A 57671-nucleotide genomic window follows, 5' to 3' on the forward strand; every position below is an offset into this window, starting at 1 on the left:
ACATATGTAGATAATCTTTAGTTATCCTTTATTGTTAGGATGACATCTATAAGTAAGAACCTGTTGAGGATGAGATGGTTTTGAGAGGATTAAGTAGGTTAATCTTGATTATTCAACCCATAACTCATATTTTTGTATAGGATTATGAATACACACATCGCAAATATTCTATTTGTTCTTAAGTCCAAGAAACAATCCGCTAAGAAGCAGGCGTAGCCTGCATCTATCTCACATATTGCCCGATTCATACCCGTATTTAAATTAAAACTGTAACTGGAAATAATTCTTATTTGATTTTGGATAAAATAAAAGTTGGAATATTAGGATGTACCGGAGCCGTGGGGCAGAAGTTCATCGCCCTGCTTGAGGGACATCCCTTCTTCGAGATAAGCGCTATCTCCGCCTCCGAAAAGTCCGCCGGGCAAAAATTCGGCGAGAGGGTTAACTGGATCGAGACCACTCCCCTCCCCGAAAATATCGCGGATATGGTTATTAGCGACTGCACTGGCGATCTGGACGCGAAGATACTCTTCTCCGCGCTTGATTCATCCGTCGCTGGTGACGTCGAAACACAAATGGCAGACCGGGGTCACGTAGTTGTCAGCAATTCTAAGAATCACCGCATGGATGAAAATGTCCCGCTTATCATCCCAGAGATTAACGGAGATCACTTCGCGCTCATTAATTCACAGCCGGGCAAAAACAGCTCCGGCGGTTTCATCGTCACAAACCCTAACTGCGCCACCGTCGTGCTCGCGCTCTCCCTCTACCCGTTCCATAAAAATTTCGGCGTCGAGAGCGTCATCGTTACCACCATGCAGGCGGTTTCCGGAGCCGGATACCCCGGCGTCCCGGCATTGGACATCCTGGGAAATCTGATTCCTCACATCGGCGGAGGCGAAGAAGAAAAATTGGAGACCGAGCCTCTAAAAATCCTCGGCTCCCTCGATCAAAACAAAATAAAGTTTGCGGACTTCAATGTTTCCGCCTCGGTGAACCGTGTACCCGTCAGAGACGGCCACACTGTCTCCGTCTCCGTAAAGCTAAAAAATCCCGCATCAAAGGAAGAAATTCTTCGTGCCATCGACGCCGCCCCGACGCTGGACTTGCCGTCTGCCCCGGAGCAGCTCCTGCGCTATCTGGACACCCCGGGACGACCGCGACCCCTCACCGACGCGTACGCCGGCAACGGCATGAGCGTGACAGTGGGACACTTGCGCCCCTGCACCGTCCTCCACTGGAAATACACCGCGCTAGGACATAATACCATACGTGGAGCCGCAGGCGCCGCGATCCTTAACGCTGAATACATGGTAAAAAACAATTTGCTGTCATGATCGTGATGAAATTCGGGGGCACATCCGTACAGGATGCGGAAGCCTTCAAAAGGACAATAGAAATTATAAAAACCAGGCTGGACAAGAATCCAATCGTGGTTTTATCGGCGACGGCGGGAACAACCGATTCTCTCGAGTCCCTTTGTAAAAATGCAAGCGAAGGCGAGGAAGCCGTTTGTGAAAAGATATTATCCGACCTTAAAGAAAAACATCATCTTATCGCGAGGGAGCTGGTCAAAGATACGAGCAGGCTGGAAGAGCTGATAAAAATACTGGATGAGAAGATCGCGCAAATCTCCGACCTGGTAAAAGGAATTTTCCTTTTATCGGAGCTGTCCAAGCGAAGCCGTGCGAGAATACTGGCCTTCGGAGAGATATTATCAACTAACATACTTGTTTATACACTTACGGATATGGGATATAAGTGCGCGCTGCTCGATTCGCGGGATTTTATTATAACCGACGAGGAGCCGCTGAATGGAGACCCGCAAAAAGAGATTATTACAAATAAAGTAAAAGAGTTTATAACGCCTTTGCAGGATGGCAAAACAATCCCGGTCGCGCAGGGTTTTATCGCAAAATCGGTGTCGGGCAGCGCAACTACTCTTGGGCGGGGAGGTTCGGATTACACGGCTTCGCTCATCGGCATGGCTTTAAATGCAGATGAAATTGAAATCTGGACCGACGTAGACGGAATTTTAACGGCTGACCCGCGAAAAGTAAAAGGTACACAGATTGTTAAGGAAGTTACTTTCCGGGAGGCGGCAGAGCTGGCATTTTTCGGAGCGAAGGTGCTTCATCCTTCCACAATTACTCCGGCAGTGGAAAAAGGTATACCGGTGCGAGTACTGAATTCGCACAACCCGGATAACCCCGGCACTCTAATAAAAGACGATATCGATCACGGTGAGCATGATATTAAATCAATCACATGCAAAGAAAATATTAAAGTAATAAACATATATTCGCCGAGGATGCTTCTCGCACACGGATTCCTCAAGAAAATATTCGAGATATTCGATAAATACAGGACTTCGGTTGATCTAATCACAACTTCGGAGGTGAACGTATCGCTGACGCTTGACAATGAGGAGAGAATTGCGGACATTATAAAGGAATTAGAGGAATTTTCGGAAGTAAGCCTGGAAGAGGACAAAGCTCTGGTCTGTGTGATTGGTAAGGATATTAAAAACACTAAGGGAATAGCGACAAAGATATTCGAATCCCTCGAAGACTTTAATATTACAATGATATCACAGGGAGCATCTCTGATAAATCTTAGCTTCGTAGTAGAAAGAAAAGATCTGGGCAGTGTTGTGCAGGCTCTGCATGACCGGTTTTTCGCATAAAAATCATTCAATCTTATAATGGATATCTACATAATCGGTTATGGTAAAATGGGAAAGGAAGTGGAGAAGATACTCACTTCACGGAATCACTCCGCTGCTGGGACGCTGGATATAGGTGACGACATTAATTCAGCCGATGCAGGATATTCTATCTGCATAGATTTTACGACACCGGACGCGTTTAAGAATAACTATAAAACGATTGCAGACAAGTTTGCGGGAGCTGTAGTAGGTACAACGGGCTGGAATGATATAAAAGACGAAGTGACAGGCTATTTCAAAGAAAAAGGGAAGAGTCTGGTTTATGCGAGTAATTTCTCAGTCGGAGTGAACATTTTTTTCGATGCGCTCGAGAGGCTCTCCTCACTAACATCACAAGCGGGCGGGTATAACCCTTATGTGGTGGAACTTCATCACAGTGAGAAGAAGGATGCTCCATCCGGGACGGCAAAAACAATGGAATCCATTATAGAAGAATATTACAAAGAGAGTATCAACATTGCCTCAGTAAGAAGCGGTAATATAAAAGGAATACATGAGGCAGGATTCGACTCGAACGCAGACAGGATAACTCTAAAGCACGAAGCGCTGTCGCGTGAAGGATTTGCGCTCGGTGCAGTTATGGCAGCGGAATGGCTGACCGAAGAACCGGGAGTATGGAATTTCAGAGAACTATTAAACAAAAAACTGAAACTGGGATAATATTATGAAGGTCACAAAACTAAGCGGTGTAGGCACAGCTCTCATAACACCGTTCGACATAGGGTACAACATAGATTTCGACTGCTATAGGAGACTCATAAAAAGACAGGTAGAGGCAGGCGTACATTTTCTGGTGCCACTCGGAACAACCGCAGAGACTCCATGCCTTAACGAAGAAGAGAAACTCGCTATCCTCGGCGTAACGATCGATGAGGTGGACGGGAGAGTTCCTGTCATAGCCGGTGTGGGTACAAACAATACAGAACAGGTGATCACAAAGATAATAGATTACGAAAAACTGAACCCAGACGGGTATATGGTTGTGACGCCTTATTATAATAAACCTACACAGCAGGGATTGTATACGCATTTCAGCGCGATTGCACACTGTACAGATAAACCAATAGTAATGTATAATGTGCCTTCTAGAACCGGTACAAACATGACCGCGGAAACAACACTCAGACTGGCGGAAATTAATAACATAATCGCAGTTAAGGAGGCATCAAGTGATTATACACAGATAAACGAAATAATAAGGAATGCACCGGACGGTTTTTCGGTAATATCGGGCAATGACATAGAAACTCTTCCCCTATGTGTGAGCGGAGCGACAGGAGTAATAAGTGTTGTTTCAAACGTAGTGCCGGGTGATATGGCTCAATTGATGAAGCAGATCGCAGGAGGTAAATGGGATGACGCAAGGAAACTTCACCATAAGTTAACTCCGATGTTTAACAACTGCTTCATAGAAAGTAACCCCATACCAGCAAAGGCGGCGATGAATGAGCTGGGACTTATCGAAAATGTATTGCGACCTCCTCTATATCACGCAACGGAAAGAACCGTGCAGATAATGAAGGAAACATTATTAGCGTTAAATTAAAAGCATTATGTCAGCAGAACTGCAAAGCAAATTAAAAGAATTACAGGCTCAGGGCGATAGTCTCGACATAGATGATGCTATTACTTTCTTCGCCGACATAAGAACATACCTGGAGAAGGGACTTATACGTACCGCAGAAAAAGTAAATGGCGAATGGAAAGTAAATCACTGGGTTAAAGAAGCGATAATTTTCGGATTTAAAGTCGGAACTCTAGAAGAAGTAAAACACCAGCCGTGGAGCTACTTCGATAAATCAACTCTTCCACTGCATCCGCTGGACGTAGAGAATAAGGTCAGGCTGGTGCCGGGCGGTTCATCTATTCGAAGCGGGAGCTGTGTGTCCGCCGGAACAATAGTAATGCCCCCATCTTACATAAACATCGGTGCGTTCATCGATATGGGATGCATGATAGACTCCCACGCGCTCGTGGGCTCATGCGCGCAAATGGGAAAGAACGTTCATCTCTCTGCAGCATCACAGATCGGCGGGGTACTCGAGCCGATAGGAGCACTGCCCGTTATTATAGAGGACAATGTTTTTATCGGAGGTAACTGCGGTATATATGAAGGCACGATCGTAAAACAAAGAGCGGTAATAGGAACCGGTGTTATTCTAAACGCATCCACACCCGTGTTCGATAATACAACAGGAGAATTTATAAGAAAGCAAACCGATATTCCTCTAACAATACCGGAGGGTGCCGTGGTAATTGCAGGGACAAGACCTATTTCATCCGGGAAAGGTGCTGATGCGGGCATCCAGATCTACTGCCCTATAATAATCAAGTACAGGGACGATAAGACAGATAACGCCATTACGCTGGAGGAAGCGCTCAGATAATGAACCACTGGATAAAAACCAACCCGTTTTTTACTTTAAACGACTTCGAAGACATCTACCGGCTGGTTTCGGAGAGCGAAACTCCATCTTTTATCTACTCCAGAAAGGTGATCGAAAGGCAATATAGTCTCCTTAAAGATAATCTTCCTGAAAAGATAAAGATTTTCTACGCGCAAAAGAGTAACCCAAACAAAGGTATTCTAAATGCAATCAAAGATCTCGGAGCCGGATGTGACACTGCGTCGCTTGGCGAAATGGCAAAAGCATTAGACGCAGGGTTTCCCGAAGACAAAATAATGCTGACGGGACCGGCAAAAACCCAAAGAGAATTAGCGTTCGCTCTACAAAGGAAGATATATTCTATAAACGTCGAATCGTTACAGGAGCTTGAGCTTCTTAACAAGCTTGCGGAACAGATCGGAACAAAGCAGGAGATACTTGTGCGGATCAATCCGCCATTCGAAGCAGGAGAAACGAATACGATAATAGGCGGAATGGGAGTGAGCAAGTTTGGGATAGACGTAGATTACGTACCGGAGTTCATCGAGAGCGCGCTTAAAATGAAGAATGTCGTTATAAAAGGTATCCACATATTCAATTCATCACAGATACTGGATTGGAGAAAAATATACCGCAATACGATCGACGTGATAGATTCAGCAATGGAGATAAGCAGTAATTTCGAGATCGAACTAAAACGGCTGGATATGGGCGGGGGTTTCGGGATCCCATACTCACAAAACGAAAAGGAACTGGATATAGCAACACTAGGAAGCAAAATAGCAGAACTGCTGGAAGCTCCGGACTATAAAGATTTTCTATCCAATGCAGAACTGATATATGAACCCGGCAGATACCTCTCAGGAATGAGCGGGATATACATTACAAAAGTCCTTTATACCAAAGTATCTAACGGCAGAAAGATAGCCCTGATCGACGGCGGTATACATCACCTGATACGCCCGATACTAATAGGACAGCCTCACCCTATTGTAAATCTCACAGCAATACGAAATGGCAGAAATGAAACCGATAAATACATGGTGGCAGGTCCATTATGTACGTCGCTGGATAGATTCGATACATCTGCGGTACTGAATGAGGTTCACCCGGGAGACATACTTGCCGTACTGAATGCCGGTGCATACGGATACACAGAGAGTATGCCGTTATTCCTTTCCCATAAGCCTGCGCCGGAAATTTTCCTGAACTAATGAGCAAAGTATTTCTCACAGCCGAGTGGCGGAACCTGATTCTCATCACGTATAAAATTCCAACAGATATACTCACACCTCATCTCCCAAAAGGGATAGAGCTCGATACTATAAATGGAGAAACATTCGCAAGCCTTGTCGCATTCGATTTTCTGAATACAAAGGTCAAAGGGGTAAAGATACCCTTTCACGTGAATTTCCCTGAGATCAACCTGCGTTTTTACGTAAGAGAAATTGAGAGCAAAAAAAGAGGCGTGGTATTTATAAGGGAGTTCGTACCGAAGTATTTTATTGAACTCGTTGCGGATAACGTTTATAACGAACCGTACAAAAGCATACCTATGAAGAGTTCCGTAACAAAAAACGGAACAGTAAAGGTCGAGCATGAAATAAAGTTTGAAAACAATGAATACAGTATCTCTCTCGATGCAGAAAACAAACCATACCTGCCCGGGGAAGATTCAACCGAACATTTCTTTAAGGAGCATTCGTGGGGATACGGAACCAATAAAAATGGTGAGACTCTTGTATACAGGGTTGACCACCCTTTCTGGGACGTATATCCCGTCATAAAATACGAGCATAACTTCGACTTCACAAAAATCTACGGAGAAAAGTGGAGCTTTCTAGATCAGGAAGAGCCCTACAGTGTTATATTAGCGGAAGGATCGGAGATAAAGGTTTACTCTCACACAATATTGTAAAAAGCAGGCAAGATGCCTGCTCTTTTCATACATATAAATCCTAAGGCTTTACAATAACCGGTTTTACTTTTTGAAGTACCGACATAGTCTTATCATCGAGGTTAAGGTGCTCTTTAACGAGTTCATGCGGTGTAAGAGCCATCCATTGATTCAGCGAGATATCGGCGAAGTAAGAACTTTTGAACATTTCAAGGAAAGTCAACGTTTCGTTACCGGTATTCTCAACATAGTGACCCATGGCAAAGGGCACATATCCCACATCGCCAGCTCTGTAATCGAAAGTCCTTGCCATCCCGCTCGACGCGTAAACGGTCATACGTCCTTCACCAGAAAGATAATACTGCCATTCATCGTTATTTGGATGCCAGTGCATTTCACGCATACCGCCCGGCTCTATCTCTACTAATGCCGCGGCGATGGTATTTGAAACCGGGAAATTAGACGAATCTACTATCCTTGCCTGTCCACCGGAGAACTTAACGGGCTCCTGAGCAAGCATTCTATAGCTGTAGCTTACGGGGGTCGGACCCTGCGGGGATTCTACCGCCGCTTTGACTTTCGGCTGCGGTACTTTGCCGGGGAAGATGTAGCGGTCTTTGTTTACGTTAATTGGGATATTTGCGAATGCGGACTCGGGTACGCCGAAGTTTTTAGCAAGCACCTCGCGCGGAGTATGCGCGAACCAGTCGGTGATTAGGAATGTTTCGTTCTCTGAAAATGTCCCGTCATCAAACACCAGCAGAAATTCACACCCGTCGTCGAATGCCTGAATTGAGTGAGGGATACCGGGTGGGAAATTCCACAGGTCGCCGGGCCCGAGGTCATCGATGAAGTTCCTGCCCTGCGGATCAACGACCGTGATCTGGCAATGCCCCGCGATCATATAAGCCCACTCGGCTTCTTTATGCCAGTGCATCTCGCGAATCGCTCCGGGTTTTAATCTCATGTTAACGCCAGACATCGTGGTCGCAATGGGAAGCTCCCGCGTCGTGATCTCGCGCGCCCATCCTCCTTTGGAAAGACGGTTACGAGCGGTCGCGTATGAAAATTTTAAATTTGGTACTGTACCAGCGTCAGTGTCGGGCGAGCGGAGCTGGTCCGGGTTTTGCCGCTGGAGGGCATCATTTTGGGGTCCCATTATGGTTCCGCCCAGGTCACCACGGATCGGTTCTAACGAATCCGGGGTTTTTTCGTTTTCTTTGTTGTCCATAATTTAATTAGACTTTATATTGGATTGTAAAAAATTTTTGTAATCGATGCGCAGGGGTACCGTTCGTGCATAACGGGGATTATGGATAGTCAGTCGTTACGTATGGGTAAGAATCAATCTGTTTTACTAATCTTCTTTGAGCCAATTCCAGGCTTCGTCCAGCTTTGTGTAATCGAAATACTCTTCCTTAATACCGAACATCTTCGCGAAGAAGCTGTCGATCTCTACGGCGATCTCCTGTAATTTGCTGTGACCAACGAATGCGAACTTTTCAATTATACTTACGACAGGAAGCAGGAATTCCATGTAAGCGGCAAAGGTTTCCGAACCGAAGGCTTCAAATTCATGAAGTTCGATGAGCAACCTTATTTTACCGTGTTCTTCTCCGAGGGACTTTAGTTTGCTTATAACTTCTTCCCTCTCATCTTTTGGCACTTCGCCAATAAGCTTCACACCTATGAGATTTCCCTTACTTTCACTTAGAATTTCGTACATTTCTCTAAATTTGTTTTTAACGTTGATATCATAAAATATATAAAAATAATACCTATTTTTAATGATTAAATTTTTATCAAAAGATAATTATATTAGGATTTTCGGGATGTAGCGCAGTCCGGTAGCGCACTTCGTTCGGGACGAAGGGGTCGCTGGTTCGAATCCAGTCATCCCGACCAAATCAGTACCATCCAATTGTTTCTTACCCGTTTAATCTAGCATATGATACAGAAGGAATTTGCGAAAAATGCGGTAGAAGTATTAAAAGATGATGATTCCGTTATAGGAATCACCGCAGGCGGTTCATGGCTGACGGATGAACTGGATGAATATTCCGACCTGGATTTGATACTTGTTACCAAAGATAAAGTCGCCGGCAATAAAGAAAAAATGATAAGCTATGCTGGAAAAATGGGAAACTTACTGAACGCATTTACAGGCGAGCATGTCGGCGACCCAAGGGTGCTCATCTGTTTGTATGACAATCCCTTACTGCATGTGGATATAAAGTTTCTCACGCCGGAGGAATTCCATAAGCGTGTCGAAGACCCATTCATACTTCACGATACGGACGACCAGTTAAAGAATATAATTGAAAAGACGGAAGCGAAATTTCCAACAACAGGATTTCAATGGATGGAGGATAGGTTCTGGACATGGGTACATTACGATCTGGTAAAGATAGGGAGAGGAGAATATTTCGAGGCTCACGACGGGTTTGCTTTTTTCCGGGACATGATACTTGGTCCGCTGATGCATATTAAAAACGGGAATCTGCCACGCGGTGTACGAAAAGTGGAAACACACATTGCCAAAGAAGAGCTCGAACTTCTGAAACAGACAATCCCGCAATATAACAGGCAGTCACTTATAAAAACACTCGAGGAAGTCGTTTCACTTTACCGAAAACTCAGAGAGGATGTGTTTACAGATGATATTATTCTGAGAACTGAGACCGAGAGTAAAGTGATGGAGTATTTTGAGAAAATAAAGAAAGAAGGAGTATGAATGAGCCACGAAGTTAAAATAAAGATAATGGAAAGCGGCTGTTACTCGGTATCGGGAGCACCGCGCGTGGTCGAGAAGATACGGGTAGTAAATGAGCATGGATCGGCAGTAGAATGGAATGATGGAAAAGAATTTCAGACGAAGGAAAGATTCTCACTCTGCAGGTGCGGTCATTCAAAGAATAAACCCTTCTGCGACGCAACTCACAAGCAGATCGGATTCAAGGGGACTCTTACTGCTGACAGAAGCCCCCGAACGTCGAGAGAAAACATTTATGAAGGTGACGGGATAGCAATGACTGATGACGAGTCTCTGTGCGCGGGATACGCATTCTGCGACAGGTTCGGCGGGGTATGGAACATGATGGAGATCTCGGAAAATCCCCGCATCAAGGAAAGAATAAAAAAGCAGGTATCACTGTGCCCTACAGGACGCCTGCAATATATTTTATCGGGACACGATGAACCCGAAGAGAAGCATTACGAACCAACAATCGGGCTGATAAAAGACGGACCAATACTTGCGCTCGGGAATATACCGGTAGAAGCGCCGGACGGATTCGTGTACGAAATAAGAAACAGGCAGGCATTGTGCAGATGCGGTGGATCCTCGAATATGCCCTTCTGCGACGGATCGCATTGGGATAACGGATTCAGCTCGGATTAATATTCCGGGCTTTATTATATTTTAATCTCAGATCAGTATATTTTCCAAAAAAAGCTGATGAAAAAGACAGTATTATTTGCAATATTCACATTATTTATTTCCTCATTTTCCTTTTCCCAGGGGAATCTTAAGGACATAACGATACTTCACTGGAATGATTTTCACGGGAGGAACCTGCCATATAAAGTATCTAAAAAGGTGGACGGCGAGGAGATACAATACTTCGTGGGTGGAACGGCGGGGATGCTGGGATACCTTAACAAATACCGTAACAATAACTCACTTGTTGTGAACGGAGGAGATGATTACCAGGGGACTCCAATATCTTCAATAACTAAAGGGTTTTCGCAGATACATCTGCTCAACCTATACAACCTCGATGCATTCGTACTGGGCAACCATGAATTCGATTATGGGCAGTATCTTCTCGATTCGGCTTTACAGACGGCTAACTTCGACTACCTCTCGGGCAACGTATTCTTCGAACCGAAGGAATTTACGATGGGAAAACCATACACAATAAAAGAGATCAATGGTGTAAAGATCGGCATAATCGGACTGACAGCACTGGAGCTTCCAGAGCTTTCCCTTCCCTCCAATATAGACATGATAGACATGCTGAACGCGGATTCTATAGTCGCGGACGCTATACCAAAGCTAAAATCAGAGGGTTGTAATATGATCATGCTCCTTACCCACATAGGATTGGATCATGACAAGGAAATGGCAGAGAAGTTTTATCCCGATCTTGACGTGATAGTCGGCGGTCATTCACATACCCCTCTCTTCGAACCGGTGATACAAAATGGTGTTATAATTGTTCAGGCGGGTTCATACGGCAGATGGCTCGGCAAGCTCGACCTGCAGGTGGATATAGATAAGGACACGGTATTATTTTTTGCCGGTGAGCTGGTTGAGACAGTTCTCGACTCCGCAATAATGGATGGCAGTGCACAGATAGAAGTAGATAGACTGTTAGGAGACATAGACGACGAGTTGCATGAAGTGCTCGGAGAATTAAAGACACCGTGGGAAAGGAAGTCAGCTGTAGAAAGCAACCTTGGACAATGGGAGGCAGACGTATTCAGAAACAAGACCGGCTCGGACATTGGGTTCATAAATTCAGGCGGGCTGAGATCGGACCTCTTCGCCGGAAATATCACTGTAAACGATATATGGACGATAAACCCCTTCGGAAATACGGTCGTCAAAATAAAAGTAAGCGGGAAGGTACTGAAAGAGATGATGTCGAATGCTATATCAAAAAATTACAGAGAACTTAAAGAATCAGGTTATACAGATATGGTCATAACATCGGGATTAGAAATTGAATTCGATTCAAAAGCAATCATGAACAATGAACCGGAATTTATAAAAGTATTTATGATAAACGGTAAAGAGCTTGACGAGAATAAGGAATATGTAATTGCAACAAATAATTATGTGGGACAGCAATTCGAGAAATTCTTCGGAACCGTTTCGGAAAGACCGGGAATCGACGATACTAACATAATAGACAGGGATTTATTAATAGATGCCGTTAAAGAACAAAAAGTGATAAATTCAAATATAGAGAAAAGAATAAAAGACATTAATAAACAGGAGTAAAATGAGCGAAGTAAGATTAGTGAACTGCATTAAGCTGAAAAAGGAACTGCCCGGATTGGACAATCCTCCTATCGAGGGTGAAACAGGACAGAAAGTATATGAAAATGTATCCAAAGAAGCATTTAAAATGTTCCTGGAGCACTTTAAAATGATAATAAACGAATACCGGCTGGACCTGACATCTCCCGCTACGGACAAGGTTTTTGAAGACCAGATGAGGGATTTCTTCTTTGGCGAGGGGATGAAGCTCCCGGACGAATATACACCTCCTGAAAACTAACTCCTTATATCGTAAACTTTTGTTTTGATTTTTCGTAAATTTATACCTGAGATGAATCAAAACTAACATTATTGGAGTTTTTTACCGCTGATAAATACGTAACTCTTCCAAGACTTACCGCATACAACAAATTTCTTGACGACAAGAATTTAAAGACGTTCAAGACATATCTTGTAATTGCGATGGTCTTTTTTTCACTAAGCCTACTCACCAATATATTCGATAAATTCTCTCCTATAGTTCTCGCATTAAATGCGATCAATGTCATTGCACTGGTAATAATAAGACTCAAGTACAGGAGATTAAATTCCGACAATATAAGGAAATTCCTTTATAGTTATCTAATCGCGCAGATAATATTCGCATGCCTAATAAACTTTGCGCATATATTGTCCTCGTCCGAAGTCCATTCCGAGAGAAGAACGGAAAATACGATTGCAGAAGATTCTTCCGCGACAAAGGACTCTACTATTGTCGATAGGGATTCCACATTAGATTCATCGATAAACAAAAGCAAAAAGGACACCGTATGGAAGAACGAAAAGGGTAATTTGAGTGTCACCGTAGACCTCGGAAGTAACTATGACACATTCGCAGAGTGGTTGTTAATACTATCCATAATGCTTGTTATGTTTTCCTTTCCGCGTTCTGACCTTTTAAAAATCTGGGCATTCGGATTGATACTTCCAGTTATATGCGAGCTATTAACTTACGGGACGCTTGAAAAAGACGGTTATGTGGGATATGGCAGTTTCTATGTGTTATTTTTCTTAGTAAGCTTCTTTACGGAAAAGAGAACACTAAAGAAATTTAACGAGCAGTACGATTTTTACCTTAAGAAGAATTACGAAAGCATAAGAATGAAAAAGGAGCTGGATTCAGCAAGGGAGATCCAGCTATCCATGCTTCCAAGCAATACCTCTGTATTGAACGGAATAGACATTGCGGGAATATCGCTCCCGGCAAAGGAAGTTGGGGGTGACTATTTCGATTATTTTAAATTATCGGATACAAAGCTGGGCGTATTTATCTGTGACGTATCCGGGCACGGGGTAGCAAGCGGGCTTATGTTATCAGGGTTAAGGAGCTGTATGCACCTGATACTTGAGGATGAGGATGACCCAAAGATTGTTATGGAAAAGCTGAACAGGATGGTAAGAAAGACACAGCAGAGGAAGATGTTCGTAACGGCAGTATTTGCACTTGTAGATACGGAAAAGAATGAGTGCAGGTTATTCAATGCGGGACATCTGCCTCCATACAAGATATCGGAATCCGCAGGAGAGATATTCAAGATAAGGAAACACGGCATAACACTGGGAGCAGTGGATAATATTTCGATACCAAATCATGACTCGGAAGTGGTTTTCGATTTCAATAGAGGGGATAAAATAGTATTTTACACAGACGGACTCAGCGAAGCAATGAACGGGGTAAAGCAAGAATACGGCTTTGAGCGTATCGAAACAATACTTCAGCACAATACCGACAAAAGTCCGGAAGAACTGATTAATATTCTAAATGATGACGTACGGGCATTTATCGGCGCAAACGAGCAGATAGACGACCTTACAATTTTAATAATAGGAAGACAGTAGAATGAAAAAACCAAAAGTCGGAATTATAATGGGTTCAGACTCTGACCTGCCGGTAATGCAACAGGCAGCTGATATTCTGGATGAATTTGGCATACCATACGAAATAAAAATAACCTCCGCTCACCGCACACCCGACGTAATGGCTTCCTATTCAAAAAATGCATATAAGAGAGGTATTAAGGTGATCATAGCCGGGGCGGGAGGCGCGGCACACCTTCCGGGGATGAGCGCATCATATTCCCCTATCCCTGTCATTGGCGTACCTGTGGAGTCGCGGGCTTTGAAGGGACTGGATTCGCTTCTATCAATAGTTCAGATGCCATATGGAGTGCCGGTAGCAACTGTATCTATAAATAATGCTAAAAATGCCGGGCTGCTTGCGGTAAAGATGCTAGCGTCTTCGGACAGGAAGTTACTCGATAAGATGATAAAATTTATGAATAAGCTGAAGAAAGAGTCTATGGATAAGAATAAAAAGCTGAATAGCAAGAAATGATTATTGTATCATAAGCAGGTAGGCATCTACATCATCTAACAATTCCTTTTCTTTTTCTTTATAACCGTTACCGCCCGCATAAATTGTACCATCGCCGGGTTTTTTCCAGCCGATGAGTTTATCGTCCTTAAAATAGTATTCATTGCGAGAGGTACTATAATCGGTTGGATCATCCAGCATAGTCACAGCATCAACTATATAAGAGATACGCCAGTTATGAAAGTAGCAATCTCTCGTCGATAAGCCCCCTGCTACGTCTCTTTCTACATGTATCTTTTTTAAAACTCCGCTGTGATAGTATGCCGTCATATTACCGCCATCATCAAGAGTATTATCGATAGAATTGAGTATACTCATCTGCTTGTCAATCTCTAAGGAGCGCTTTTCTATTTTTGAGTATTCTTTATCAATGGATGAACCTGTCGAGGATGAGCATCCCGAGGATAGAAGGGCAATAAATACTATGTAGAGGGGAATTAATTTCATTTTGGTTTGCGCATAAAAAAATTTTACTCCGCCTACCGGTTTGATAGGCGGAAGTAAAATCTTAATTTATTTCACTCCGACTACTTTTTCTTTCTTCTGTATCCGTACAGGAAGATCATACCTGCCATAACAAGAACAGGAAGTTCAAGTCCGAATAATCCGCACTTACCACCTTCTTTCTTGACGGTGGCTGTCATTTCGACATCTTCCTTAAGGTCAGCGAGGGTCTTATCCCACTCGACAGTTTGTCCGTCTTTTCTTCCGTTAGTGGATATCACTTCACCAGGGAATTCGAACTTATAGGTAAGCTTTGTATCGCTTGCACCCATGTTCTTTGCATTCGATGTATCCTGTTTTAGAGTGTAGTTGAAATCCATACCGTCACTGCCTTCCTTCCAAGAAGTAGTCACTTTTTCAAATCCTTTTGCACTAGGAAGCGCATTAATATCCTTAAACGTGATCTCCAATTTTACGTGCTTAGTTGAATCTTCGAGATCATCGCTAATATTTACACTTTTTACCTCTGAATTAGAGGAAGTGTAATTGCTTTTTGCTTTATCTTCCGAGAAAGCAAATCCACCGATCTCATCGCTGGAAGATACGTTAGACATTTTAGTCCAATAATGGAGATTTATGGTCCCTGACCCGTCAGCATTTAATTTTGTGTCCTGATCTACGTTAACACAACCTGAAAGATAGATGCCCAGAAACACAAGAAAAGAAGCAATAATTACTTTTGTGTAGTTTTTCTTCTTTACCATTTCAAGGTTATTTGATTAATGAAAATTACTTTTAACTATTAGGATATGAATGTATTTTCAAATGAAGCTAAGAATCGCGAGGTGATATCCTTTTGAAACTGAATAAAACTACAGGATTTGACTTTAGATTTCAAATAAAAAATATGTAAATTGTTGCATATTTTCTAACTTCTTGAATATAACTCCTTTGGATAATATTTTAAACAACATATTCAGCACATATGACTTTTTCCTTTTCGAGGTATTTGCCATACCCGAAGAGGTCCGCAGGGATTATCTAAACAAACTGCTTACACGTAAAGGCGGTGTAAAGCAAAAGAACGTAAGGTTTTTAAGACATTTATATAAAGTGTTAGAGGAGAACAAACTTAATCTGTGGGACGAGAAATTGATATGCCACGAACTTAAGATCTCACCACGTATGCTCGACTGCTATAAATCCCGTATTTTGAAATCTCTCAGAGAAATGTACTTCGACCATGACAAACACTTAAAGGCATTCGAAGCAGATATCCCCGATGGTCCAAAGCGGAATCTGGCTATCGCGGGAAATATGTTCCGGATCGGGATGGTAAAGGAGGCAAAACAGATCTATCTAAAGCTTGAAGGAGATATCGGGAAAATAAAGCCATCCGAGCAGAAAGAGTATAGGGAAATATTATCTGCTATCTATGAAGCGATGGTTACTTACTATTCTTTCCAGAGAGACCTAAGGAAATTTAACCTCTACCTTTCAAAAGCAGAGAGTAATCTCAAAAAAGCACTGAAACATCTCCGGGAAGATCAAACTTTTAACATAAAACTAAGGGTTTTAAAGATCCGCTTTCGGAAGCTGTCACTAAAAACAATTTCCTCCAAAAACATACAATCACAACTTGATCTTCTAAAAGAAATATTAACGCTCGCGGAAAAGACAAAGGTTTTAAAGGATGTCTTCTTTGCGTATGAACATCTAGGTATATTATCAGGAAAGCTAAAGGACTTCGAAAACGAAGAGAAGTATTTTTTAGAGGGACTGAACCTGGCAAAGAGAAAAGGATTTTCGGAAAACGAAATGATATTCGATATGCTGATCTCCTTCACTACATTCCGAAAGAATAATAAGAATGCCCGTCCATATCTTAAGAAGACCGAGAAGTATTATAACCTGATAAAGAGTAACTACTATGACTTTGGTAACCTGCTCACGGTTCACCGCAACTATCTCCGCATGCTGATATATTTTAATAAACCCGGCTGTGATGATGAGGTAGAACAATACATAAAGCATCTTATACTTTTTTCCCAAAAAACCGATGCAATATCCAATTGGTATCTTGAACTATCGGACCGGCTTACCTCCGGTATCTGCAAGTGGGAAGTATATATGACAGGTCCGGATAATTATGAACTGAATGTCTCTGTCGATAAAAAGCTTCACAAGTATTTTGAGGAGATGAACTATAATACGCTCATACATTTCAAAGGACTATATTCTCCCGAAGCACTTGCAGTAATGTATCTCAACCAGATCGACCTGGAATTCTGGAAAGGCACCGGATGTAATTTCGAGAACTCAAATTATTTCATTAACAAACTCCAACGGCTTGTAAAGACACGTCACGTAGGTACCAACCTTTCATGGCTTGACTCATCAAAGATCGGCGTAAATATTTTTGAGGAAATGAGATTTAAGAGCAAGAAGGCTATTTTTGATAAGTTCTATCCTGAAATCAGTAAATTTATAGATTCTATTAAAGATGAAAAGAAAATATTCAATATTGTGGACGACTTTGCTAAGCTGATCTTTATTTCCAAAGTTTTGAATACACCCGGCATGAAAAAAGAGTTAAGAAATCTGGAGTCGTGGATAAAAGAGAACCGTCCCGAATTAATAAAATCAATATTCGAAGCGGCTATTGTAAAAACGCGTGAATTTCGTGTGGCATAAAAAAGTAATCCTCTCCCGCCCCTAAACTAAGGGAGAAAGAGGATTGGAGGTTATGGCTGACTGACTTTTGAAAAATGAGACCTTTACATCTGCGCAATATATAATACTTAATTTCCGCGCAAATGTTTCACCTAATCTTTCCTTTTTATCTTTAGCATTTGTTTTAACTCAAGCGTACCGTCGTATTTTTGGTTATTCTTCTTAGCTAACTCTATTGCAAGGTCGGCATATTTTTCGGATTCTTTATACTCTCCAAGCTTATACAATATTGACGCATATGTATCGGTATTATAATAATTCTGTTCTAATTCCATCGACCTTTTAGCCCACTTAGCTGCCATCTTCAAGAGATCCTTATTATCCGTTCCTTCATACATATTCCAGGCGTGTTCATTTAGCGCACCCCAATTGTTATTAATATCCAGCTTCTCGACATATTCTGCATAGGCTTCAAAGTCCTTTGAAGTGAAGAAATGATTTATGTATGTGTTATTAATTTTTTGACTAACTTCCTTTTCACCGTACAGGCTGGCAAAAGTTGCTTTGTTTGCTTCCAGATACTTAAATTCTCTTCCGTCCACGTTCCATACGAACCTTTCGATCATTTGCCAGTTATCTGCCGATGTGAGTTCGCTCTCATCCTGTGTTCTTAGATACTCTTCACCAATTGCCTGATTTCCTTTTTGGTTTGCGTTCCAGAGAGCGTTTGCATAATTCATAAGCGTCTGAGGACTTCTATCTCCGGATTCGTACTTTGTCTGTAAGCCGTATAATGTCATTTCAGGATTCAGGGCATTCATGCCATCCTGGATAAACTTCTCAGCTTCTTTTGAACCACCGCTCATATGGACGAGCTCGCCATCCGGACTAAAATAAAGATAGCGCGGATAACTTGTTACGTTATATTGTTTCGCAAAATCAGGTCCTTCACCCTTTTCCATGTCAAATTTATAAGAGACGAAGTTTGCATTATAAAATTCTCCCACTTCTTTTTGCGGGAATACATTAGCCGCCATCCATTTGCAAGGTCCACACCAATCGGCAAAACAATCAACGAAAATATATTTATTCTGCGCTTTAGCTATGGCAAATATCTCGGCAACCGACCCGTGCTCGAATGCCATGCCTTCCTCGGAAGTGCTGGATGACTGCTGAGCATAAGAAAGCCCTGATGCCATCACAAAGACAACTACAAAAGCAAAAATTTTCTTAACCATTTTGATTTGGTTTTAGTTTAAAATCTATGAATTGATATAATTAAAATGAAATTTCCGGGATATTTATAATACTGAAACAGTCCTCCCTATATAGAAATTCCCCGATATAATTTAGATGTTTCTTTTATACCAGAGGTTTAAGTACATTATAACTACATTTTATTCAGTTGTTTAGTAACCAGATCCTCAGCCTTTTCCCAGTTCACATCCTCCATATTGGGCATTCCCTCACTTAGTTCATTCAGTATTCCCTCCTGTATCTTTCCTCTCTCCAATGCAGTAGAGTATGGTATCCGCATGAATGAAACCATCGAATATTTAGGGATGAATCTCTCAGGATGCTTTTTGTAAAGTTCTTTTTCTATCTTTTTCTTTAGAAGGAATCTATCGTCATCTACCAGGTCCCGCATCTCTATGAAATTCTCACGCGCAAGGTCGGCTATTGCATCGGTGTTTGGTTTTCTAATTACTTCATATTCTCTGAATATCCTACCCCAGTCTCCTTCATGTTTTCCAATAATCTCATTCAGATAAACACAATCTTCGAACGCGGCATTCATCCCCTGCCCAAAGAAAGGTACTATTGCGTGGCATGAATCACCCAGCATTGTAACATGGTCTTTGTAACCCCATGGGAAGCACTTAACTGTCATAAGTGTACCGGTTGGGTTAGAATTGAAATCTTCTACCAGGTCCGGCATCAGTTCGATTGCATCGGGAAAGTTCTTTTCAAAAAACGCAACTACCCTCTCATCGGAGTTCAAATATTCAAAACTATTCTCTCCTCCTAAAGCCTCATCATAAGCAAGGAAGAGGGTCACCGTGTAACTCCCGTCGATATTGGGCAGAGCGATAAGCATATATGAACCGCGGGGCCAGATATGTAGCGCATTTTTAAACATGCGGAATCCACCTCCCTCGGCTGGGGGTATGTTTAGCTCCTTATATCCATAGTTTTCATATTCCTGAGAGAAATCGAATCTAGGTACCTTTAGCATTTCCATACGAATAGGCGATGTCGCTCCGTCGGTTGCTATTACAAGATCTGATCTAAGTGTCCACTCTTTATGTGTTTCATCATTTACAAAATGAACTTCACCGCTCTCTAAATTCATCCCTGTACACCTCTCGTTAAAATAATATGTAACATTAGGATCAGGCTCGGTCATATTCATCATCAGCTTATTCAGTTCAGCACGTGAGATGGAATTTATATATTCACTTTCATCTTTACCGTATGGCTGGAGATTTATTTCACCATCCAGAGGGTGCACCATTCGTCCATACATTGGTATTGCAATCTTTTTTATCTCCTCGAATAAGCCGACTTCCTTCAATGCGTGGATTCCCCTTACGGAAAGCGCCAGATTAATGGATTTTCCGCCTCCAATGTCGTGTTTACGCATATCCGCTCGTCTTTCATATACATCGACTATATATCCGCGGTTAGCCAAATAGATCGAGAGAAGTGACCCCGCCAATCCGGCACCGATTATTGTAATTTTTTTGGTTTCTAACATACTGAAAAATTAAAGACTAATTTTGACTATTTAAATTCTGATAAAAAATCCCTTTTGAATTTTACAATTTCTTTACTTTGGCACGTCATTTGTAATTACCAATAGTAAATAAAATTAGTAAAGGGGGATCCAAATGAAAAAATCTATTTCAATCAGATTTGCAGAACATTCTGCAATAGTATTTACATTGTTCATGGGAACAATAATTGGTCTAGCATACTACTTTTCATTCGTAGCTAGGTAATGCAAAAAAAATAATTTTAAAACTTTTTCCCTTTGGTATAAAAAGAAGCACCGGGCTTTAGGCTGCCAGGTGCTTTTTTAATATCTCAACGAACTTCCATACATCCGAAAAAGTATTGTACAATGGAACGGGGGCGATCCTTATTACATCAGGCTCGCGCCAATCACATATCACGTTGTTTTCCAGTAACGCAGTGTGGATGGGTTTATTTTCCTTTCCAACTCTTAGAGAAAGCTGGCACCCGCGCTCATCGGGGTTAGCAGGAGTAATTATTTCGATACTGCTATTCATATTCTTTACCAGGTATTCACAGTAACCGGTTAGTAATACACTTTTCTTTCTCAGGGCATCCATACCTGCTTCATCAAATATATCGAGCGATGCATTTAACGCCGCCATCTGGAATATCGGCGGGTTGCTGATCTGCCAGCCTTCGACTCCTTCCGACGGATCAAACTCATCCGGCATTAGAAACCTTGTTTCTTTCTTATGTCCCCACCACCCGGAGAACCTCGGTATATCGAAATCATTCCTAAAACGGGCATTTACGAAGCATCCCGCAACAGCTCCGGGACCGGAATTCAGGTATTTGTAATTACACCACACAGCAAAATCGACATCCCAGTCGTGGAGATCAAGCTTAAGGTTACCCGCGGCGTGCGCCAGGTCAAACCCGGCATTGCATCCCTTTCTGTGTCCGGCTTCAGTAATGCTTTTCATGTCAAATGCCTGCCCCGTATAATAATTCACCCCTGCAATCATAACCAAAGCTATGCTATCGCCTTCATGCTCGATAAGATCGAGAATATCTTCGGTACGGTGAGTCGATTCGCCTTCACGTAGTTTAGGAACGATCAGCGCGTCTTTCGGATCATACCCGTGAAATTTTATTTGCGATTCAACAGCATAGATATCAGAGGGGAATGCATTTGCTTCCATTAATATCTTATACCTATCTTTTGACGGACGGTAAAATGACACCATCATCAGGTTCAGGTTCACGGTAAGGGAGTTCATGTTTACAACCTCTGAATTATCCGCTCCAACGAGTCTCGCTGTCTTTTCAGTGAGAAATTCATGGTAGAACTTCCATGGATATTTTGCATGGAAATGCCCCTCGACTGCCATATCCTCCCAGTCCTTAAGCTCCTGCTCTATGTAATCGCGCGTGGACTTAGGCTCCAGCCCAAGTGAATTCCCGGCAAAGTAAACTACGTCTTCACTGTTTTTTTGCGGAATGTGAAACCTGTCCCTGTAACTACCAAGCGGATCTACGCTGTCAGCTTCCTTCGCGAAAAGCTCTTCGCTACTAAATATTAACTGTGTGTCTGTTTCTAGGTTGTTCATAATTGTAGTAAACTTTTTATCTTATATAGAAATACCCTGCTAGGAGCGGCATCAGCTTTGAAATCCGGTATCTGTATACTTAACAGATATTCACCATCCTCCACCTCATCCGGCACATATATCATTTCCGTTATTGTCTTCATAGAGTGATCGTACCTGTCTATGTCACTGCTTCCCTTTTCAACGTTCCAGAAAATGTGGTGCGCGTTAAGTTTACCTTCGTCGAAGGTCCTATCGACTGACGGAAGATCAGTCAGCAAATGCTCCACACCCAGCTCAGAAATAAACTCCATTGCATCAAGAGAAAAGAACGCCGGCATTTTTTCCATGTAACGCCTGCTTTTTTTGGAATCTTCATTGGGAAGTGTCCTTATTACCAATGCACGTGTAAATCCCGATTCTCCTCCAGCAAGTGCTTCCTCAAGAGATATGCGTGTTATTAAAAGATCCTCGTCATTCTTTTCAGGAATATATCTATCTTCGGTGTCGCCCGCTTTCACAGGCTGTACGGTTACCAGAGTAGCCGGAATGAGTAGGTCACTTAGCACTTCATTCACAGGTATCCTTTCATAAGATATATGTCCCACACATTCGGTGTGGGTTCCGTTGCAATGCGTAATGAGAGTATATTTTTCAAAATTACATCCGCCCCCGCGTCTCACGTCCCCTATGAAGCCCTCATGCTCATAAGCAACTGCTTCCGCGCCGGGTACACCATATGTATTAGGTTGATCTCCATTGAATATAAGCGGGATCGAAATATCGGCGTGATCCGTGAGATCTGCCAAGTAGTCCTTATCACCTATTGTAAATTTTACGAGCATATCTCAAAATTTAACTATACTTGTAATAAATTATAAGGGGTTTAGGAGGGAGATTTATAATGATTATAAGTAAAAATGCCACTTCCTGGAGGGGAATATGGCATTGGAGATGAAAAATAATACGTATTGGGATTACTTCAAAAGAACCATTTTACGTGTTTCCGAAAAGCCGGGGGTTTCCAGGCGGTAAAAGTACACACCGCCGGAAATATTTTTTCCCTCAAAACGATATTCATAAGTCCCCGGCACTAATTCGTTCTTTACCAGGAGAGCTACTTCCTTCCCTGATATATCATATACTGCCAGTTTAACAGGTACCAGTCCTCCCCCGTTTCCCGGAGGGATGTCGAAACTAATCTTTGTCTCCGGGTTAAACGGGTTAGGGTAGTTCTGCCAGAGGAAAAATCGTTGGGGAATCTCTGTTCCATAAAAATTTACCCCGACCTTAGCAGTATCAATTCTGAATATAAGCCTGTCGAGTGTTCCCCTATTTACCATGTATATGTCGGGCAGTTGATCATTGTTGTAATAATCCGCTTTCATGCCAAGTCCCTGTCCTGTTATACCCGTAGGTAGAATCGTATTCGTTACATCGCTGAAATTACCGTCTCCGTCATTCTCGAAAACCATCATCTGCTGAGTAGTAAACGAATAGACGGTAAATATATCGAGATCACCATCGAGGTCCATGTCAACAAAGATCGCATCCAGAGTATTGCTATTCACTAACGGAAGTCTGATAAAAGTTTCATCCGTAAAAACCCCATTGCCATTATTTATCAAAAGTCTATCCTGCCTGTTCTGACCAACCTGGAAGACTACATTTGAAAAATAGATATCCAGGTCCTTATCGCCATCCACGTCAGCAAGTGTTATTTTTCTCGTTTCTTCGACATTTGAGAGAGGCATTCGTGTCAATGTTTCATTCGTAAATACACCACTGCCATTATTAATCAATATCTTGTTTCCATCCTCATTCCCTACAACCATGTCTAAGTCCATATCCCCATCGAGGTCCCCCATTTTGATATCCTGCGTTACGTCCAGTTCAGCCGGCAAGCGTGATGACGTCTCGTCAGTAAAATTCGCGTTTCCATCATTAATGAGAATCAGGTTTTGTCCCGGCATATCACCCGGATTAGCATTCCCGAAAATAAGGTCCGGAATACTGTCGCCATTAATGTCTTGAGCCAGTACCGAGTTAGCAGTGCTGTTGGGAAGTCTATTGCTTATGTCCGTCAAAAAATAACCTGACCCTAAGCTGTCATTCAAATACATCTCATGTACCCTATGATCCTCTGTCGCAAAAACCAGGTCGAGAAATCCGTCGGAGTTAAGATCCGCTATAGCAATTTCTTCACTGTCAAGATTTTTGACGGGGAGCCTGCCTGTCGCATTAGTAAATTTACCTGTGCCGTCGTTAAGTAATATCCTGTTCGGCTGGTATTCGTTCGCAATAACTATATCCACATCTCCATCACCGTCCAGGTCGGCTGACTCAACATCCATCCCCGGACCGTTCACTATTCCGGCAGGCAGGTTTTCATTCGTCACCTCAACATAGAGTATGGTATCGGCTGTTATAATGCTGCTATGGGTTGTGCGCTTACCGAAACCAACGAATGTTCCCGTCAAAACGATTATGAAACAAATTCCAATAACGATTCTAAACTTTTCGCTCATAATTTTCATTTACTGTTTCTATCCGATAAATATGCAATTATGTTTCAATTAAAACTGTCAAAAAAGCATATTATTATTAAAATTCAAAATTGCTTGCTTTCCTTGATATTCCAGAATAATTATCTTACTTTTTATAGAATTAAAGCCTCGTAATTAAGATTCAATGAAGCCGGATAAATCACTTTTTCTACTTTTTAAATCTCTCTCCAAAGCAGAAAAGATCTATCTAAAAAAATTTGCCGGGAGACACAGCAAAAACGGATCCTCCGTTAAACTCCTCGAAGCGATAGAATCCCGTGCTTCAAAAGATGATTATGATGAGGCGGAAGTTAAAGACTTATTAAGGAAGGAGATACCTTCCGGCGAGTTTCCGGTTATCAAGAATTATTTGTACAATAACTTGCTCAACGGACTAACGAGGTATTACCAAAAGAGCAATGTGTCCATTGGGCTATCCGCTCTGATAAACAGCGCTGAAGTTCTCTTTCAGAAAGGACACCTTGAACAATCATTAAAACTTTTAAAGCGTGCCAGAGAGGCAGCAATCGAAAATGAATCATACATAAAACTCCTTGAAGTTATCCGACTCGAAAACCGGTCGGTAAGAGCGAGCGCGCCGTTGAACGCTGTATCGGAAAAACTAATGAATAACTACGAAGAGGAGAGATCTGTTTTAGATAAGATAGAAAACCGATCCACCTACAGAAGACTTTTTGACGAATTTGTAATATTCCTTACCGGGGAAGGTACATCGGGCAATAAGGAACAGAGAACCGCTCTGAAAAAATATCTTTCGGGAAAATTCCTTATAGATGAATCGCTTGCCCTAACCACACATTCTGTCATTTTATTTAACCTTATATACCTAATTTACCTTACATTATTCGGTGATCCGAAAAAAGCACTTATGCACGGGGAAAAGATTCTCACACTCTATAAAGAAAAGCCGGGAAGGAAGATTATTTACGGCTACGAATATATTTTAACCCTCCAGGAACTTTCCTCTGTTCAGCGGAATTTAGGTAATGACAGGAAGGCAAAAGCGTATGCAGGAGAAGTGATGCGTGGTATTGACACTATACTAAAGTTCTATCCTAAAAGAGTTAGGAATTTTCTTCTGTGTAGGACACTACTTACAGAAACAAATGTGTCTCTGCTGCGGGGTGATTTCGAAAAAAGCCGCGAGTTGATAGAACAGCTTTTAGAAAACAATCCGCCAAATTCATACCGGGACGAGAAGATAGTAACAAATTACGCAGCGGGGATAATATATTATGCTCTGGGCAAAAAGGAAAAAGCGCTTTACCACATAAACTATATTTTAAACTCTCCTGAAATAAACATTCGAACTGATCTACAGGCTTCAGCAAGGATAATCAATCTCATCATTCACTACGAACTCGGTAATCTCGACAGCATAAAGTATTTCCTCCGTTCGGTGTACCATTACCTTAAAAAAAGAAGAAAACTCTCCGATTCAGAGATAACTATCCTGGAATTCATAAAGAGTATGGTAAGGGCAAAGACTTCCGACGAACAAATTTACATCCTTAAAAAAGCGAATAATGATATTGCCGTCATAAGATCTGGCCCTCCCGGAAATAGGAGTGTAAATCTTTTCTTCATTGAAACCTGGGTCGAAGGTAAACTATCGGGCAGATCATTTGCAGAAGTAATTAAACAAAGGGCGAGTGGAGGATACTATTCGTAATTGACTTTAAACCTGAGCTTGCTGATATCCCCACCAACAAGGAAGTCCAGCGCGTTTTTCCAGAGAAGCTTTTCTTTTACATAATTATTCATATCCTCTATTGACTCAATGAGCGCGCCAGGATGATGCTCCCCTAGAGGGAATGGATAATCCGATCCCATCACTATCTTGTCTTCCCCGATCAGGTCGATAATATACTTCATTGCCATCTCGTCATGGACAAGGGAGTCCAGCCAGAATCTTCCGAGATATTTTTTCGGATTAATGTTGTTGTCTATGGCGCACAGGTCAGGACGGACTTTAAATCCATGCTCTATCCTACCAATTGTGCTCGGGAAAGATCCTCCACCATGGGCAAAGCACACTTTGAGCTTCGGAAGCTTCTCGAATATCCCGCCGAATATCATAGAGCAGATTGCAAGTGAAGTTTCTGCCGGCATACCTACCAGCCACGGAAGCCAGTACTTAGGCATCCTCTCCCTGCCCATCATATCCCATGGGTGAACAAAAATTGATGCATCAAGCTCCTGCGCTGCCTCGAATACAGGATATAATTGGCTGTCATCAAGATTTAATTCATTAATATGCGTACCAATCTCTACACCCTGCAGTCCTAGTTCATTAACGCATCTCTCAAGTTCTTTAATGGCAAGGTCAGCCGACTGCATAGGCAATGTACCGAGTCCCATAAACCTCGTCGGGTACCGATCAACTACACCGGCTATGTGATCATTGAGATATCTAGAAAGGTCGTAGGTATTTTCCGGTTTTGCCCAGTAGCTAAACATCACCGGTATAGTGGAGAGAACCTGTATATCCACTCCCACTTCATTCGATTCCTTAATGCGGATCTCCGGATCCCAGCAGTTTTCTTCGATCTCTCTGAATACCTTATCATCCTTTATCATCTTCGCACAGCATGGCTTATAGTGATCCAGTTTTACAAATCCGCTTTCACCATATTTCTTTTCCAGATCCGGAAGATTTTCCGGGATAATGTGTGTATGTACGTCTATTTTCAAACTCAGTGTATATTACTTCTTAACCGGCGGTTCCATTACGGTACCGCAATTACTGCATGTCCTCTTTTCCTCGTCAGCATAGAACTTGTTCATAATAGGTGGAAGCTGGTCGACAATATTTTCCAACTGGAAGTACTCTTCGTACAACTTATTCCCACAGTTTTCGCAATACCACATCAAGCCATCCATCTCACCGTCCACCCTTTTCCTTTCTATAACAATTCCAATAGATCCTTCCGACCTTTGCGGTGAATGAGGAACTCTTGGAGGGAGGTAATACATTTCACCTTCCTTAATATTTATATCTTTCGGTTCACCGTTTTCGATGACCTTAACGGTAATATCGCCCTCTATCTGGTAAAAGAACTCCGGTCCTTCTTCATAATGGTAATCTTTCCTTGTATTGGGTCCGCCTACAACCATCACGATAAAGTCCTCATCTACCATACACTTATTGCCTACCGGCGGTTTCAGCAGATGGCGGTTTTCCTCTATCCATTTCATGAAATTAAATGGTGCTGACATTATAAAACCTCCTTAAAAATTGATTAAGTTTATTCTTTAACTTAATACACCAGTTTTTTAATTACTATTGTTAATTTAATCACTACGGGAAAGCATTATTACTCGTCTTCCTTACAAATAACCTTATACTGTTTGCATTTATATTGGGATTTATGAAAATACATTACGATCTTGAATGAGCAGAACGCCATAAATGGGGCAATGAACACATCAACGCTGTAGTGGACTTTTTGCAGCATAACAAACAAACCGACCAGTATAGTACACACAAGAAAGAATATTTTAACCTTTCTGCTCTGTGCTGTCAGGAAGAGAAGAAACAGCGTTGCCGTATGACCCGAAAAGAAAAGATCCTTAAGTATAACCTTACCTGTCCCTAATACAAAGAAGGGATCCTGAAGTATAATAATACCTGCAGGTGCCTCGATCGGTGTAAGATATATCGCTACCATTCTAAATAGTACCATGAGTGTATAGCTTTGGATCGCAATAACAAAACACCTTGGATGAAATGTGAGGGCAATCACCCCGGCAAGAAGTATTACATAAGTAAGAAAAAATATAGGGATACTCAGATCAACCGCTGAGAATAGATTTAGTACAGGATCAAACATAACTATACCATCTCTCGCCTCGGCAAAGAGAAGGAATATGGAGAAAAAGTGAAGCGTCAAATAAACCGCTATAATAGAAACGATCAATTCTACTTTAAACGTCTTGTGCTGAAGGGTGGCTTTCCACAGAGCTACCCAGCCGGGTTTCTTATTCTCCACTTTTAAGCATTTTGTTAGAAATATTTCGGGTTTGCGTCATCATCAATTTTTATTTCATCAGGGTCGATGTCATCATATACATCGTCCCCGCTATCCAATTCTTCTTGTTCTATCTCCCATTCGTATTTTGCAGGGGGGTCACTCTTTCTAAAAATCACTGCACAGATAAAACCTACGACCGCTCCAAACAAATGCGACTCAAAAGAGATTTCCTCTTTAATTGGGAGAACTCCCCACACAAGCCCTCCATATAAAAAAACCATCAGCAAAGACAATGCAATTGCCCTTTTGTCTTTCCTGAAAATACCGCTAAAGAAAAGAAAACTTATCAGACCATATATTACCCCGCTTGCTCCGATATGATAAGACTCCCTTCCTACCCACCAAACGCTTAAACCTGAAAAGAACCATACTATCAAAAGCACCTTATACGCCGAATCCCTGTAAAAGTATAAAAGCACGAACAGTGATACGAACAATGTAGTGGTGTTCGATATTAAATGTGAAAAATCCCCATGGATAAAAGGCGAGAATAAAATACCCTTTAACCCTTCCACTTGCCGCGGGTATATCCCCATCCCCGCGAAGCTCAATCCGAATATCTCTTCTACTGACTTTATGCCCCACAAAACCAGAACCGCAAAGGAAGAAATTATCAGCGAATATACAATCTTTTTTTTATCTTCCCGGGCAGTTATTACCTCAACATTTTCATTCGTAATATCCATCTCATGCGCCTGTTCTTAACCGTTGTCCTTATCCATGTACTCTTTCATTTTCTTTTCTTCCCAGTCCGGTCCCAGCAATCCCGACTTGCCAAATACCGATATTGCGTGGAATGCGAGCCCGATCCCCCATCCAAATGTCACCCAGTAAAACCAAATGTGATCAGGTGAAGTAATGAGGTTCCATGCGATAAGTACAATATTTATCAAGACATATGTAAACAGGTGGGAATAAAAACTCCGTAAAGAGGCAACATGTCTTTTTGCTCTTTGATACTTTGGATCATTTTGATCGTACATGGTTATTTGTTTAATTACCTAAAATTATTAAAAACAGGGATAAATTTAAATAAAGAAAAGAGATTTAATATTAAACTCGATTTTCAAAAAACCTATGGCTAAATTCACGCAATTTAATCAATATCATGTGGAAAACATCAATTTTTAGGCTGCAGGTAAACTGCCCGGGCTGTAATACACTTCACCCTGTTAGTAGTATAAATTATTCCGAAAACTGCTACAAGTGCGGAAAGTATATCGGTCTCTCAGAGCTCTTTAATAACCAGCTTTTTGGAGGAATCGTTGACAAGGAAAGATATCTAAACTCCTTCCTGGTGGGCACTGTTGAGCAGTTGGGTGGTTCCGGCGTTGGAAAGGCAGGGTCGTATAAACTCACCTATTCCTCCGGGTATGTATATTGTGAGGAATGCTTAAATCCCATAAGTGATGAGACCATTCAAAAAGCGCTGGATGAGAAAACACCAGTTATCTGTGTATCATGCGGGCACTCGATGCCGATTCGCCCCGCAACACCGGACATGAAAAGTTTCCACTCAAAATCCGTTGCCGTAATAAATGACCCGCAGGGATATGATACCGCAGAAAAGAATACCGATAAGAATCAAACGCTGGTCTTTACATGCATGACCTGCGGAGCCGGATTAAATCTAAATGCAGATACTAACAGAAACATTAAGTGTACCTACTGTGATAATGACAATTATCTTCCCGATTCCATCTGGATCAAACTCCATCCTGATAAAGACGTACAACCATTCTTTCTTATCACTGATATTTCAGACGATGACATAAAAGAATCCGTAGAGTATTTTCAAAAAGTAACAGCTCTCCGTGTTTATGAAAAGCATTTTAATAACTTCACCGATTCTCTTTTCCAAAAGGTTGTAATGACAGATGCACTTAAAATCTGGCTGGATTATTTTTTAAATAATACATTTGAAGATAAGATTGGCGCTAATCTGGACATATCTAAACCAAGAAAACACTTTTATCAGCAATTCTCTCTGGGTCTTGATAATCAGGACATTTCATTGAAAGAGCTTGTAGCAGCATCATCCTCAGTACCCGAAGATATACAATTACTCCTCGCGAAAGATACATCAACTGCTGTGCGAACTGCCCTTGCAAAAAATCCTTCGATCTCAAAGGACGTAATAAAAATATTAAGAGCGGACTCCGATCCTGTTGTCTCCGCGGAAGCGTCTAAAAGGAAATCAGGGTTGTTTGGAAAACTTTTCGGATAAAAAAAGGCGCTCACCAAAACGGAAAGCGCCTTTGTGCTGATTATTTTATAATCTATTTGAGAAGAGTCATTTTTTTGATCTCGGTAAAGCCGTCCGTCGAAAGCCTGTAAAAATAAATACCGCTCGATAGCGCCCCGGCATTGAAATCAACATTATATGTGCCGGCATTTAACTGGCCGTTCACAAGCGTAGCTACTTCCTTGCCCAGGACGTCATATACTTTTAGAGTTACAAATCCATTATGCGGTAAAGCAAAATCTATTTTTGTCGAAGGATTGAACGGATTAGGATAATTTTGTCCAAGTCTGTAGCTCTCCGGTATCTCAGAAACAAAATTAACATTAGTAATTATATCACCTATATAGGGAGCCAGATTCTTTCCCGTAACAACTGCTGATACCGGGAATCCATTTACAAGTGTACTTGAACTGAATTCAAAATTTCCCTGCACATTTGTATATCCTGCCACCCTCAGGTCATTGTTCTGATTTATACCCACCATTGCTCCTTCGATATTATTCCCGTTCGATTTCACGTTTACGGTAATAATACTATTAGGACTGCTGCTCTGTGATGTTGTTACTGTCAATGTCTTAGGCACGTCGGAGTATGCTTCCTGGGTTGGGTCGCCAAGAACCAGGTATTCGTGAATCGTTTCCTGTACCGTATTGTTTCCGTTGAAATAATTGTAAGCATTTATCTTGCCGTAATTCATCATACTTCCAAAATCATTTATACCCTCCCTAAAATAAGCGTAGAGCATGTATCTGCCAAGTGTGTCTGTTGTATAAAATGCACATAGCTCTGTTGCTGCGCATATATTTGAAGCAGAATTGATAGTGTCTCTTTCGATGAACGCTTCACCGAAACAGTCATTTGTCGCATTCCAGTCAAGGTCAGCATTTGAGCATGCTATTGAAACGATCGACGGCAGCCTTGTACCGTATGTAAGGTTAGGCATGTTATTCATGTGCCAGTAAGGAGTAGCCCACGCCTCTTCATATCCGTGTCCTATGTACCAGACCCAGCTCACACCTCCGTTAAGATAAGCGGTTATCTGGCTTTGTGATGTTGAGGGATTTGCTATATCCACATTTGTAAATCCGCCTTCATTCAAAAAGACATTCTTTGCAACCTGCCCATTTATAGGGTCTATGCCATCATTACTGTGAAGCACAAATGCCCTTTTGTACCAATCGGTCTGAGACATATTCGGATATTTTTCATATTGTATAAGTTTTAAGACAGCCTTTTCCAGCTCAGGAAGTGACTGAACAGAGATCCTTCCAAGTGAAACATCCGGGATTATGTCGTTGCCTTCTAAACAAGAATACGGGTGATCTGACTTATCAAAACCTACCGAGAACCATGGGATCGTATTCTGACCGGCGGCATCTCCCACCAGGAGCACGAACTCAGGTCTGTCCGGTCCGTTATAAGCCGATGTCAGGTATGCTTTTACCTGATCCTGGTTTGGAGTAGCATCACCGGTACCTATATCGGACATTTTCACGATATTTGTTCTTATACCTTTCTGCGTTTTCCATTCTGCAAACGGCAAGATCCCGGTATAAAGATTATCTGCCGTTATGATCAGCATATTGGGTGCTTCCAATATTCCGCTGTTATTATCGCTCACATATTCATAATTTAGTATTAGGTCCTTGTACATGTTCAGAAATGACTTAGACTCTGAAGGATTGCTCCTGTGTACATTATTTTCCGTATTGACTCCCTCATACCTCAGTTCAAAATCTATATTATTATATACCACTAGCTTTCTCTGAGCAGGGTTATATTGCATAGGGTGTATCTCTATTATAGCAACCCTATAATCCCGGAAAGCTGCTATCTCGCGTACCTTAACTATCTGCGACGGAGCAAGCACATTCCTTGAATAATAATTATTATCTTTTACGAACTGTGTCTTACCATTGCCATTCCTCATAGGAAATTCCTGTGACGGATAAATATTAACATTATCCACCTCCTGCGAAGATGCATTCATTATATTTACTTTAACGTCTTTATTGTTAGGAATTGCTACCCACTTCACAATCACGGGTAATGACGGCTGCCCTGTCTCACCTAAAGACGTGTATTCTTTTAAATAAATCTTATCATAAGTAGCATCACCTTCATTCACTGCAGAATTAAAATAACCATTTACCTCTATATTTATCATTGTTTTGTTTACATCTGAACTTTGTACTGTAATGCGGGTATCATCAGATCCTCTATCTCCTACCTTATGATAAATATCGCCAGCAAAGGAGTTTACAGCAAAGAGGACTGAAGCTATAATGAGTAAACTTCTGATTTTCATAGTATTAAGGGTTTTTTTATGTATATAAAAATAATACCTATTATCATAATAAAAGTAAATCCTTTAAGATTCCAAAACGTAGGAGTCATTCCTAGAAATTTTTTTAAAAAATATAACCCATACAATATTCTCCCTCCTTATCCGTCTATCTGTTTATAGCTGATTTCCCATTTCTATAACCGTTTATCTTATTATTGTAAAACAGAAGGAGATAGCATATTTTAAATAAAATATCTGCACAGGAAATTCAAACCGCTTCCCTCTCGATGTCGAGCTCTGATAAGATAGACGGTATAGTTAAAAGTTATGCTAAAAGGCTCTTTGGATTCATACGCCCGCGCGTAAACAGCGAAGAGGATGCTGAGGATATTCTACAGGATGTCTTTTATGAACTAGCTTATGCAGAAAGCCTCATGCAACCGATCGAACAATTAACGTCATGGCTTTTTACGGTAGCACGTAACCGTATCACCGATCTCTACAGAAAGAAAAAACCGGATTCTCTCTCGGAAATAGGAGCGGACGAAGACGACGATTTGATGCGCGAAATCAGTGAGATACTCGCCACGGAGGACGGCACACAGGAGTCCGATTTCCTTGGTTCATTGATTCGTGATGAACTTGCAAAAGCCCTTGATGAACTTCCGCCTGAACAAAAGCAGGTGTTTGATCTTCATGAGATACAAGGAAAATCATTTAAGGAGATAGCGGAAATGACCGGTGAACCCGTTAATACACTGCTATCACGTAAGAGGTATGCTGTGTTATACCTGCGCGAAAAGCTCAGGGATCTTTATAAAGACATAATTAATTATTAGATAAAATATTAAAAACTTAAAAAAGGAATAATATAATGAGAGGTAAAAGAATATTTATAATTCCGCTCATCATACTTGGGGTGGCAGTCTTCGGCTTCGTTACGATGCTGCTGTGGAATGCCCTTATGCCCGCTATATTCGGTTTGCCTGCCATAACATACTTACAGGCGCTGGGACTCCTGATACTGTCTAAGATTCTCTTCGGTGGGTTCGGAGGTAAGGGAGGAAAAGGACGCTGGAAAAAACACTGCGGTCCCTTTGGAGACAAATGGAAAAATATGACCCCGGAAGAACGCGAGGAATTTCTAAAATCCAGACATCACGGATTTCATGGTGGAGAGGGAGCACCCGAAGGCGGCAAAGCATAAATGCGAAACACAAACATTAAATTCTATGAACATCCTGATTTTTAAAACCAACATTGAAAAGAACCTGGCGGGAGATATCTCGCCGGTTCTTAATGCTTCCTCGGATATCCATAAATGGAGCATAGACCATGAGGACTGTGATAAAGTACTCCGTGTCGAATCCGAATCGCTTTCAGAATACGATGTGATTGACATCGTCAGTACTGCCGGCTTCCACTGCGAAGAAATGACCTGGTAATTTATCTAGAATTCCAGGTCATCGTGCGAGTTACCGCCGGTTTCATTAATGTATTGTTCGCGGTATTTCATTAGAAATTCCTGGAATTTCATTCCTAACCCAAGAGGGCTTAACATGATCTTTTTTGTCCAGAATGAACTCAAATTCGAATAATCTGAAGTTGTTAATCCGAAATCTTTTAAAACATCCTGGGCATCCCGTCCTTTCTGACAAAGTATATCCATAGCCGCTATTACCTGCACATATTTTTCGAACGGATATGTGTCTTCAGATATCTTGTTGGGTAGATTTCCTGATGCGTTCGAATTGAAATGCTTTGCGTATCTCATTGAAAGTGTATAAGTCTTGTCGTTGCTCATCCTGGTAAGCCATTCGGTATTGATCCGATCCCATTTCGGCACGTCCATTGCCAGATCCTTTACCAGGTCTTCGGTTTTAACTCCTGATGCGAGCCTGGCGTTTGCTTTTGCCCAGTCCTCGAATTCCATTCCCTCTACCGGGGTAAGGACATCCGTTCCATTGTTGAATGCCTTATGAATTCCCCCGAATATTGATTTAAAGATTCCCATTTAGCTTCTCACTTTAATTTTAAAATTAGTCCCTTGGACTTAAGGGAAAATGCATTCCTTTTGCCTCATTATTATCCGATTCTTACGCCCGTAAATTGATTTTCAGTGCTTCCGCTTGAACTCGTAAACTCACGTGTGTTCTTTCTGAATGCGGATACTACCAGCCATATTCCGATCGGAGTAATTACAAGGCCGACTATTGCAATAATTATTCCTATCCCCCATTTTTCAAAAAAAGAATTAATGAAAGCTTCCTTCGGACTTGATGGCAGATAGTAAATTTCTACTGTCTCCCCTATTTCATAATCGGGTGGATAGCTGTAACTGCTTGATTTGTGCAAATGCTCATTACCATTATTGTCCTTATATGAAACGATCGGGGCAAAAACATAAGTGTCACTTCCGTCAGGGTCACGGTCCTTATCAAGTTCTTTAACCGTTCCCTGCGTGAGAACATACTCATCCATCGAGCTTACTCTGTCGGAAAACCACATTACTGCCCAGATGAGAAGCCCTGCTCCTACTACCGTAAAAAATAATCCCATTAGCACTCTGCCTATCTTTGCGGCGGTACTGTATACCTCGCCGGCCGTATTTACTGCATTATCTACTTTATTCCAGTCCATTTTTTGATTTTTTAAAATTAATAAAACCCGGGCAGCATATAATACTGCCCGGGAAACGTTTTACTTTACCAGCATCATTTTCTTCACTTCCGTAAATCCTTCTGCCTCGAGCTTATAAAAATACACTCCTGACGAAAAGTTCGACCCGTTAAAGTCAGCCTGGTATGAACCGGCGTTCAATTGCTTATCCACAAGCACAGCAACTTCTTTACCAAGTATGTCATATACTTTGAGCTTTACGATCCCTGTTTTCGGAACACTGAACTTGATATTTGTGACAGGGTTGAAAGGGTTCGGATAGTTTTGTTTAAGTGAGAATCCGTCGGGGATCTCTGTAGAAACATTCTGGATGCCGATCGTGGAGTTGTTTATCTGCACGCCCCACGCATTCAACCTTCCCGATGCGTTTGGCGAATTATCACGGATCTTTAGTCTCCATATCCCGGCTGCATTTTGCCCTGAGAAAACCGTATTTAGTCCTGAAAGAGGTCTTATTGACGGACCGATGTCTGCATAATCACCATTACTCATTAAGATATTTGATTGGTCATCAAAAATTGTCGTAACATTCATATAATATTGTTCGACACCGCTGTAGTTATTTAATACCTGCACGGAGTCACCTGCCGGTGAAACGAGTGTTATTGTCAGATCTTCGGGTCTTTGGTGATTTAAACTGATGAATAGATTCACATCATTAATGTTAACTCCGTTAGTAACCAGGATCGAATCCTCAACCATTTCTCCTGTTAAAGGAATATTTCGATCGGATGACTTAACAAAAAACCCGCTCGGAAAACTCAGGCCATCAGCTCTCAATAACGGTGAAACCGGAATGGATTGGCCGTATCCAGGGTTTGAGAAACCCGCGTTTCCAACGAGGAAACAAAGCATAAATGCAGATGTGCTGGACCATGTCGACCCGTCAAAGTTCAGGCAAAAATTCTCCTCGGACGGTTCATTCGATGCATCCATGGTTTTAAATAAAAATTCATTGATTTCAGCTTTGCTTTTTTCCTTCTTGACGAATTTTAATTCGTCAATGTATCCTCTCAGCTGCGCGCTTCCTCCTGATGATCCTATATAAAGCGAATCCGTATTTGATATTGGTAATGCACCGGTATTTATACTGTCACAGAGTATTCCGTTTGCATACATTTTTGCAACCCCGGTACCTGATAGTGTTAACGCTACATGAGTCCATTTTGCAAGAGGAACGGTATACGACCCCTCATATGTAACCGAGTTAAGTCCAAAAGAAAGAAGTTGATTTCCCGATATTAATAAACGGTATGCTGAGGATGGTACTAATCCGGGCGCCTTACTGATGATGAATTGAGGGTCACCTGTATTAAAGCTTGACAAGTAAACCCACGCTTCTATACTAAAAGCCCCTGTTACATCGATGATCGGGTTCGATGGTATTGTCGCACGGGAATTATTTTCCTGCAGATCCAAAGCTTCATTCGGAGTAAGATAAGGTGAGGGTAATCCCGATAGATCTACAGCGGTTACGCCCCGGTTTACACCAAGGTTCTGCACAGTATAATCAGAAACAGTAAATACAGTACCTGTGGAATTGAGCTTTTGGAAAGGCAGGTTTAGTACAAGGTCATCATATCCGGTTAATGAGATCAGCGTTGTTCTCATAAATTTTCTTATTTCAGTCGAATTTTTTGCGCTTTCCCAGATCCTGATGTTATCCATCATACCGTTGAAACCAGAACCCGATGGATGTTTCCCAATGAATAATGAATCAGTACTAAATGTCGCATGGGCATTTGATGCGGCACCTATCGTATCCGCAACGCCGTTTATATATATCTCGAACCTGTTATTAAATACCGCTGCAATATGTGTCCACTTATTCAATGGTATTGTCGATTTACTTACTACCCTGTTAATGCCTGGTGAAGTGCCGACAACTAATTTATTACTGCTGTTGATCCCGGTGTAGTAAGTAGCGCCGGCAACGCCGTCTTGTTTAAAGACAAGATAGCGGGTACTTGCTCCTGTGCTGACAGGATATACCCAGCACTCAATTGTAAATGTCGCCGGTATTGACAGTGATGATGAATTCCTAAATGAAACGTAACTGTTTGTGCCGCCTTCGAATTTAGCTGCCTGGTTCCAGAACAGCTGGGCGTCTGCACTCTCAACTAGCATAAAGCTCAAAATGAGCATTACTGATACTAATAATTTTTTTTTCATTTTTTTTATTTTTTAGTGTTATACTATTACAAACTTTTCCGAATCAGCCGGGTTATACTTAATATTAATGACATCACCGGCTTTAGGGACCAGGTTTCCCGATACCGGGGCAAATCCCGTTATCCTGAATTTCTTTGTATGTGCAGGAATAACTTCGAGAGTGAATTTACAATATTGTCTTCCTGCGAATATACCTGCTTCCTCTATCTTCAGGATCTTTGCTTCAGCATTGATGCCATCGACGTAAATATCCATTAGCCTGTTCGTTTCATTCTTACCGGATTTCATTTGATTTGTGAGGTATTCCGGCAGTAATACCCGGTCAGTATGTTTATTTCCGCGGGTCATATTTTGAGAGTTAATGTTCATGAATAATTAATTTTTGATGTAAACATACCGCGATTTTCCCAGCAGTTCAAAAATTTTTTAAGCCTTTTTTCATAATATTAAATAGGTGATATTTACTTAAAAGATGCAATTCTGGCTGGTTTTTAGCTTTTTCAGAGGTGAAATTTTCATAATTCTGACCGGACAAAAATGATATCCAGTAAAGCTTTAGAGGTCCTTGCAACCTTCTCTCAAACCGAGCAAAAAGAGTTCGTCCTCTTCATCCGGTCGCCGTATTTCAATTCAAATAAAAATATTATCAAGCTGTTTGATGTCTTAAAAACCAACACCGGAAAAGATATAACCGAGGAATATGCATATGGGAAGGTTTTTCCCGGAAAGAAGTATAATTATGGAATAATGAAAAATCTTCTTAGTGAACTTTATAAGCTGTGCGAAAGATTCCTTATCGTTAATTATTCCGGACAAAACAAGGGATACAGATTTGAGGGACAGATGGCACTGGCAGCTGTGTATGATGACAGGTTCCTGGACAATAATTATAAGAAACTAATTAACGGGCTCAAAGAAAGTCTTAAGGATGAACTGATAGGCTTCGATAGGTATCAAATGCTTTCACATATCGAAGAGAGTATCTATTACTTTAACGCAAACAGAAGCAATAACAAAGATCTCCAGGAAGCCGTTTATAATGAAATGATATATACAATATGTGATTTCTATAGGAAGTTTTCACGTAACCTGTGGAAGATAGATATCAATATTGATAACATAAATACTCAATACGAAAAAGACCTTATAGAACTCTTAAAGAAGAACATAAATTTTGATGGAATTGCGGAAGGAATGGCAGGTATTAACAAGATAGATTATGATAATTTAATTATGAACAACCTGCTCATCAAGCTTGTAACCGAACCGGAGAATACAGATGAATTTTATAAGATCAAGAAGCATTTGTTTGAAAACATCGATAATTATACAAACTATGAAAGATACTCTTTGATCAGCAAGATCCTCTCATACTGTGCTACTGCATTTGGGCTGGGGAAAAAGGAATTTATGAGAGAATCTATTGAGATAAAAAAGCTTATGATGAAGAAGGTTAGGTTTAATGAGGACGGATTAGGAGCATTCAATTATGTCGCATTCATTGAAACAGTAAGAGCTTTCCTATACCTTGATGAGACAAAACAAGCAGAGAATTTCACGAAGAATTTTACTCACTGGCTGGAGGAAGACAAAAAAGACCTGGCTTTTCATTTATCAATGGCATATATCGAAGAAGCAAAAGGGAATTATGAAGATGCCATCAACTGCCTTACTTTACTTAAACCCCTTGACCATGATACAAAGATCTCAATCAGATATATATACCTAAGGTTGTATTATTCTATGGATCATTTTGAACCGGGTTTATCACTGGTAAATTCTTTCAGAAACTATTTAAAAGAAGCACGGGAATTGGACAGTCCATCAAAAAAACGGCATCTGGAGACATTAAAGATATTTGAAAAACTTCTTAAGATAAAATGTACTCCGGAAAAATACACAATGTTTGACCTGGATCAACTAAAGAACACAATTAATTCCGAAATTGTATTAGGAGCACCATGGCTTTTACAAAAAGCAGATGAACTGAAAGATCAATTAAAAACTTGACCTATCATTTACCTAAAATCTCTTCCAGAGCACTATCGAATTTCTCGTCTGAGGGATGACCTACAAAAACAACATACCCGTCCCTGTCAATAATAAATGAAAGAGGAAGCCTGAACTGCTCTTCATTTTTAACTCCCGTATCCCACTTTATCTCCATGGAAAGGTCCCCGTCATACGCTACTGTATACTCCATTTCATTTCCTCTTTCTTTCATAAATTTATCCAGCGCTTCTCGTCCGTCAAATTCATGTGTGGCAACTCCAATAATGGTCAACCCATCTGCTGAATACTCTTTCTGCAGATTACTAAGGTGCGGAATATTCTCAATACATGGACCACACCATGTTCCCCAAAATTCGACAACATAAACTTTTCCTTCCTCAAATGAAGTCACCGGAGTACCCTTGACCCATTCATCAATGGTTGGATCCGGAGCTTTATCTCCAACACTTACACCCGATTGGGAGAAGCTGTAAGATGATAATAACATAAAAAGAAGTGTAAATAGTAGCTTTTTGTCCATTTAATGTATATTTATTTCTTTTATGATGCCGCAAGCCCCAGTTTGGATTAGCTCCAAACCGGTTTTCTAAAAATGACTATGATGCTATGATGAGGGATTATTAAAATATGGGTGAAAGAAACTTATACAAATAAAATTGTAACAGCCGTCCATAGTACTGCGGCTATTCCGGCTGCGAATGTGGCCTGCGGTATCTGTGTTTTTACATGGTCCATCAGATCTGCTCCGGTACACATCGAGCTTAACACGGTTGTATCAGAAATCGGCGAGCATTGATCCCCGTAAACACTTCCGTCCATTACAGCCGCGAAACATATCATCATATACAGTTCGGGATGAGTGACTCCCTGTGCGTTTGCAACTGCCCACGCGAGAGGCATTGCCAGAGGAAATGCAACAGCATATGTTCCCCAGCTCGTCCCCGTACTAAATGAAACGGTCATCGTGATCAACTGTAATAATACCGGCAGTACCCAGAATGGGAGTGAAGACCCGAGCAGTTCAACCAGGTATGTACCGCCTCCCGTCTCCCTACTTATCGCACCGATCACAATTGCCAGCATTAATATGACCGAGCCCCCCACAACTCCCTTTAACCCGTCGACAACTCCTGTCATAGCATCAGTGATCCGCATTCCCCTTATAAGCGCAGTGAATATTGCAACAAGCAAAGCAACACCAAACGCCAATCTGATCTGAGGAGAACCTGATGAAATAAAAGTTCCTATCGCAATAATTATTATCAGCGCCAGCGGAATAAAAAATTCCAGCACGTTGGGTTTATATCCTGCAGGGATTTTTTCCATGTGGAGCTCTTTTGCACTCAACGGATGAGAATCAGGTGCATCAAGTTCACCGGTAGTTCTCGCGCGGTTAATAGCCTCTCTCATTTTTTTTCCAAGGAACATCGGTTTTTCTATACTGAGGAAAAATGTACCGGCAATCGCAAGTATGGCGTAAAAGCAAAATGGGATAGATTTAAAGAAGAAAGCAATACGATCTCCTTCCGTTAAAAGGAATGGAACTCCCGCAACGAAAATAAAAGCTTGCACGTATCCGGGCCACGCATTAAAGGCAAGGAGGGATGCAACAGGAGAAGCTGTGGAGTCCACTATATAGGACAGCTCTTCATGGCTGACACGTTGCTTGTCGGCTATCGGTTTCACTGTGGTACCTACAAGGACAGTGCTCACGGTTCCTCCCTGGAAAAATACTACCCCAAGGAGCCATGATATCACTTTAGCGGACCGCGGTCCTTTCACAAAATGCTTCGTCATCATCTCCGCAAAGGCCTTGGAGGCTCCTGTGCGTGACCATATCCCTAGTAAACCTCCAAGAAGCCATAGATACAATATCAAAATTCCAGCCGCTGATTCGGTGCTCAAATTTGGGATCAAAACTTTTTCGGTGATATCATATTGCCGTAAGATCAAAGCTCCGGAAACAACTCCAGCAAAAAGCGCGCTAATAGGCTCTCTAGTTTGCCAACACAATAGAATAGCAACAAAAGCCGGAAGTAGCGACCAAAAGCCGAAATGTTTTTCTGCAATGAGCTGGTAATAGGTTCTCTGGGAAAGATCCTCGGGACTCACCTCAGGAGGGACCTGATACACAAAATCTTCTTCCACGGATGGATCCCTTCCTGCATTTATTGCTGCTGTGAGAGAGTCCGGGCTGAGCGGTGACTCCTTAATATTTTTTGTGGATTTAAGATACTTTGGCTTTTCTTTATAGATAAAATACTCTTTTCCTTCCTTATCTTTTTGAATATCGAGAGTAACCTGCTCCACGACCCACGTAGGCGGAACATTTTCACCAATGTAGAAAGAAAGTATGATGCTAGCTATAAATATAAATGCCGGGATGCCTTCGAGTATCTTCATTAACGAAGATTTTGTAAGCGAATAAATTTACTAAATATATTTTTAATTGGTCACAATTGCAATTAACTTGAGGAAAGGCTTTTGAATAGCACAACATTAGTCGATGGGTAAATAATATTCCAATTATTCACTTTAGCAATCAATTCAAATGTTTCTTTAGAATAAAAGCAGACGTGGGTTTCATCGCGTATGTACCACCACTCATCAAAGTCGATCCCGCCTGAATAAATATTGGTCATAATACCAAGAATACCCGGTTTATTGAGCATCAATGAAAGTTGTTCAAATTCTTTTGCGGGATTGTAAAAATGTTCAACAGTCTCAATGCACGTAACGAAGTCATACTTTTTTTTCAATAAGCGCTCATCTCTATGAAAGAATGGATCATAGTTTTTTACTAGGTATCCAATCCTGCCAAGAATATGTGCAACCGGATTCGCTTCCCCGCTCCCATAATCAAGCCCGTTATCTTCCGGTTTTAAATATGGTAATAACGAGTCCGTCAATGTTTTGATATGAGTAATATATTTTTCATCGGTAATGTCATTATTGTGAAGGCTATAACGCTGTTTTTCATCTTCTGGCGAAAGAAAGAAAAACTTATCCAGAAAAATAAGACAGCATATATCACAACGGTAATAAAGTTTATTGTTGGCATGTGAAAATTCGGAAATGGAACTAGAATTACAAAGTGGGCAGATATTTGCCTCTTCAATCAACTAGGCTGAGGTAACAGGTTCGCGACGGTGTTCTGCGCTCATACACTCTTTCGAACAAGAGTGTTTGAATTTCTCATCGCACTCCTCACAACAGAAAAACTGCATGTTGCAGTCCATGTGGGCGCAATTAATGTAGCGATCACAGGGTTTTCCGCAGTGACGGCATTTCGCAATCACGATGTCTTCCCCGGTAAAATTCACAGGAACAGAGATACGTTCATCAAAGACATAACATTTGCCTTCAAAATATTTTCCCTGTGTGTCTGGATGTTGGGAATATTTAATTATGCCTCCGTGAAGCTGGTTTACGTCTTTAAAGCCTTCCCTGACAAGAAGCCCAGTGAACTTTTCGCAACGAATCCCCCCGGTACAATACGCAAGTATCTTTTTATCCTTAAACTGCTCCATGTTCTCTTTTATCCATTGTGGAAACTCCCTGAATGATGCTACATCGGGACGTATGGCATTTCTAAAGTGTCCAATATCATACTCATAATCATTGCGCGCATCTATTATAAGGACATCATCTGTCTCAAGAGCCTCCATAAATTCCTTTGGTGAGAGGTGGTTACCGCTTATCTCATTTGGATCCAGGTCATCCTCGAGACTTAGAGTAACAATTTCCTTTCTGTAACGGACAAATATCTTTTTGAAAGCATGCCCGTTTGATTCATCAATCTTAAATTCCATATCAGAAAAGCGCGGATCCATGTGAAGTGCTTGCACATAAGCATCACATTGATCGGGAGTACCGGAGACTGTTCCGTTTATTCCTTCATCTGCAACAAGTATCCTTCCCATTACACCAAGAGCTTTACAAAACTTCAGATGCCTTTTTGCATATGTTTCGGCATCATCAATTTTGATGTATTTATAATAAAGCAGTATCCGGTATTTTTTATCGCTCTTTCTCAACATTATAAAGTTGATTCATCAACCTGGTCCAGCCATTCACCTACTTTTGCAACGGCATTCTTTACCGTTTCAGCTTCAAACGGTGAATTAAGTCCTGCCAGTTCAACTAGGTTTAGGAATGACATACTCCCACCAGCATTACAAAGGCGGAGATAATCTTCCCAGGCTTTATCCCTATTTTCGAGAGATTTTATCCAGAACTGGTACGCACATATTTCAGCCAAACAATAATCTATATAATAGAACGGGAATCTGTAAACGTGTGTCTGTGCCTGCCAAAAACCACCTCTATTTAAGAAGTCATTGTTTTCGTAATCCCTGTAGGGCATATACTTCTTCTCAATTTCGCGCCACTTTGCTTTTCGTTCAGCAGGTGTGGCTTCCGGATTTTCGTAAACAAAATGTTGAAACTCATCAATGGAAACTCCATATGGGATGAAGGCAACAGATCTTTCAAGGTGAATAATTTTGAACTTCTCAGCGTCTTCTTTAAAGAAGAACTTCATCCATGGCCATGTAAGGTATTCCATGCTCATAGAGTGAATCTCACAAGCTTCGAGAGTCGGATGAGAATATTCCGGTACCGGGAAATTTCTGCTGGCATAAGCCTGGAAAGCATGTCCGGCTTCATGAGTAAATACACGAATGTCATCGGATGTTCCGTTCATATTTGCAAAAATAAATGGCACTTTATAATCCGGAAGGAAAGTACAATATCCTCCAGTAGCTTTTCCTTTTTTGTTATAAAGGTCCATCAATTCCTTATCAACCATAAGATTCATAAACTCTTCAGTCTCCGGAGAAAATTCCTTATACATCTGCTTAGCATTAGATATTATCCATTCAGGATCGCCTTTTGGGGTAGGGTTACCTGTATGAAATTGCAGATCAAGATCATAATAAAACATATTATCTATACCGAGACGTTTTTTCTGCTTTTCCTTTACTTTTAATGAGAGCGGTACGATATAGTTCAAAACATGATCTCTGAACTTTGATGCCTGTTCTGGACCGTATTCTGTCCTCCTCATCCTGTCATAGCCAAGCTGAATAAAATTTTTGTAGCCGAGCTTTTTCGCAATACGGTCTCTTACCTTTACTAGCTTATCATATATCTCGTCAAATTCAGTTTCATTTTCAGCAAAGAAATTCCATTTAGCTTCTGAAGCTCTTTTCCTTAGATCCCTGTCAGTAGAAGATGAAAACGGTGCCAGCCCTGCAAGATTCCTCTCTTCTCCTTCAAAATCTATTTTGGCAGATGCCATTAGTTTGACGTAACGTGTAACAAGCTGATTCTCTTCCTTCAAATCTTCTACAATATCAGGGCTGTATATTTTTACACCAACCTCAGCAAGTTCAAAAATGTAACTACCCCTTTTTTCTTCCAACTCGTTTCTGAACTTTGAAGCAAGTAGGGTCTTATAAAATCTATACATCATGCCTGCAAAAAGTGGCTTTACAGAGTCAAAATAATCATGTTCTTTTTCAATTTCCTCATTTGTGGTATCTATGGTATAATTAATAGAGTTAATCTCTCTCATGGTATTATAATGGCTTCGCAATTCGTTGATCTCTGTCAAAACACCATCTTGATCATCTGCAGTATTAGCTGATTCAAATTTTTCTATTAATGAGTCGAACTTCGTTTCGATATCATTAATGTCGGGTCTGCTGTAAGGGAATTCTCTAAACCTCATTCTGGATCCTTTCTTTCGTAAAGTAAATTTTGTTGGCTTTAAATTTTTTATTTACAGGTAAATTTTCAATATTATACGATTTTACTTGTAATGGTTTCATTCCAAATAGAAACCTTGTCACACTATTTCTTCTGACAATAAGATCATAAATAAGAATACATATAATAAGTGTAGCAGTACTTAAAAGCAGAAACTTCATCACAACAGGAATATCCCACTGTATAACATAGTAGGCAAGTATCACAAGCACAGTTTGATGTAATATATAAAACGGGTATATTCCTTCATTTGCATAACTTAGAAATTTTGTCTTAAAGTTCAGATACTGGCGACCGTAACCAAGTATAGCCATAACCCACGACCACGCAACAATTGTCTCTATAATCCAATAAGGGACATAATTCATATCGAATTCAAGATTACGTGAAAGGAACAATATTGTAAAGGAGCAAATAGCAATTATAAGAGACATTCTTCTCTGCCTTTGAATAGAATCCCACAATATATTATTTGAGCATATAATAAATCCATATAAGAAGAATAAAAAGAAGAACGCAAAGTTTGCTATATCATCAATCAGATTATGGAACCCCGTAAATTTATCCTGAAGTAATAGTTGGATTATCATAAGCGGTATTGCCAAAAGATAGATCCTTCCCTTCGGGGCAATGAATGTTGCCAGCTTTGCCAGCAACTTTTTACCGCCAGCAGATCTGAAATATAGGAAAACAGGCAATCCCAGAATCGAATATAAAAGCAGGTAACCTATAAACCAAAGATGATGCCAGCTAAAATCGCCGAGCGGATATAGACCTCCCTCAAAATATCTCTGATTAAATTCCAGATAACTCGAAAACTCCCAGCCGTGCTTTACCAATTCATAGTATATCTGTGGAGGAATAATGACCAATATTCCGAATATAAGCGGGATCAAAAGGCGTTTAAATCTCTCACGTGTGTATTGAAAACCGCTTCTGTAACTCAAGGCGAAAAGTGTACCTGCACCGGATATAAGGAATAGGAGTGCCATTCTCCAGTGGGAAAGGAACAGCGTCAATTCATCAAGAACATAACTAGTCTGAGTATCCTGCATAAAATACCATGACCAGCTTATAAATACCATCCCAGTATGAAAATACAACAACAATATTATTGCAATAACCCTGAGCCAATCAAGGTCATGCATTCGCTCCCTCTTTACGTTTCCGTTATTATCCATTTATTAGTCAGAAATGTATTTCATCTAAAACGTTAAAAATAATAAGCAGAATCCAAAATTATAAGTAAAAAATCACCCGTCAATCTCATTAATCAACGAAAAAGACGGGTTATAATTATTGTAATTACAGTATCTACTATAGGCTCATGTGTTCAACACCTGAAAGCCAATCTTCAACACTATTTACCATATCTTTAATACATTGAGGATCGAAAGGTGATTTCAGGTTTGCATATTTTACGAGGTCAAGGAATGACTGGCTTCCACCTGCTTTGCAAAGCTTAATATAATCTTCCAAGGCTTCCTCACGGTTTTCATTAGCCTTTTTCCAGAACTGGTAAGCACAAATCTGCGCCAGGCAATAATCTATATAATAGAAGGGCACTTCATATATATGACCTTGCTTCTGCCACCTGCGACCTTCGACAAGGGGCTTTATTCCGTCATAATCAATAAACGGCATATACTCTTTTTCGAGTTCAAGCCATTTCATTCTTCTTTGTTCGGGAGAGTCACTCGGATTTTCATATACATAGTGCTGGTATTCATCTACCAGACATCCATATGGCAGGAATAACATCGTGCTGGCCATATGAGCGTATTTGAATTTCTCTGTTTGATCACCAAAGAAGAGGTTCATCCAGGGCCATGTAAGAAATTCCATACTCATAGAGTGTATCTCCGCAGCATCGGAGGTAGTATCAAAATATTCTTTGATTGGGAAATGACTGCTGGAATAAGCCTGGAAAGCATGACCTGCCTCATGAGTAAGTACTGTAATGTCGTACTCAGTACCGTTCATATTAGCAAAGATAAACGGGTTCTTATATTTTGGTACGAAGTCACAGTATCCCATGTCCGCTTTGCCTTTTCGAGAATACAGGTCCATCAATCCATGATCGATCATGTAATTAAAGAACTTACCTGTCTCGGGTGAAAGCTCGTCATACATTTTCTTTCCCTGCTCAACTATCCACTCGGGATCACCTTTAGGCTGAGCATTCCCATTCTTGTAAAAGATCGGCATATCGTAAACTTTTAATTCGCCGAGCCCAAGACGCTCTTTTTGCAGTTCACGGAGTTTATTTGAAAGCGGAACAATGTGTTCTTTAACATACCCGCGGAAGCGGGCGACATCGTCAGCATTGTAATCGGATCTTTCCATTCTCATGTAAGCAAGATCTACAAAAGTTTTGTAGCCGAGCTTTTGCGCGATATCATTCCTGTTAGCAACCATCTTATCATAGAGTTCGTCAAAGGCGGTACCGTTCTCCTCAAAGAAATTCCAGTACGCTTCAAAAGCTTTTCTTCTTATATCCCTGTCGAGCGATTCAAAGTAGGGTTTGAACTCCTGCAGGTTAAGCTCTTTTCCGTCAAAATTTATTTTTGCAGAAGCAATCAATTTAAGATACTGGCTTCCGTAATGATTTTCTGTTTTAAGAGAATTTACCACTTCCGGATTAATAGTTTTTAGCAGCATTTCGGCAACATTGAAAAACTGTTTGCCATATTTTTGTTCTATCTGCAACCTATACTGGGAATTGACCAGAAGCTTGTAATATTCAGCAATTAACTCGGAATATTCGGGATATTTATCATCGAAATAGTCCTGTTCTGCCTGAAAATTTTCATCTGCAGTATTAACCGAATAATTAATAAAGGCAAGAACCCTCATCGAAATGAAATCTATCCTTAATGAATTTACTTTTTGGATAACAGCATCCTGTTCCTCAAATGATCCGGCTTTCTCGAACTCTTTTAGAAGTTCTCCCATATCAGCCCTAACTTTCTCCATGTCAGGACGAACGTATTCCATGTCTTTGAAATGCATTTTTACTGTATTTTAATAATTATTAAATAATTTTTAAATATCGCTAAAATAGAAAAATTATGCAGGGAAAAATTGCATCAATTGTTGCATAATACTACGAATTCAGTAGAAGAATTGTTTAGCTCCCCATAATTAAAATCGCCATAAATTTTCATTAAATTTAAGCCTGATCTCGCTATTAGATTTTCCAGTTCGTAGCGGAAATAGTATCTGAATGGAAACGAATCCTTTTCCGTCATCTCCTCACCGTTCTCATTCCATTTAAAAGTGAAAGTAATATTGATGATCTGGTTTATATTATCCGGGACAGAATCGAGATAACGCTCAACGATCTTTCCAGGAGCATACTCTGCCGAAAGTTCAAGTTTGTTTTCCACTACTTCTGTAATACGTTTCAAATTAGGGACGAATACGTCGAATATCAGTTTACCATCTGTATCGAGATGTTTTTTGATAGACTGCAGAGCACTTACCTGTTCATCGGGTGTAAGCAAATGCTGGAATATCCGGAACGGTACAATAATAAGTTTAAATTTCTTGCTAAGGTCAAAGTCTCTCATATCAGCAAGTGAGACCCTGTGTTGTTCCGATTCGGGAAGCTTCTCTCGCAGAATTTCGAGCATGTTTTCGCTTATGTCTATCCCGTAAATATCCGCGCCGCGGTTCAGTGCTTCGACAAAGATACGCCCGGTACCCACTCCGACCTCCAGGACGGGACCGCCTGCTTTTACAATCTCATCAATATAAAATTCCCGGTCGACAGGTGTACGCATTTTATCGTAAACCGAATCATAAAACCTGCTTATCGTTTTGGAATATTCGTGCATAATTATTTTTTATACTTATTTAATTTGCGGACACTTTTAGTAATAGCCTTCCACTTCTTTTTTTCTGTGATCATAGCCCGCTTATCATTTCTTCTTTCAAAATACATCGCTTCACGCTTTAGCTTAAGGTAGCTTTTGTACCTGTCCTCATCGATCTCACCGGATTCAAGCGCTTCCTGTATTGCGCATCCCGGTTCATTTGTGTGTGTACAGTCTGAGAATTTGCACTTGTGAATAAGCTCCTCTATCTCATCGAATGCCTGTTCCACACCCCTCTCACCTTCCCACAGCTGGATCTCTCTCATACCCGGAGTGTCTATTATCATACCTCCTTTAGGTAGCAGAACGAGCTCACGGTGAGTGGTCGTATGAGTACCTTTATCTTTGTATTCTGTTATATTGTTTACTTTCATCTTCTCTTCACCGAGAAGAGCATTTATCAGGGTTGACTTACCGACACCGGATGACCCCATTACGGAAATAGTTTTGTCACCTTCGAAGTATTGTTTAAGTTCATCGAGACCCTCACCGGTTAAAGAGCTGACTACATGGACAGGTATTTCCTTTGAGACCGTCCGCACATCGTTTTTCATTTGTTCAATGTCTTCGCAGAGGTCCGCCTTACTGAGGACGACAACGGCATTCACATTACTTTCCGATGCGAGAACCATATACCGCTCGAGACGGCGGAGATTAAAATCCTTATTGAGCGACATCATAAGAAATACAGTATCAATGTTAGCGGCTATGACCTGCTCGACAGTCTTTACACCTGCTTCCTTGCGGGAGAACTTGCTTTTGCGAGTGAGAAGTTTTTGTATTATAGCTTTATCCTCGTCAGGAAATAGCCGAACTGCTACCCAGTCACCGACGCACGGAAAACCATCCTCAATAATACCGTCTTCGATCTCATAGAGCATCTTGCCGGATAATTCTCCTGTTACTTCACCTTCCGTAGTGTGCAATAAGTAATTGTTTTTATTTCGTATGGAAACACGAGCAGGAGTAAGACCGGATTCAGAGATCCGGTCAAATTCCTCCTGGAGAGTTTCATTCCAACCGTAATTATTCAGATTCATTTATTGGTTTTAATTTTCTAAATCCAAGCGGTGAACAAGCTCGCCATAAAGTATCTCTCCTGTATCTTTAAATCCAAGAGAGTGATAAAAATTCTTTGCTAACTCATTCCCTGGCTCAAAGCTTAAATAGATAGCCGGAGGGTTATAAATTTGTTTCAGCAATTCGATTGCTACTAACATGGCTTGTTTTCCAAAACCTCTGCCCTGGAATTGCTCATCTACCATTAATCGAATTATCCAGACTTCATTTTCTTTCTCTGGATTGGTACCATACATTAAGAAACCAACTAATGCTTCACCGGCATAGATTGCTTTAGGGCTGAAATTATCATAAACCTTTGACTCAGCTATCGAATAGACGTTTGGAGAAACAAAGGTCTTCTGATGTTGTTTAACTTTCAACTTAAAAATATCAATTAAATTATCTTTAGTTATTTCCTTAAGCTTAATATTCATTTTACTGTTTTACATTTAACTCACCAAGAACTTCTTTCTCTCTTTCGTCGCGAAGCTGACGGGTGTAAAGATGATGATATAGACCTTTCTTGTGCATCAAGTCACCATGGCTTCCATCTTCGATTATCTCACCGCGTTTTACAACAAGGATGCGGTCGCAGTTTTTTATTGTCGATAGACGATGCGCAATTATAATAGACGTACGTCCTTCGATTATCTTTTTAATACCCTGCTGTATCTTTGCTTCCGCAAGAGTGTCAATCGAAGACGTCGCCTCGTCCATTATAAATATCCTCGGATTAGCAAGAATAGCGCGTGCAAATGAAACGAGCTGTTTCTCACCCATCGAGAGATTTTCTCCGCCTTCACCTACCTGTTCCTCGAGACGTGGAATGAACTCATCACCTCCCGCAAGACGAAGGGCTTCGACTATTTCGGCTTCCGTTGCGTCACCTCTTCCGTAAAGAACATTTTCCCTGACGGTACCCGAAAACAGGTGAGGTGTCTGTAGAACAACGCCTATTTGACTACGCAGACTCTTAATGGTTTTCTTCATTATGTCCTTACCGTCGATCTTAAGAATACCACCCGTTGGTTCATAGAAACGGCAGATAAGGTTTATAATTGTCGACTTACCGCCACCGGTCTCACCAACTAGCGCAATGGACTGACCGGCTTTTATCTTAAGATTGAGATCCTTAAGAACGGGTTTGTCTTCCTCATAATAGAACGAGACGTGATCGAAATCTATGTCACCGTTTATCTTTTCGAACTCGTCCGAACCCGGCAGATCATAAACAGTAGCGTCAGTGTCTATTAAAGAAAATATGCGCTCTCCTGCGGAGATGCTACCCTGCGCCTGCGCGTAAAAGCGGGATATATCCAGTATAGGTTCATAAATGAACGTCGCATATCCAAAGAACGCTGCCAGCAGACCTACAGTAATTTCACCCGGAAATTCTATCACCATGCTGCCGCCGTAATAAACTACGAACGCAGCAGCCACCGAACCGCCGAAAATTACGAGCGGATTGTACAGCGCCATGTAATAATCAGCCAGGAACGATGATTTTCTCATCTTCTCACTGAGAGAATCAAATTCCCTGCTTACGCGGTCTTCCTGCACAAGGCTCTTATTCACCTCGATACCGCTGATGTTCTCATTGAATGTTGCCGTTATCTCGCTATTGTACCTGCGTGCTTCACGTGAGAAACGCAGAATGAGCATGCGAATCTTTAACGAAACGAACATAAGCACCGGGATGGTTACGAGCACAATGAGCGCAAGCTTCCAGTTAAAGATGAGCATAGCGGTCGCAGAGAATATTATCATTCCCGTGCCCCAGATGAACTCAATCATACCCCACGAGATTAACTCCGTCACCTTATTGGAGTCGGAAGTTATTCGCGAGAGAAGCCATCCGAGCGCGGCTTTATCGTAATATGAGAAAGACAGCTCCTGCAGTTTTTCGAATAACTGCTGGCGCAGGTCATACATCACGTATTCCTGTATCTTTCCCGCAAATACAATAAAGCAGTACACACCGGTCGCAATAACAAGCCCAATACCCAGGAATATCCAGAAGTAATTCCATACTGCCGACATATCCGGTTCATATGGCTGACCGGTTGCGAGGGAATTTCTATATTCCCCAACCGAAGGCACAACCACATTATCGAGGAAGTTCTTCCATGTGATGGGCAGAAGGGCTTCAGCCCCCGCCACCACACTGACGAATACGATAAACCCGATGACCCAGCGCTTGTATTTCCAGCTATATTTAATGAGCCGTTTCATGAAAGGGAGGAGCGCTCCCTTACTTTTGTAGCTCTTTTCCTTTAGTTTTGACATTTTGATATATAATTAAAGTCATTGTTTTGTTTATTATTGAAACCTCTGGTTTCATTTCTTATTGAAACGCTTCCGTTTCGCTGCGTATCTCGTCTTCGACGGATACCTGAATATCGAATATCTTTTTATAGAATCCATCTCTGGCGATCAATTCATCGTGCGTACCCATATCGACTATCTTACCTTTATCGAGAACTATTATCCTGTCGCAATCCTGGATGGAAGTTATCCTGTGCGCAATGACGAAGGTCGTCTTTCCTTTCATCGACTTGCGCAGGGCTTTCTGTATCTCGAACTCTGTCTCCGTATCGACAGATGACGTCGAGTCATCCAGTATAAAGATGTCCGGGTTCTTCAGCAGTGTTCGTGCAATAGTGACCCTCTGCTTTTGTCCTCCGGAGAGCGTCACACCTTTCTCACCAACTACAGTCTCGTATGACTGCGGGAAAATATCGGTGATAATGTCGTGAATGCTCGCGTCCTTTGCCGCCTCAATGACTTCATCCACGTGAGTCTCAGGAACACCGTAAGCGATGTTTTCCTTAAGCGTAGTGGAAAACAGGAACGGTTTTTGCAATACTACGCCCATTCTTTTACGGAGAAACTCCTTCGAATAATGATCGAGCTTTACACCGTCGAGAGTAATTTCACCCTTAGTAGGTTCGAAGAACCTCATAAGGAGAGAAATTATCGTTGACTTACCTGCCCCTGTTGGACCAAGAAGCGCGATCTTTTCGCCGGGCTTCACCTTGAAACTTATTCCATTGAGAACGTGATCTTCTTTGTCACCTTCGTATCTGAAAACAACGTCTTTGAATTCGATCTCTCCCTTTACATTATCACCTTCGTTTATCTTACCGGTATAATCTTCAGCCTGTGTATCGAGAATTGAGAACATCCTCTTCATCGCAACAGTGGTCATACCCATCTCGCTCACGAGTTGTCCGATACGCCTCACAGGCCATATCACGAACATCGAGTAAGAGTAGAACGCCGCTAGTTCCCCGGGTGTAATCTGCCCGCTGAGCGTAAAGTATCCGCCTGCCAGCACAGAAACCGCTACCTGCGTGTACACTATCGTGTCGGATATCGGCCAGAAGAGCGAGTGAACTTTTGTGAGCCTGATGCCCCATTCCCTCTTAGCTGCGTTCTGGGCAGTAAATTTCTCTATCTCGTAATCTTCCTTAGCAAATGCTTTCACTACACGAATACCAGAGAGATTTTCCTGAACGAGTATCGAGAGCTTATCCTGCTCCTTCTCGTGCCTGTCCCATATCTCGCTTTCTTTTTTGAAAAAGATGATCGAGCCTATAATTATTAACGGGACCAGCGATATAGCAATGAACGCATACGCCGGCAATATTGTCATCATCATAAAGAATGATGTACCAAATATCGCAAGCATCCTGATCATATCGACTACCTGTGTCGAAGCGAACTTCCTCACCGTCTCGACATCACCGGTACACCTCTGAATCAATTCACCCGTTGGTGTTTTCGAATGATATGCGAGAGGGAGCGCCTGTATGTGCGAGAACAGTTTATCCCGGAGCTTTTTAATTGCCTTTTCAGTCGAACCGGATGTGATCGCACTCGATGAGAAAGAGAACATACCCCTGAAAAGTGATATCACCAGGAATATAATTCCCAGGTCGATAAGTATAAGATGGAAGTTCTCGATCTTCAGCTCCGGTAATACCGAATAGAACATATTTGTAATTATGTCATTAGATTTCAAAACTTCCGCATTACCGCTCTGGAAGAAAGAAATTATCTTATCTATCGCTATCTGCAGGACCCTTGGCTCCAGCATTCTGATAAACGTAGATATTATCAGGAGAAAACCAGCAAGCAGGTAGTAATACTTCCACTTTCCTAATATTCTAAAAAGACTTTTTATATTATTCATTGCTATAAGATTAAAACTTTTCCAAAAAAAAACCGCGAACACTTTCAAGTATCCGCGGTTTTTGAAACTCTTTGTTCTTAGTGACTTATCTCTTTTGTACTCCTTTCAAGTTTAAAGAGATATCTCTAAACCACGGATGGGCGTATTGATCCCCGGTAAGCACAGGGATAAATCCAATGACGGATTTCGCCGTATATTTTAATTGATTTCTGATCATTTTATTTGGATCAACTCCTCATCAAATTAGTTTAGTGGTTTAAAGATATACAAATATATTCAGTATAAAACTAAAATTCAACTTGTCTACAGAAAAAATTTTAAAAAGTTTTCATTCCGTGTAAAAATCGTTATAAATTTTTTCAATGTTACCGTTTAATAACGTCCGTTGTTTACATTTTCAATAAAGTATGTTTGAAAAGTTTTTCCATTGAGAGGATAACCGTCATCTTTCATTAATATTTAAGATAATATTCGTCACCGGTGTGTGTATTCAACAGACACAGCACATCAAATTTAAAGGACGGTTTTATGTTCCATTTAGTCAAAGTATTATCCTAGCATTAATTTGAGGGATGAATAAAAATAGAGATAAAATTATTAAGAGTGGATGCTTCATTTAGGAAATGATACGCAAAGGAGGGATAAAAAGTTAAGGCGGCATAAGCCGCCTTTTTTAAACTATTTTACTAACATCATCTTTCTGCTTTCGGTAAAACTTTCCGATCTAAGTGTATAAAAGTACACTCCGCTCGAGAAAGCGGTGGCATCAAAATCAACTGAATACATCCCGGGAGAATAATTTCCATTTACGAGCGATGCAATCTCCCGCCCGGCAATATCAAATACTTTCAACTCCACGTACCCGGATCTTGCAACGTCATAATTTATTTTCGTAACAGGATTAAATGGGTTAGGGTAATTTTGATAAAGTGAATATTTTTGAGGAATCTCCGTTCCCAGCTGGCTCACACCGACAGAGAGGCTTTGACCTTCTACAGCCTCATAAAATTTATTCACCTCCGTATTCCCGTAACGGTCAATCGTTCCGGAAGGCCACATAATTATCACGGAATCAATAGAGTTTGAGTTACCAAGACCAATGTGCTGTTCTAGATTCTGACTGCAATAACCATCCTGTCCCATAACCGTCCTCACCTGGTAAACTGCATTACCATTAATTACAGATCTCACTTTTATAACCGCTCCAATACCGGACCTGTTGGATGTCGTACCTTTACATTTTATACTCACCCATTTATTACTGCTTGTGTCATCATTTCTGAATAATACGTTATTCTGACTGCCGGCTCCCGATACCCTGGCGCCGAACATATCCAGGTCACCGTCTTTATCATAATCACCCCAGCTGTGTCCGTATGTCCAGCCAAGGTCATTAACAAGATCACCATCAACAATCTTTTCAAACGAAAGACTACCGTTTTCTATCAATAAATTTTTATAGAGAAGATTTTTTAATGCCGATGCGCCATATGACGTAGTTACAAATAGATCGAGGTCACCATCATTATCATAGTCTATCCATGAACTTGTCGAAGATCTGTCTGCAGTCTGAACAACAGGACCAGTAGTAACCTTTGCGAATGTCTTATCGCCGTTATTGATATATAAATTATCAGATTGTCCCCAGTTTCCGACGAATAGATCCATATCGCCGTCATTATCAATATCTCCCCAGCTCCCGGTCCATGAGCTGGCAACATCATTTACGATATCACCGGCGGTTATTTTTACAAAATAACCGCTTCCCATATTTTCATATAGATTATTCTTCTGATTATTCTCATTACAAACAAAAATATCCTGATCACCATCATTATCGTAATCTATCCAGGTAATACCGCGGGAAGTGAACGTTTCGGATACTGCTATGCCCGTATCGATCTTGATGAAATCACCGCTTCCATTATTCATATAGAGATAGTTATTGAATGGAGGGTCGCTGTTCGTTACATACAGGTCAAGGTCACTATCATTATCATAATCTCCCCAAGAGCAGGTTTCGGAGAAACCGCCGTCAGTAGAGACTATACTTGTATTCATAAATGTGAATGTCCCTGAGCCGTCATTTCTATAAAGTAAATTATTCTGCCCGTACCAGTTTACCACACATACGTCCGGATTCCCGTCATTATTATAGTCTCCCCAGGAAGCGCCATCAGATTTCCCGTTATCATTTACCAGGGGCTGACCTGTAATCTTAGTAAATGTCCCATCCCCGTTATTATGATATAGAAAATTATTCTGACCTGCGGAGGGTCCGTTGGTCACATACAGATCGAGGTACCCATCCCCATCATAATCTATCCACGTTACCGCTCGTGAATCACCACCGTCCGTGACTTCAACTCCGGAGGTAATCTTGGTGAATGTCTGCGAGTTTGCCAAAAAAGGCAAAAGAAATGAAATAATTAATAATAAGTGTCTCATTTGTTAAAATTTATTTTTAGAACAATACTCCTTATACAAATCTATTTGCTAAGTACCCGACATCAAAAGAATTTTCAGTACTATTCATAGGTTTCTATTTGAAACTTTTCCATCTTATTAGACGAATTATTATAGTACAACACAAATTAGCATAGTATTCTATGAACCCATCAACTGAGTTATTCAATCTGATAAAGAGTATGGATAAGTCTGAAAAGAGGTATTTCAAGCTTAGCTTCTCAGGCAGGAAAAATTCCAACTTTCTGAAATTATTCGATGAGATCGAATCACAGGACAGTTATAATGAAAAAGTAATAAAAGAAAAGTTCAGTAATGAGAAATTTGTAAACCAGTTAACTTTCACAAAGAATTATCTCTATAATAGTATACTGAATTCACTTATCTCCTATAACCGTGTAAACTCATCCGAGACACGACTAA

The 57671-nt window shown here is 41.1% G+C and carries 53 protein-coding genes and 1 tRNA gene (1 of these 54 running past the window's edge); 22 read left to right on the forward strand and 32 right to left on the reverse strand.

Annotation, left to right across the window (positions count from 1 at the left end):
• Positions 1-296: 296 nt before the first annotated feature.
• From asd to H6614_13465, 7 genes are read left to right on the forward strand one after another with little or no spacing between them, the layout of a single operon-like run.
• Entirely contained in the window at positions 297-1337 is a 1041-nt protein-coding gene (gene asd / locus H6614_13435; GenBank protein ID MCB9244673.1) for an aspartate-semialdehyde dehydrogenase, read from the forward strand.
• A gap of 2 nt (positions 1338-1339) precedes the next feature.
• Complete coding sequence (gene lysC / locus H6614_13440; protein MCB9244674.1) at positions 1340-2686, forward strand: lysine-sensitive aspartokinase 3; 1347 nt, start codon at positions 1340-1342, stop codon at positions 2684-2686.
• Between the two features lie 18 nt (positions 2687-2704).
• Positions 2705-3388 carry a 4-hydroxy-tetrahydrodipicolinate reductase gene (locus H6614_13445; protein MCB9244675.1) on the forward strand — a complete coding sequence of 228 codons (684 nt, stop codon included), beginning with the start codon at positions 2705-2707 and terminating at the stop codon, positions 3386-3388.
• A gap of 4 nt (positions 3389-3392) precedes the next feature.
• The gene (locus H6614_13450; GenBank protein MCB9244676.1) at positions 3393-4274 is read left to right on the forward strand and encodes a 4-hydroxy-tetrahydrodipicolinate synthase; all 882 of its coding nucleotides are present in this window, start codon (positions 3393-3395) and stop codon (positions 4272-4274) included.
• Between the two features lie 7 nt (positions 4275-4281).
• Entirely contained in the window at positions 4282-5115 is an 834-nt protein-coding gene (locus H6614_13455) for a 2,3,4,5-tetrahydropyridine-2,6-dicarboxylate N-succinyltransferase (GenBank protein ID MCB9244677.1), read from the forward strand.
• A complete protein-coding gene (lysA, locus tag H6614_13460; protein ID MCB9244678.1) occupies positions 5115-6329 on the forward strand; it encodes a diaminopimelate decarboxylase in 1215 nt (404 codons plus the stop codon). Before H6614_13455 ends, lysA begins: the two co-directional genes overlap by 1 nt.
• Positions 6329-7033, forward strand: a complete 705-nt coding sequence (locus H6614_13465) for a DUF2071 domain-containing protein (protein ID MCB9244679.1) — start codon at positions 6329-6331, stop codon at positions 7031-7033. The genes lysA and H6614_13465 overlap by 1 nt, the downstream gene beginning before the upstream one ends.
• A gap of 40 nt (positions 7034-7073) precedes the next feature.
• On the opposite strand, the gene H6614_13470 is transcribed toward H6614_13465, so the two are convergent.
• Both H6614_13470 and H6614_13475 read right to left on the reverse strand, forming a co-directional pair.
• Positions 7074-8243 carry an oxalate decarboxylase family bicupin gene (locus H6614_13470; protein ID MCB9244680.1) on the reverse strand — a complete coding sequence of 390 codons (1170 nt, stop codon included), beginning with the start codon at positions 8241-8243 and terminating at the stop codon, positions 7074-7076.
• A 126-nt stretch (positions 8244-8369) separates the two neighbouring features.
• Positions 8370-8738: an STAS/SEC14 domain-containing protein gene (locus H6614_13475; GenBank protein MCB9244681.1), complete on the reverse strand. Its 369-nt coding sequence runs from the start codon at positions 8736-8738 to the stop codon at positions 8370-8372.
• A gap of 102 nt (positions 8739-8840) precedes the next feature.
• Between H6614_13475 and H6614_13480 the strand changes: the two genes are divergently transcribed.
• The 7 genes from H6614_13480 (at position 8841) to purE (ending at position 14394) form a co-directional block, all read left to right on the forward strand.
• Positions 8841-8917 (forward strand) — tRNA-Pro (locus H6614_13480).
• Between the two features lie 43 nt (positions 8918-8960).
• Entirely contained in the window at positions 8961-9746 is a 786-nt protein-coding gene (locus tag H6614_13485) for an aminoglycoside 6-adenylyltransferase (protein MCB9244682.1), read from the forward strand.
• Positions 9747-10412, forward strand: coding sequence for a CDGSH iron-sulfur domain-containing protein (locus H6614_13490; protein MCB9244683.1), 666 nt, complete (start codon positions 9747-9749; stop codon positions 10410-10412).
• A 57-nt stretch (positions 10413-10469) separates the two neighbouring features.
• Positions 10470-12020: a bifunctional metallophosphatase/5'-nucleotidase gene (locus H6614_13495; protein ID MCB9244684.1), complete on the forward strand. Its 1551-nt coding sequence runs from the start codon at positions 10470-10472 to the stop codon at positions 12018-12020.
• Position 12021: 1 nt separating this feature from the next.
• Complete coding sequence (locus H6614_13500) at positions 12022-12300, forward strand: oxidative damage protection protein (GenBank protein MCB9244685.1); 279 nt, start codon at positions 12022-12024, stop codon at positions 12298-12300.
• Positions 12301-12371: 71 nt separating this feature from the next.
• On the forward strand, positions 12372-13898 hold the full coding sequence (locus H6614_13505) for a SpoIIE family protein phosphatase (protein MCB9244686.1): 1527 nt from the start codon (positions 12372-12374) through the stop codon (positions 13896-13898).
• 1 nt (position 13899) lies between these two features.
• Positions 13900-14394, forward strand: a complete 495-nt coding sequence (purE, locus tag H6614_13510) for a 5-(carboxyamino)imidazole ribonucleotide mutase (protein ID MCB9244687.1) — start codon at positions 13900-13902, stop codon at positions 14392-14394.
• Here purE and H6614_13515 read toward each other — a convergent pair whose 3' ends face one another.
• Entirely contained in the window at positions 14395-14880 is a 486-nt protein-coding gene (locus H6614_13515) for a hypothetical protein (GenBank protein MCB9244688.1), read from the reverse strand. It lies immediately after the preceding gene.
• 80 nt (positions 14881-14960) lie between these two features.
• A complete protein-coding gene (locus H6614_13520) occupies positions 14961-15641 on the reverse strand; it encodes a hypothetical protein (protein MCB9244689.1) in 681 nt (226 codons plus the stop codon).
• 187 nt (positions 15642-15828) lie between these two features.
• Here H6614_13520 and H6614_13525 point away from each other — a divergent pair, with 187 nt between their 5' ends.
• Positions 15829-17571 (forward strand): hypothetical protein, encoded by a 1743-nt coding sequence (locus H6614_13525; protein ID MCB9244690.1) that lies wholly within the window; start codon positions 15829-15831, stop codon positions 17569-17571.
• 131 nt (positions 17572-17702) lie between these two features.
• Here H6614_13525 and H6614_13530 read toward each other — a convergent pair whose 3' ends face one another.
• The 5 genes from H6614_13530 to H6614_13550 form a co-directional block, all read right to left on the reverse strand.
• Positions 17703-18788 carry a thioredoxin family protein gene (locus H6614_13530; protein ID MCB9244691.1) on the reverse strand — a complete coding sequence of 362 codons (1086 nt, stop codon included), beginning with the start codon at positions 18786-18788 and terminating at the stop codon, positions 17703-17705.
• Between the two features lie 152 nt (positions 18789-18940).
• On the reverse strand, positions 18941-20308 hold the full coding sequence (locus H6614_13535) for an FAD-dependent monooxygenase (GenBank protein MCB9244692.1): 1368 nt from the start codon (positions 20306-20308) through the stop codon (positions 18941-18943).
• 301 nt (positions 20309-20609) lie between these two features.
• On the reverse strand, positions 20610-21899 hold the full coding sequence (kynU, locus tag H6614_13540; GenBank protein ID MCB9244693.1) for a kynureninase: 1290 nt from the start codon (positions 21897-21899) through the stop codon (positions 20610-20612).
• Positions 21896-22723 carry a cyclase family protein gene (locus H6614_13545; GenBank protein MCB9244694.1) on the reverse strand — a complete coding sequence of 276 codons (828 nt, stop codon included), beginning with the start codon at positions 22721-22723 and terminating at the stop codon, positions 21896-21898. Before H6614_13545 ends, kynU begins: the two co-directional genes overlap by 4 nt.
• 132 nt (positions 22724-22855) lie before the next feature.
• Positions 22856-24406 (reverse strand): T9SS type A sorting domain-containing protein, encoded by a 1551-nt coding sequence (locus H6614_13550; protein ID MCB9244695.1) that lies wholly within the window; start codon positions 24404-24406, stop codon positions 22856-22858.
• Positions 24407-24569: 163 nt separating this feature from the next.
• Here H6614_13550 and H6614_13555 point away from each other — a divergent pair, with 163 nt between their 5' ends.
• A complete protein-coding gene (locus H6614_13555) occupies positions 24570-26117 on the forward strand; it encodes a hypothetical protein (protein ID MCB9244696.1) in 1548 nt (515 codons plus the stop codon).
• Here H6614_13555 and H6614_13560 read toward each other — a convergent pair.
• The 5 genes from H6614_13560 to H6614_13580 form a co-directional block, all read right to left on the reverse strand.
• Positions 26108-27139, reverse strand: a complete 1032-nt coding sequence (locus H6614_13560; GenBank protein MCB9244697.1) for an amidohydrolase — start codon at positions 27137-27139, stop codon at positions 26108-26110. The two genes, H6614_13555 and H6614_13560, sit on opposite strands and share 10 nt — an antisense overlap.
• Before the next feature lie 12 nt (positions 27140-27151).
• A complete protein-coding gene (locus H6614_13565; protein MCB9244698.1) occupies positions 27152-27664 on the reverse strand; it encodes a 3-hydroxyanthranilate 3,4-dioxygenase in 513 nt (170 codons plus the stop codon).
• A 98-nt stretch (positions 27665-27762) separates the two neighbouring features.
• The gene (locus H6614_13570; GenBank protein ID MCB9244699.1) at positions 27763-28437 is read right to left on the reverse strand and encodes a hypothetical protein; all 675 of its coding nucleotides are present in this window, start codon (positions 28435-28437) and stop codon (positions 27763-27765) included.
• Positions 28438-28451: 14 nt separating this feature from the next.
• Positions 28452-29165, reverse strand: a complete 714-nt coding sequence (locus H6614_13575; GenBank protein ID MCB9244700.1) for a rhomboid family intramembrane serine protease — start codon at positions 29163-29165, stop codon at positions 28452-28454.
• A gap of 15 nt (positions 29166-29180) precedes the next feature.
• A complete protein-coding gene (locus H6614_13580) occupies positions 29181-29462 on the reverse strand; it encodes a 2TM domain-containing protein (GenBank protein MCB9244701.1) in 282 nt (93 codons plus the stop codon).
• Positions 29463-29587: 125 nt separating this feature from the next.
• Here H6614_13580 and H6614_13585 point away from each other — a divergent pair, with 125 nt between their 5' ends.
• Positions 29588-30706: a hypothetical protein gene (locus H6614_13585; GenBank protein MCB9244702.1), complete on the forward strand. Its 1119-nt coding sequence runs from the start codon at positions 29588-29590 to the stop codon at positions 30704-30706.
• A gap of 52 nt (positions 30707-30758) precedes the next feature.
• On the opposite strand, the gene H6614_13590 is transcribed toward H6614_13585, so the two are convergent.
• A complete protein-coding gene (locus H6614_13590) occupies positions 30759-33032 on the reverse strand; it encodes a T9SS type A sorting domain-containing protein (GenBank protein MCB9244703.1) in 2274 nt (757 codons plus the stop codon).
• 266 nt (positions 33033-33298) lie between these two features.
• Between H6614_13590 and H6614_13595 the strand changes: the two genes are divergently transcribed.
• Genes H6614_13595 through H6614_13605 form a run of 3 tightly spaced genes read left to right on the forward strand, consistent with a single transcriptional unit; the run spans position 33299 to position 34456 of the window.
• Positions 33299-33850, forward strand: coding sequence for a sigma-70 family RNA polymerase sigma factor (locus tag H6614_13595; protein ID MCB9244704.1), 552 nt, complete (start codon positions 33299-33301; stop codon positions 33848-33850).
• Between the two features lie 35 nt (positions 33851-33885).
• Positions 33886-34218 carry a hypothetical protein gene (locus H6614_13600; GenBank protein ID MCB9244705.1) on the forward strand — a complete coding sequence of 111 codons (333 nt, stop codon included), beginning with the start codon at positions 33886-33888 and terminating at the stop codon, positions 34216-34218.
• Between the two features lie 25 nt (positions 34219-34243).
• On the forward strand, positions 34244-34456 hold the full coding sequence (locus H6614_13605) for a hypothetical protein (protein MCB9244706.1): 213 nt from the start codon (positions 34244-34246) through the stop codon (positions 34454-34456).
• A 5-nt stretch (positions 34457-34461) separates the two neighbouring features.
• Here H6614_13605 and H6614_13610 read toward each other — a convergent pair whose 3' ends face one another.
• The 4 genes from H6614_13610 to H6614_13625 form a co-directional block, all read right to left on the reverse strand.
• Entirely contained in the window at positions 34462-35025 is a 564-nt protein-coding gene (locus tag H6614_13610; GenBank protein ID MCB9244707.1) for a hypothetical protein, read from the reverse strand.
• A gap of 71 nt (positions 35026-35096) precedes the next feature.
• A complete protein-coding gene (locus H6614_13615) occupies positions 35097-35651 on the reverse strand; it encodes a DUF3592 domain-containing protein (GenBank protein ID MCB9244708.1) in 555 nt (184 codons plus the stop codon).
• Positions 35652-35711: 60 nt separating this feature from the next.
• The gene (locus H6614_13620) at positions 35712-37862 is read right to left on the reverse strand and encodes a proprotein convertase P-domain-containing protein (protein MCB9244709.1); all 2151 of its coding nucleotides are present in this window, start codon (positions 37860-37862) and stop codon (positions 35712-35714) included.
• A gap of 18 nt (positions 37863-37880) precedes the next feature.
• Positions 37881-38210: a hypothetical protein gene (locus H6614_13625; protein ID MCB9244710.1), complete on the reverse strand. Its 330-nt coding sequence runs from the start codon at positions 38208-38210 to the stop codon at positions 37881-37883.
• Between the two features lie 189 nt (positions 38211-38399).
• Here H6614_13625 and H6614_13630 point away from each other — a divergent pair, with 189 nt between their 5' ends.
• Positions 38400-39872, forward strand: coding sequence for a hypothetical protein (locus tag H6614_13630; GenBank protein MCB9244711.1), 1473 nt, complete (start codon positions 38400-38402; stop codon positions 39870-39872).
• Positions 39873-39876: 4 nt separating this feature from the next.
• Here H6614_13630 and H6614_13635 read toward each other — a convergent pair whose 3' ends face one another.
• From H6614_13635 to H6614_13695, 13 genes are all read right to left on the reverse strand, one after another.
• Positions 39877-40395 carry a TlpA family protein disulfide reductase gene (locus H6614_13635; GenBank protein MCB9244712.1) on the reverse strand — a complete coding sequence of 173 codons (519 nt, stop codon included), beginning with the start codon at positions 40393-40395 and terminating at the stop codon, positions 39877-39879.
• Between the two features lie 122 nt (positions 40396-40517).
• On the reverse strand, positions 40518-42278 hold the full coding sequence (locus H6614_13640) for a sodium:proton antiporter (protein MCB9244713.1): 1761 nt from the start codon (positions 42276-42278) through the stop codon (positions 40518-40520).
• A gap of 62 nt (positions 42279-42340) precedes the next feature.
• A complete protein-coding gene (locus H6614_13645; protein MCB9244714.1) occupies positions 42341-42997 on the reverse strand; it encodes a class I SAM-dependent methyltransferase in 657 nt (218 codons plus the stop codon).
• Positions 42998-43915 carry a rhodanese-related sulfurtransferase gene (locus H6614_13650; GenBank protein MCB9244715.1) on the reverse strand — a complete coding sequence of 306 codons (918 nt, stop codon included), beginning with the start codon at positions 43913-43915 and terminating at the stop codon, positions 42998-43000.
• Positions 43915-45609, reverse strand: a complete 1695-nt coding sequence (locus H6614_13655) for a M3 family oligoendopeptidase (protein ID MCB9244716.1) — start codon at positions 45607-45609, stop codon at positions 43915-43917. The genes H6614_13650 and H6614_13655 overlap by 1 nt, the downstream gene beginning before the upstream one ends.
• Positions 45599-46828, reverse strand: coding sequence for an acyltransferase (locus tag H6614_13660; GenBank protein ID MCB9244717.1), 1230 nt, complete (start codon positions 46826-46828; stop codon positions 45599-45601). The genes H6614_13655 and H6614_13660 overlap by 11 nt, the downstream gene beginning before the upstream one ends.
• 136 nt (positions 46829-46964) lie before the next feature.
• The gene (locus H6614_13665) at positions 46965-48659 is read right to left on the reverse strand and encodes a M3 family oligoendopeptidase (protein MCB9244718.1); all 1695 of its coding nucleotides are present in this window, start codon (positions 48657-48659) and stop codon (positions 46965-46967) included.
• 77 nt (positions 48660-48736) lie between these two features.
• On the reverse strand, positions 48737-49486 hold the full coding sequence (locus tag H6614_13670; GenBank protein MCB9244719.1) for a class I SAM-dependent methyltransferase: 750 nt from the start codon (positions 49484-49486) through the stop codon (positions 48737-48739).
• A gap of 2 nt (positions 49487-49488) precedes the next feature.
• Positions 49489-50565: a ribosome small subunit-dependent GTPase A gene (gene rsgA, locus H6614_13675; protein ID MCB9244720.1), complete on the reverse strand. Its 1077-nt coding sequence runs from the start codon at positions 50563-50565 to the stop codon at positions 49489-49491.
• 9 nt (positions 50566-50574) lie between these two features.
• The gene (locus tag H6614_13680) at positions 50575-51021 is read right to left on the reverse strand and encodes a GNAT family N-acetyltransferase (GenBank protein MCB9244721.1); all 447 of its coding nucleotides are present in this window, start codon (positions 51019-51021) and stop codon (positions 50575-50577) included.
• Position 51022: 1 nt separating this feature from the next.
• On the reverse strand, positions 51023-52873 hold the full coding sequence (locus tag H6614_13685) for an ABC transporter ATP-binding protein (protein ID MCB9244722.1): 1851 nt from the start codon (positions 52871-52873) through the stop codon (positions 51023-51025).
• Positions 52874-52931: 58 nt separating this feature from the next.
• Entirely contained in the window at positions 52932-54782 is a 1851-nt protein-coding gene (locus H6614_13690; GenBank protein ID MCB9244723.1) for an ABC transporter ATP-binding protein, read from the reverse strand.
• A 678-nt stretch (positions 54783-55460) separates the two neighbouring features.
• Complete coding sequence (locus H6614_13695) at positions 55461-57230, reverse strand: VCBS repeat-containing protein (protein MCB9244724.1); 1770 nt, start codon at positions 57228-57230, stop codon at positions 55461-55463.
• A 200-nt stretch (positions 57231-57430) separates the two neighbouring features.
• Between H6614_13695 and H6614_13700 the strand changes: the two genes are divergently transcribed.
• A protein-coding gene (locus H6614_13700; protein MCB9244725.1) for a hypothetical protein crosses the window boundary here: on the forward strand, positions 57431-57671 show its beginning. It continues 1247 nt past the right edge of the window; the window shows 241 of its 1488 coding nt (coding positions 1-241); the start codon lies at positions 57431-57433; the stop codon falls past the right edge of the window.

The organism is Ignavibacteriales bacterium (genome assembly GCA_020635255.1).
Classification (GTDB): domain Bacteria; phylum Bacteroidota; class Ignavibacteria; order Tepidaquicellales; family Tepidaquicellaceae; genus JAEYVS01.

Bases quoted from the DNA above. Each gene is read 5' to 3' on its own strand.
- H6614_13445 (MCB9244675.1), top strand. From the start codon at position 2,705: ATGGATATCTACATAATCGGTTATGGTAAAATGGGAAAGGAAGTGGAG.
- H6614_13450 (MCB9244676.1), top strand. From the start codon at position 3,393: ATGAAGGTCACAAAACTAAGCGGTGTAGGCACAGCTCTCATAACACCG.
- H6614_13455 (MCB9244677.1), top strand. From the start codon at position 4,282: ATGTCAGCAGAACTGCAAAGCAAATTAAAAGAATTACAGGCTCAGGGC.
- lysA (MCB9244678.1), top strand. From the start codon at position 5,115: ATGAACCACTGGATAAAAACCAACCCGTTTTTTACTTTAAACGACTTC.
- H6614_13465 (MCB9244679.1), top strand. From the start codon at position 6,329: ATGAGCAAAGTATTTCTCACAGCCGAGTGGCGGAACCTGATTCTCATC.
- H6614_13470 (MCB9244680.1), bottom strand. From the start codon at position 8,243: ATGGACAACAAAGAAAACGAAAAAACCCCGGATTCGTTAGAACCGATC.
- H6614_13475 (MCB9244681.1), bottom strand. From the start codon at position 8,738: ATGTACGAAATTCTAAGTGAAAGTAAGGGAAATCTCATAGGTGTGAAG.
- H6614_13485 (MCB9244682.1), top strand. From the start codon at position 8,961: ATGATACAGAAGGAATTTGCGAAAAATGCGGTAGAAGTATTAAAAGAT.
- H6614_13490 (MCB9244683.1), top strand. From the start codon at position 9,747: ATGAGCCACGAAGTTAAAATAAAGATAATGGAAAGCGGCTGTTACTCG.
- H6614_13495 (MCB9244684.1), top strand. From the start codon at position 10,470: ATGAAAAAGACAGTATTATTTGCAATATTCACATTATTTATTTCCTCA.
- H6614_13500 (MCB9244685.1), top strand. From the start codon at position 12,022: ATGAGCGAAGTAAGATTAGTGAACTGCATTAAGCTGAAAAAGGAACTG.
- purE (MCB9244687.1), top strand. From the start codon at position 13,900: ATGAAAAAACCAAAAGTCGGAATTATAATGGGTTCAGACTCTGACCTG.
- H6614_13515 (MCB9244688.1), bottom strand. From the start codon at position 14,880: ATGAAATTAATTCCCCTCTACATAGTATTTATTGCCCTTCTATCCTCG.
- H6614_13520 (MCB9244689.1), bottom strand. From the start codon at position 15,641: ATGGTAAAGAAGAAAAACTACACAAAAGTAATTATTGCTTCTTTTCTT.
- H6614_13530 (MCB9244691.1), bottom strand. From the start codon at position 18,788: ATGGTTAAGAAAATTTTTGCTTTTGTAGTTGTCTTTGTGATGGCATCA.
- H6614_13535 (MCB9244692.1), bottom strand. From the start codon at position 20,308: ATGTTAGAAACCAAAAAAATTACAATAATCGGTGCCGGATTGGCGGGG.
- kynU (MCB9244693.1), bottom strand. From the start codon at position 21,899: ATGAACAACCTAGAAACAGACACACAGTTAATATTTAGTAGCGAAGAG.
- H6614_13545 (MCB9244694.1), bottom strand. From the start codon at position 22,723: ATGCTCGTAAAATTTACAATAGGTGATAAGGACTACTTGGCAGATCTC.
- H6614_13550 (MCB9244695.1), bottom strand. From the start codon at position 24,406: ATGAGCGAAAAGTTTAGAATCGTTATTGGAATTTGTTTCATAATCGTT.
- H6614_13555 (MCB9244696.1), top strand. From the start codon at position 24,570: ATGAAGCCGGATAAATCACTTTTTCTACTTTTTAAATCTCTCTCCAAA.
- H6614_13565 (MCB9244698.1), bottom strand. From the start codon at position 27,664: ATGTCAGCACCATTTAATTTCATGAAATGGATAGAGGAAAACCGCCAT.
- H6614_13575 (MCB9244700.1), bottom strand. From the start codon at position 29,165: ATGGATATTACGAATGAAAATGTTGAGGTAATAACTGCCCGGGAAGAT.
- H6614_13580 (MCB9244701.1), bottom strand. From the start codon at position 29,462: ATGTACGATCAAAATGATCCAAAGTATCAAAGAGCAAAAAGACATGTT.
- H6614_13585 (MCB9244702.1), top strand. From the start codon at position 29,588: ATGTGGAAAACATCAATTTTTAGGCTGCAGGTAAACTGCCCGGGCTGT.
- H6614_13590 (MCB9244703.1), bottom strand. From the start codon at position 33,032: ATGAAAATCAGAAGTTTACTCATTATAGCTTCAGTCCTCTTTGCTGTA.
- H6614_13595 (MCB9244704.1), top strand. From the start codon at position 33,299: ATGTCGAGCTCTGATAAGATAGACGGTATAGTTAAAAGTTATGCTAAA.
- H6614_13600 (MCB9244705.1), top strand. From the start codon at position 33,886: ATGAGAGGTAAAAGAATATTTATAATTCCGCTCATCATACTTGGGGTG.
- H6614_13605 (MCB9244706.1), top strand. From the start codon at position 34,244: ATGAACATCCTGATTTTTAAAACCAACATTGAAAAGAACCTGGCGGGA.
- H6614_13610 (MCB9244707.1), bottom strand. From the start codon at position 35,025: ATGGGAATCTTTAAATCAATATTCGGGGGAATTCATAAGGCATTCAAC.
- H6614_13615 (MCB9244708.1), bottom strand. From the start codon at position 35,651: ATGGACTGGAATAAAGTAGATAATGCAGTAAATACGGCCGGCGAGGTA.
- H6614_13620 (MCB9244709.1), bottom strand. From the start codon at position 37,862: ATGAAAAAAAAATTATTAGTATCAGTAATGCTCATTTTGAGCTTTATG.
- H6614_13625 (MCB9244710.1), bottom strand. From the start codon at position 38,210: ATGACCCGCGGAAATAAACATACTGACCGGGTATTACTGCCGGAATAC.
- H6614_13630 (MCB9244711.1), top strand. From the start codon at position 38,400: ATGATATCCAGTAAAGCTTTAGAGGTCCTTGCAACCTTCTCTCAAACC.
- H6614_13635 (MCB9244712.1), bottom strand. From the start codon at position 40,395: ATGGACAAAAAGCTACTATTTACACTTCTTTTTATGTTATTATCATCT.
- H6614_13640 (MCB9244713.1), bottom strand. From the start codon at position 42,278: ATGAAGATACTCGAAGGCATCCCGGCATTTATATTTATAGCTAGCATC.
- H6614_13650 (MCB9244715.1), bottom strand. From the start codon at position 43,915: ATGTTGAGAAAGAGCGATAAAAAATACCGGATACTGCTTTATTATAAA.
- H6614_13655 (MCB9244716.1), bottom strand. From the start codon at position 45,609: ATGAGGTTTAGAGAATTCCCTTACAGCAGACCCGACATTAATGATATC.
- H6614_13660 (MCB9244717.1), bottom strand. From the start codon at position 46,828: ATGGATAATAACGGAAACGTAAAGAGGGAGCGAATGCATGACCTTGAT.
- H6614_13665 (MCB9244718.1), bottom strand. From the start codon at position 48,659: ATGCATTTCAAAGACATGGAATACGTTCGTCCTGACATGGAGAAAGTT.
- H6614_13670 (MCB9244719.1), bottom strand. From the start codon at position 49,486: ATGCACGAATATTCCAAAACGATAAGCAGGTTTTATGATTCGGTTTAC.
- rsgA (MCB9244720.1), bottom strand. From the start codon at position 50,565: ATGAATCTGAATAATTACGGTTGGAATGAAACTCTCCAGGAGGAATTT.
- H6614_13680 (MCB9244721.1), bottom strand. From the start codon at position 51,021: ATGAATATTAAGCTTAAGGAAATAACTAAAGATAATTTAATTGATATT.
- H6614_13685 (MCB9244722.1), bottom strand. From the start codon at position 52,873: ATGTCAAAACTAAAGGAAAAGAGCTACAAAAGTAAGGGAGCGCTCCTC.
- H6614_13690 (MCB9244723.1), bottom strand. From the start codon at position 54,782: ATGAATAATATAAAAAGTCTTTTTAGAATATTAGGAAAGTGGAAGTAT.
- H6614_13695 (MCB9244724.1), bottom strand. From the start codon at position 57,230: ATGAGACACTTATTATTAATTATTTCATTTCTTTTGCCTTTTTTGGCA.